A 57,671-nucleotide genomic window follows, 5' to 3' on the forward strand; every position below is an offset into this window, starting at 1 on the left:
GTGCTGGTGTTGATAATCTAAACGTTGGTGTAGGCCAATTAGACCTAGGTTGGACTCAAGCGGGTTCTGGTGCTGGCGATCCCAACACTGCTGACGGCCAAGTGAACCAGTTAATGCTTAACTGGCACGACATCAAAGTTGGTGAGCAAGGTGCGTTGAAGTTCCGCTATAACTATGCCTTTGCTACCGGTGCAGAAAAAGATGCTTATGACAATGATTCTGCTCACCAGTTCTTTGCTTCTTACCGTCAAGGTTTAAGCAATGGTTGGTTCCAACTAGCCGGTCGTTACGAGACGGATGCTGCTGCTTTAACCATCTCTAATTCAGCGGGTCACAACTGGTCGAATGTTCGTGATGTTAACGCAGACAGCTACGGTGTATTTTTAGATGGCGCAGTTAACTTCGGCGAAATGACTGCTATGGAATACAACGCCAACTGGTTACGCATTGAGTGTGAAGATGGCCGTCAAGCCTGTAACTTTAAAGAAAACAATGAGTACAGCGTTGCGGTTCGTCCACAACACCACTGGAATGAGTTCATGGCCACTGCTGTAGAAGCTGGTTTCCAAGCTACTGAGCAAGATGGTAAAGGTAGTGATGCGTGGAAAGTTACTTTGTCTCAAAACTTCCAAGTGGGTCACTTCATGTGGTCTCGTCCGGTAGTTCGCTTCTACGCGGTAACGGGTGAGATTAAAACAGATGACCAGCCTAAGTATGACTTAACAAAAATTGGTGCCATGGTTGAAGCTTGGTGGTAAGCCGAGCTAAGCTGAGTACAGTTTATTAGGTACTCAACCAAGGAGTGGGCGCTAAGCGTTTAGCGCCCACCATTAAGAGGTGGAAATTTGAAAAAAGTATTAACGGTTATTGTGGGCTGTATATTAGCTAGCGGCTGTTCAAGCTCTAGTGATGAGAAGCCTTTTGAAGTCACTGACCCGTTTCGCACTTGGAACACCCAATATGTAGATGAGGCAAAAATTGCTGCCAATCTGCAGTCAAATAATGTTTCACCATTACTTCCTTCGCAACTGCAATACCAGTTATTAGCCTTAGATAGAACAAATCGGATTGATGTTACTGAAAAATCACCGGTAGTGCGTTTTCCTGAAGGAAACTCTTACACCGCAGCATTGTTAATTCCTGAAAACATTACCCAGTTTACTTTTTACTTAGATAGCATTGTCGGCAGAACGGTATTTGTACCTACGGTTATTTTCTATGATGAAAGACTAAAAGAAGTGCTTCGAGTTGAAGATAGTGCCTTAAATGCGGAAGGCTTCCTCAGCATGAAACAGGAATTGCTGCCAGAGCAAGCTAAGCGTGCTCGTTACTTGCTGGTTTATAGCAAGGCAACTGACTTTGCTGGAAGAACCGAATTGATTGACCCTAAAACTGTTTATGAAGAAAAAACGGGCGGGGGATTACCAGCTACCTTTAAATATTACTCTAAGCATTCGCCTATTGGTAACTTAGATATTCGCTTTGCTGACGTGTTGTTTAGTTCGTCTTTTGTTACTACACCAGCAAGCACAAGCCAACAGAATGTTACGCCCGTTGAGCCAGCACCAGTAAAAGCTGAGTCAGCGAGCACTGCCGCGGCAGCAACTACAGCAGTAGTGGCTAGCCAAACTAAAGAAGAGATGCTCAGCGATACTGAGAACTTCTATCTTGAGCAGATTAGCAAAGCGGTAGAAAAGAATGACCTCTCTAGGGCCTTAAACCTAGTTGAGGAGGCAGAGCGTGCCGGATCTTCAAAAGCGCAATCCCATTTTATGGAGCAGTTGAAGAAACAGCAGCAACAGTAGTGCAGTACACAAGTGTGTTTTTTTCTAATCCCTGTTTATACGGCGCCTAGTGCGCCGTTTTTTTTGCTAAGAGTTCAGGGCTAGGTGTGAAAAATCAATAGGCTGGCTGTGTTTGCTTGGTTAAGTCCGTATTAGTTCACCGGTAGGCTATTCATTGTAAATTCGCTGTCATTAAATATGAGCTTACTCTGGTCTCGGCCACCTTGATGAATTAAATAACCCGCGCTACGTAGCGCCATAATATAAGCCGATAAGGGGCTGTAGTTAAACAAGCTATCATTGGCATCTAGCTCTACATTCAGATCTAAATAGCGGAGTAGCTGCAATGGGCTGTTTACGGCATTTAGCTCAAAGGGCAGAAGTTTTGCGTTGCCCGAGACGCTTATATCTCCAACCATGGCAAGATCTTGAAAATTAGAATTAATCTTTAATGCTAATTGTTCAAGCTGCCACTCTATACCTTCTGAAATAAGCTCTTGCACCAAGGCATCTAAGTCTTGCTCTGAGCGCTGCTGTTGATTAGCTCCCGCAAGAGCTATCAAACTTTGCATTGGAACGCCGCCGATTTTGGAAGTTAAAATAAGTTCATTCATGGTAAATCTTTGTTGTGCTTCTTTAAAATTAAATTGTTCTAATGAGCTATTTACGCTCATAAATGCCCGCTGTTGCTGTTCGCTAAACTGGTTACTCACTACTAAGTTTTGCAAATCTAACAAGGTGTTGCCTTGCTCTAGCTGAAGGGTTAGTTGCTCTATTGACCAGTTGGCGCTTTCTACAAGTGTCCAACCTTGGCGTTGGCTAAACTGCTCTCTAGCGCTCACTTGCTGTAGATGAATATGGTCGCCATTTTGTGAACTATCGTCTAGTTCCATCCCTTGCCAGTTTAGGCTGGCAGTGCCTTTAGCAAAATCTAGGTCGCTATTTGAAGTAATCAGCAAGGGATGAAAGTTTAAGTCTACCTGCGAATAGTTGTGCTCGAAGCTATCGATACTTAGCGATTGCTTCAAATTTTGGCTAAGTAAGTTGGCTTGCCACTGACCAAGATGGGGAATACTGCTTAATTGATTGTTTTGCAGCCATTGTTGGTAGTCGCCTTGTTGCTCATCCACTTGCCATTCGCCACTAAGCCATAAGGGCCAAAAGCTGATTTTATGCTGCAGCATGATGGTGAAAGCTTGAGGCTCTAAACCAAGATCTGCAAAGTTACCCTCTATTTGCCATTGCTCTTGGCGAGTGAACCAGTCTTTACTTAATAGGTTTTGATGGTAAGACCAAGCGTGTTGCTCATTGAGCTTAGTGGTTAGCTGCTCTACTTGACGCTGATATTGGTATTGGCTAAAGAATTGACCTCCAACAGCACTAACCATTAGCACGGTTAAGAAAACTACGCTTTTTTTGAACATTGAGCAGCAACCTACTTTAATATCGTGTTATCGAATAAGCATTCTATATGTAAATGCTAAGCAATAGTAATACCAATCGTACTAAGTAACTGTTCATTCTATCTGGTTAAAATACTCGATAACTGCGTTAGAATTTTTGATTGTAGAATAACTACTTATCGAAAAATCCTGCCTTATTCTCGAATATTTTTCCTGCGATATTTCTGATCCCGTACTTAGTGTGATTGGTATAAGTTTGTCAGCTTGCTTGGTGCACTAGGAGTATTTTTTGTTAAACCAACTTTTAGCCTTATTGGCTGATCTATACACGCCCCTGCAAGTGGTTGTGCTGCTTTGGCTGGGATGGCAACTTTTTGATGGCAGTGACTCTCGGCAGCAGCTTAAGCAAATTAGTGGTTTTTTATTGCTGAGTATTTTGATTAGCTATTCGTTGATGTTTGCTGATAACTACTGGCAATGGTGGCCGCGTTTTGCCTTAGATTACAGCACCCATACCGCTGTTGCATTTAGTCTGCAGCTGGCTATTCATTGGTTTTTGCCAAAACAACGCTTAGTTTCTTGGTTGGCTTACCTTACTTATCTATGCCTGATGTGGTTTTTGAACTACCACAGTGTGATGGACATGCTAACTACCATGTTAAGTGTTGGTTTATTGTTGCAATTAAGTGCAATATGTAAAGTTGGCAAAGCAGCTTCAAAATAAATGAAGGCTATGCTGAGTGAATTATTGTTAATGACAAGTGTCATAGTAAGACACTGGAGAGCTTCAGCAGGTCTGCTAGCAAAGCAAGAAGGGAACCGCCATGTTTAAGGTAATTTGTCCGGATGCATCGGGTGAAATGGATAAGTATTATCGATTTCGCTGGGAAGTATTGAACAAGCCTTTGCAGCTGCCGCTAGGCAGTGAACGAGATGCCTATGATGACCACAGTATTCACCGCATGATTCGTGACCGTCAAGGTGAACCTTTAGCGGTTGGGCGTTTGTTTTTAAGTGATAATAAAGAGGCACTGATTCGCCATGTAGCGGTGTGTCCTGAGCAGCGCAAACTAGGTTTAGGCACCTTATTGATGATGGCCTTAGAAGAAGCCGCTCACGATGAAGGCGTAGAGCGTATTGTGGTAAACGCACGTGGCGATGCCCAAGCCTTTTTTACCAGCTGCGGTTTTGAACCTGCCGGCAATCCTACCTTCGATAAAGTGAAAATTAAAGTACAGCAAATGGTTAAAGAGTTGTCGCCAGAGCACCGCTTTGTAAGGCAACCCAAGCTATGTACTCAGCTACAGCAGATGTTTAACCAACAAATTCCGTTAAGCGAAAAAATGGGTGTGCGTTTACATCAATACACCGGTAACGAGTTGACCACTAAATTACCCATTGCCGGAAACGGCAACCCGCATTCCACCATGTTTGCCGGCAGCATATACAGCCAGGCGGTATTGTCGGGTTGGGGAATGATTTGGTTGATGTTAGAAGAGCATGGATTTGCTGGTGACATCGTATTGGCTAAAGGGGAAATTAAACATCGTAAAGCGATTGACCAAGATGCTTTAGCCAAGGTGAAGAAGAGCCAAATGAAAGGCAGTTTACTGCCGCTCATTGAAGGCAAAAAATGCAAAATGACCGTGACTGTTCAAGTGTGCCATAACAAAGAAGTGGCAGCTGAATTCAAAGGTTTCTATGTCATCCTACCTAAGCTCCAGGCTGAACTCGATAGTTAAGTGTTTAGATACATCCTCCAGCTATCCTTGTGTGTAAATCCAAGTATATTTAGTATGTAAATATACTTGGCACGCACAATCAGGAAAACTTATATGCAACATCTTTATCGCTTTAGCCTTAAGCAGTTATCGGTGTTTGTATCTATTGCCGAAACCCACAGTGTGAGTGTTGCTGCTCAGCAACTGGCAATGACCCAATCTGCTGCCAGCATGGCCTTAAATCAACTAGAGACTGGTCTAGGCCAAAAGCTGTTTGAACGACAAGGTAAGCGTCTTCGCCTCAACCATTGGGGGCATTGGTTACGCCCGCGAGCCAAGCGCGTGCTGATGGAAAGTCAGCACATAATGCAAGGCTTTGCCGGCCAACAAGTGATTAGTGGCGAGCTCAGTGTCGGTGCAAGCCAAACCATTGCTGAGTACTTTTTGGCACAAATCATTGCCGGCTTAGATAAAAGCTACCCCGACTTAGCAATTAGCCCACAAATCAGTAATACCGAAGCGGTGATAGCTGGCTTAGTCGACTATCGCTTGCAACTTGGCATTATTGAAGGACATTGTTCCGATAGTCGGATTACCCAGCAAGTATGGTGTGAAGACCAGCTGGTTGTGGTGGCGGGTAAGCAGCATCCTTTAGCTGAGTTAGAGCAAGTAAATCTATCTCGGCTAAGCCGAGCGCGTTGGGTACTGCGTGAGACAGGCTCTGGGACCAGAGACATATTTAACGGCGCCATTCATGGCAAAATCACCAAGCTCAAAGTATGGCGAGAGTATAGCCATGTGCCCAGTTTAGTGGCCTTAGTCGCCGACGGAGCTTACCTAAGCTGTCTACCCTTGCGCAGTGTGGAGCAAGCGATAAAAGCGGGCGAGCTGATTGCTCTAAATACACCAGACTTAGACATGCGTAGAAGCTTTAACTTTGTTTGGCGCAAAGACAGCAGTCAAAATCCGCTGCGCGACTGCTTTATCGAACATGCTATGTCATTAGCTTTGGCCACACTAAACGAATAAATCGTACGATATTGTGGAGCGGGCGAGCTGATTGCTCTAAATACACTATATGTAGCTTAGATTTGTGCAAAAGCTTCAACTTTGTTTGGCGCAAAGACAGTAGCCAAAACCCGCTGCGCGACTGCTTTATTGAACATGCTATGTCACTAGCTTTGGCAACGTTAAGCGAGTGAACGGTCACCGTAGTGTGGAGCAAGCGATAAAAGCGGGCGATCGAATTGCCCTAAATACACCACATGTAGCTTAGATATGCGCAGAAGCTTTAACTTTGTTTGGCGAAAAGACAGCAGCCAAAATCCATTGCGCGACTGTTTTATTGAACACGCTTAGGTATTAGCTGAGGCAAGGTTAAGCGAGTGACTGGTGGTTATTGCATGCTTTCTTTGGTTAATGGATAGCGACATTGCGGACGGTTTGGCGCTTTAACAAAATCTTGCTGACTCACCGAGTAGCGGCGTGGCGAAAGGTAGTGATCAAAACTCACCTCTGGCTTAGACCATGCGCCATCAACGGTGTGAACTAAACGCCAGCATGGCTGGTCGGCCACAACCAATTTCAGTTGGTTATAGCGCTGCTTAGCTAGGTCTATTTCTCCTGCTAGGGTCAGCTGATAACGGATACCCGGCAATTGCTGAGGGGCCAAGCTTAACTTACCCTGTTCAAACTCAGCACGTAAGGCGAGATTAGTAAACTGGGTAATGCCCTTGGGCAAGCTTTGAGGATCTTGCCAAAAGATTGGCCAGCCGCTGGCGATTAATGGGTTAGGCTCTTCGTAATACTGCCGTGGGCTTTCGATAATTTGGTCGAGGGTCACTTCCAAATCGGCACCTGGCAGTTGAATTAATTGGCTGTGAAAATCTATCGAGCCATCAATATTGGCACCAAAGTTACTAAGTTTTCCTCGCAGCTTTCCCGCTAATTCTAAATCTCCCACTAAGCTAAATTGACGATTATTGGTTAAGCGCGCTAAGGGGCTAATGTCCAGCAGTAGGCCAGACAGTTCTGCTTGCCAAGGCTTGTGTTCTTGATCTAGCAAGGCCTGACCCTGCAGCTCGAACTGGCCTAAGGGCAGCTCACCATACAAATTAAAATAGCCAATTTCTTGGTCTGCACCCAAGTCGAAGCTTACATGGCTGAGTAGCATACCGCGATAAGCAAGTTCCGGTGCTTCAATAAATACTTGGCTTTGTGGCTGCCAAAGTTGGTCAATGCTTTGCCACTGACCATCTTGAATCACTTGTAGCTGACGCAGTTCAACGTTTAAACCGGTAGCGGAAAAGGGAAGTTGATCAGCATAAGACAGCAGTTTTACTTGCTGTAACTCAAGTTGCTCAATATGTAGCTGTTGCAGTGGAGCAGCAGCTTTGGTTTCACTGGCGCTAGCTTCTGCTTCGCTTGTAATGTCATTATCTGCTGCTGGCAGCCAGCTAGGTTGAATCGGAATTTCATTGTTGCTTAACATTAGCTGGTGGAGGGTAAGCGCTTGCTGTTGCCACTGATAACTTAGTGATAAGCCTAGCTGCCCCTTAAAAAGTTGGCTGCGTAAAGCATCTACCGCAAATAGCCCATCGCTAATTTGCCCGCTGGCGGTAAGTTCGCTGAACTGAATGTGGTCAATACCCAATTCATCGGCAATAAAGGCATATTCGCCGCGTAGTTTGTCAGCTTGGTAAGGCCAAGGGCTAGCTATATCTTCTAACTCCGCGGTGAGCTTGTTCAGCACCACGTTATGACCTTGTAGCTGAGTGGCTAGGCTCAGCTGGTTTAGTAATAAATTGTCAATTTGAATACTGTCTAACCAAGCTAGCTCAGGCAAGTTTTTTAACCAGTTCTGCTCACTGGCTGATGGGGCAGTAGCCTCATTTTCTTCGGCGCTAGTTGCTGGCGCAAAGTGCTCTAGCCTAAGGTTGTTTAAAGCTAGTTCACGTATTGTGAGTTGTTTATTGCTCAATTCGGCAGAGGCATAAATCGAGCCTTGCAATAGATCGGCACCGATGTGTTCTATCACTAATTGCTGCTGGCCGTAGGCAAGGCTTAGTTGTGGCAACATTATGTCTTGCCAAGGGGTGATGAGTCGTTGAGCTGAACTGTGTAAGGTAAATTGCCATTGGCTTGGTGCTGGTTCGTTTAGGTCAATTTGCCAATCTTCTATGGCTAATTCGAAGCGCTCTAGTTGGTAAGACTGTTGTTGATTCTGCCATAGTAAGTCGCCGTCTTTGAGTAATAGCTGATTGATTTGAACAGCGTTTAACCAGCTAATCTTGGTGGTTTCTGTTGGCGTGCCGAATTCTGATGTTTGGCTAAACAGTTGTTGGGTAAGCGCCAATTGTGGTTGCTCTAGCAGCAGACTATCTATCTGAATTTTGCCTTGCAGCAACGGCATCAAGGCTAGGTTTAACTTGGCCTGTTTAGTGAGCATGGCCGCTTGGCCAGATTTAGCGATTTCTAGATCAAAGACCTCTAAGCTGAGAGGCTTGTTTAGAGACCACTGAGTATTGTTGTAGTTAAGCTGCCAGTCGCTTTGCTTATTGAACCAATGTAAAAAATCGCTTTTATAGCGATCAGGGTGGAAGGAGAATAAGAAAAAGACCGAAGTTGCCAACAATAGCAAGAATACAATGGCAAGCAGGTCGAAAAAGCGTTTCATATTGGCGCAAACTCCATGCGACTTATTAATAACTTATCGTATTTATCCAACAATACTTGAGTATTCACATATTTAACAGCACAGGCTTCACCCCTTTTACACAAAGGCGCAAGAAACACTGCACTTAACTTTGCTTGGCCTTTTTGCTCGGAAATACCAAATAAATCCCCGCTAATATCAGCATGATGCCCAAGGCTTTTGGCCAACTAAAGGCTTCACCAATCCACGGTAAGCTTATTGCTGCCACGTACACAATAACATAGCTTAGGCTAAGCATGGGGTAAGCAACTGAAAGCGGTAGCTGTTTTAATGCCATTACCCAGCACAGCATGGATAAAGCATAGAAGCTTAGACCCGCTAGCACGCTAAGGTAATAGGGCCAATAGTCCATTATTAATGCGCTATACAGCTGCAAGTTCCACAGTTCATTAAGGCTAAGGTAATGAAGGCTTAGTTGGCTCATTCCCCATTTCATAGTGAGCTGGGCGAGCGAAATAAAGGCCACGCTAAATAAGGCAAGCATAAGGCTTTTGGGGTCGGTTTTTACAGTAATTGGTCTATTCCCCCTAGAACGGCCACACCCAAAACGATCAGGCCAACACCACACCATTGGCGCGGTGTAACGCTTTCGTTAAAAGCAAACTTGGAGATAAGCAGCATGATGACAAAATTACAGCTGAGCAGTGGATAGGCCACCGATACATCCCATAGGCTCAATACGCCAAGCCAAAAAATAGCGCCCAAACCTAAGAAAATAATCCCCAGGATTAAAGGCTTAGACAGTAACTTCTCTAGGGTGCTTAATTCTGGCTGAGCAGCAAATAGCAAAGCAGCGCGCTTTTGCCAGTATTGGCTTAGCGAGCTGCAGCTTATCGAAGCAACAATCAGCATTAGATCTAGCATGCTTAGTTTGCACTAGCCTGATAATAAAGAATGGTATAACGGCCTTTATCGATGCGCTGAGTAGTCTCTGGCAAGCTGTCATCCATGTTGGGTTTATCGCGAAAATAAACCATTACTGGTGCATGCTGGCGTTGCTGCTCAATAAATTGCGCCAGCTGTTTGCTTTCGATAAAGCGATGTTGTGCGTCGGGATATTCTAGGCCGTAGCGAACCTCACCCTTTTGACCAACAAGATAAACGTCTTCACGTTTAAAGTACCAGTTAAAGGCCGACATAGTATCGGGATAGTCCGCAACCAATACCGTATTGGGTTCGACCAAATGAGCGATTTGCTGCATAAACTTAGCCGGCATTTTTGAGTAGATGCTTAAGTTAGGGAAGGTTGCCCAAGCTAGCATGAACAAGCCCAGTGGCATTAGCATATAGCTGGCGACTTTGCCGTTTAAGCTGGTGGCCTTGATTGCGACAACGGCCATGGCCGACCAAAACGCAAAGATGCTGAATAACAACCAAGGACGATAAGCTTCGTCGGCGTCTAGCGGCAGTTTGCCAGTGTAATGAAGTACCAAGGTAGTTACGGCTAACAAGGCAAATAGTATCGCATTTAACCAGCTGCCCCATGTTAAGCCTTTGCAGGATTTAGCAAAGGCTTGTTGAATACCAAAGGCAAACAAGATGGCGAGAGGTGCCATTATTGGCAAAATATAGGTGGCTAGTTTGCCCTTGGCCATGGAGAAAAACAGCAGCGGCAAAATGGCCCACAATAAGGCGTAACGCAGCAGCGGCGAATGCATTTGGCCTTTCAAGTGGCTTATAGCGCTAGGTGACCAAAATAACCAAGGTAGTACACCTGCCGCTAAGAAAGGCAGGTAATACCACATTGGCGCCGAGTGTTGGGCGTTATCAGCAGCAAAGCGCTGAATATGCTCAATCCAAAAGAAGTAATGCCAGTAGTCTGGCTCGGCAGCATGAATAGCTAAACCCCAAGGTAGGCAAACTAGCACGGCTAGCAGCATTACCCACCAACCCCATTTGAGAATGGTTTTAAATTGTTTGTCCCAAAGCATGTAGGGAACCACCACCAGCACTGGTAGCGCTAGTGCTAAAAAGCCTTTGGTAAGCACCGCACAGCCACAATATAAACCGGCTAAACCGTAATACTTGGCGCGTTGCCGCATTTCTTCGCTGCGAATGGCAAAGTAAAAGGCGGTAAAGCTGGCGGTTAGCCAAAGGTTTAGCATGCTGTCTAATACGCTGTAGGTGCCCACACCAGACACCATAAACATGCTCAAATAAATGCCAGAGCTTAACCAAGCCACTGGGCGAGAGGCAAAGCGCGCGAGCAGCAAAAATATGCAAAAAGCTGCCCCTAAAGCGCTAAAGGCTGAAGCGGCACGCACCGCAAAGTTAGTTTCGCCAAAAATAAGTTGCGAAACCGCGTTCATCCAGTAACCCATCACTGGCTTTTCGAAATAGCGTAAGTCGTTAAAGCGTGGTACCACCCAGTCACCACTTGCCACCATCTCCCGAGATATCTCGGCGTAACGCAATTCATCGGGAGACCAAAGGTCACGTAAACCTAAGGGTAATAGGTACAAAATGATAAAAAAGATCGGCACCCAAGTCGCTAGGTTAATTCGTAAGTGGCGCATGTTACTAGTACTTCCTGATTTAACTGGTGTGAGGGCGAACAAGTGAGGCTTGATGGCTTAACCAGCCTTCGCGCCCATCCATTTCTATGTTTAATATGCTGTCTTGTGGCCAAGAGACATAGTCTTGATCCAGCAGGTCACACAGGGGTACAAACTCAATGCCTTGTTGCTTGGCGCTAATAATTAGCTGCTCAAACATCTCTGCGCAAACAATGCCTTCAACCTCTGCATGAATGGTGTAAACATTTAAGGCATCGGCTTTAATGCGATCAAGAATCGCTTGGTTATAGTTAGTTTCGTCTACACCCTCTTGACCAATTAGCTCGTCATAGGTGGGCAAGGTGACCGGAATTTGTGGAGCCATCCCAGGCTTGGGAACAAAAATTGACTCACCACGGCAGTCGCTGTTGTAACGAAAGGGAAAGGCTTCTTTTTCGTCTAAGGTGGTTTCGGTACAACGCCAACCCGCCACTGCGCTACATTGCACATCTTTGCCGGTAATATCCGCAAGCAACTGATAACCTTTGCGAATTTCTTCACCCAGCTCGCTTTGGCTCATGCTGTCGGTTTTCATTTGCCATTTGTGGTGATCCCAAGCGTGCAGACCAATTTCGTGGCCAGCTCGGTCGGTATCTTTGATCACCGAAGCGAGCTTTTTACCAATGATGGGACCCGGCCAAAAAGTACCGCGTAAAATAATATCCCAACCGTATAGACTGGCGGCTTTGGAACGTAACATCTTTTTCAAAAAGGCCGGACGCAAAAGGCGCCAAATATGGCGCCCCATGTTGTCGGGTCCAACGGTGAAAAAGAACGACGAGGTAATGTTGTGGCGTTGAAAAATGTCTAATAGCTTGGGCACGCCTAAGCGCGTGCCACGAAAGGTATCTACATCAATGCGTAAGCCAACTTTAATTGGATCTTTCGAACTCATTATTACTCATCAACAGCTGTTTTTAAGAAGAAGTCGAGGGTTTCCTCGATAGTGTCTTCCATCATAATCCTTGGTTCCCAATCAAGTAAACGCTTGGCATTGCGAATACTTGGACGACGATGCTGTACGTCTTGGTAACCATCGCCATAGAAGGTTTTGCTTTCTACCAAGTGGTAGCCGGCAAACGGTGGGAATTTTTCGCGCAGTGGGTGAGCATCAAACTTTTCAACCAAGGTCTCAGCCATTTGTTTAATACTGGCTTCGTTGTCTGGCGAACCAATGTTGATGATCTGCCCATCACACAAGCCGTCTTTGTTCTCAATAATGCGGAACAAGGCTTCAATCGCTTCGGAGATATCAGTGAAACAACGTTTTTGCTCGCCGCCATCAATTAGCTTAATTGGAGTACCTTCTACCAAGTTTAAGATTAGCTGGGTAATGGCACGACTAGAACCTACACGTGCTGAGTTTAAGCTATCTAAACGCGGGCCCATCCAGTTGAATGGACGGAACAAGGTGAACTTAAGGTTATCTTTTTTACCGTAGGCCCAAATCACTCGGTCTAGAAGCTGTTTTGAGGTGGAGTAAATCCAGCGCTGGCGGTTAATTGGGCCAGTGATTAGTGGCGAGCTGTCTTCGTTAAACTCATCATCAGTGCACATGCCGTACACTTCAGAGGTAGACGGGAAGATAATGCGCTTGTTGTATTTCACACATTCGCGAACAATTTTTAAGTTCTCTTCGAAGTCTAATTCAAATACGCGTAGCGGGTTACGGGTGTATTCGATAGGGGTGGCAATCGCTACCAAGGGCAATACGATGTCACATTTTTTAATGTGGTATTCGATCCATTCACTGTGAATGGTGATATCACCTTCAACAAAATGGAAATCTGGATGCTCTAGATGCTGTTCAATTTGGTTAGCACTCATGTCCATGGCGTAGATTTCGTACTTACCATCGTCTAACAAACGCTTGGTTAAGTGGTTACCAATAAAGCCGTTAGCACCCAAAATTAGTACTTTTTGACGACGTTTTGCAGCAATAATCGCACTGGCTTGAGGGCCAAAACGCATGCCTGCTACTAGGTGCATTTCGGAGGCTAACTGCTCGCCATTCAGGTATAAACCATTTTCGGCTTGACCCGCGTTAACCACTAAAGAGCCTTGAGTACAGGCAATGGTTAATGGCGAGGTCGCAACAATGGTGCCTGGCGTGGCATCAAATTCCTGCTCGCTAGCACTGGTGCTCCAAAAAATAACTTTGCGTTCGCCCAAAAAGGTAAAGGCACCAGGGAAGGGTTCGGTAACCGCGCGGCACAGGTTGAAAATGCTTTGCGCGTTGTCAGACCATTTAATTTCACCGTCTGCTGGTGTGCGGCGGCCAAATACCGTGGCTTGGCTTTCGTCTTGAGCAGTTAAGTTGTGGCTACCTGCAATCAGTTGCGGTAGTGCTTTGGCAAGCAACTGGCTGCTTAGCTCTGTTAAACGGCTATGCAAAGTAGCTGCGGTATCGTCGTTGGCAATGCTGAGCTTTTCTTGGGCCACAATATCGCCCGCATCGGCTCTAGCTGTCATGGCATGCAAAGTAACGCCGGTTTCGGTTTCGCCATTTACCAATGCCCAGTTAACTGGAGCACGACCACGGTAGCGTGGTAACAAAGAACCATGCAGGTTGAAGCCGCCTTTCGGCGCGATGTCTAGCACCGCTTGGCTGATCATAGAGCGGTAGTAGAAGGAGAAAAATACATCAGGCTGCATTGCCTTGATTTTTTCTACCCAAAGGGGGTGATTAACGTCCTCTGGAGCAAATACCGGAATACCGTTACGCGCCGCAAGCTTGGCTACGGATTCAAAAAATACATTTTCATTGCCATCGTCTAAATGGGTAAATACGGCGGCGATTTCTACGCCTGCATCGAGAAGACTTTTAATACCGGCACAACCAATGTTGTGATAGGCAAACACCACTGCTTTCATGGCTTATTCCTTAACAGTAAGAGGTAAATTAGTTGTTGTTGCTAACGGCTTTTGCATCGTTGTCACGGGCTTGTTTAGTGGCTTCGCCTACCAGCACATCTTGTACGTAGTAGCGCGGTCGTGCCCTTACATCGGAGTATATTCGGCCGATGTATTCGCCCAGTAAACCTAGGCCAACAAATTGCGCGCCTATAAAAATAAATAATAGAGCAAATAGCGGGAATACCCCGTCTACGCCCCATTCTGCGCCGTAGATTAAGCGCATAAATAGTAGTACCAAACCAAACAAGCCACCTAAGGCTGCAATAGCGCCGCCCATAATGCTTAGCATTCTTAATGGTGCGGTGGTCATGCTGGTGAGCAAATCAAACATTAAGTTAATTAAACCCATGATATTGTATTTCGATTCGCCTTGCTGGCGCTCGCTATGTTCAACATCAATTTCAACGGTATGACGAGCAAAACCGTTGGCCAAAATGGGAATAAAAGTACTGCGTTCGTGACACTGCAGCATGGCATCAACCACGTGGCGACGATAGGCGCGTAACATGCAGCCATAGTCATTCATTTCTACGCCAGTAGAGCGTTTTACAATCTTGTTGATAAGCATTGAAGGGTAGCGGCGTAAGCGGCTGTCTTGGCGGTTCTTACGCACTGTGCCTACAGAGTCGTAACCTTCTTCAGCTTTTGCTACCAAGTTTGGAATTTCTTCCGGTGGATTTTGTAAATCGGCATCTAGGGTCACAATTAAGTCACCACGTACATGCTCAAAACCCGCCATAATAGCGTTGTGTTGGCCATAGTTGCGGTTAAGAATAATGCCTACTACATGGCTGCCTTCTTCGGCAGAGGCCGCTTCAATTTGGTCTGCACTATTGTCTTTACTGCCATCATCGATCAGCAGTAACTCATAGTCTTTACCCATTGTATCAGCGGCTGCACAGGTGCGCTGAATCAGCTCTTGTAAGCTGTCGGCTTCGTTATAAACCGGTATCACTATGGATACAAAATTAATCTCTTGCTTATGCCTCATGAGAAGGTCCAATATTTGGTTTGATTGCAGTAATTACACGCTCAACATCGCTGAGTTGCATACCAGGGAACAGCGGTAATGAGCAAATGCGCTGACTGTTAAATTCGGTGTTGCTTAGGTCTGGGTTAATTTCGCCAAACTGCGTTGCATAGTTTTCTCGATAGTACTTTTGGCTATGGCAGGCCTTAAAGTGAATGCCTGCGCCAATGCCTTGTTGCTTTAACATGCCAATCAGTTGGTCACGGTCAAAACCACAAATACTCGGCTCTACTCTCACTATCATTAAATGCCAGCAATGCTTATGAGTATAGCTGGGCACGCTCATTGGCGTAATGCCCGCTACATCGCTTAGTAACTCTCGATAATGCGCAACTAAGGCTTGTCGCTGAGCTGTAATGCTCTCTAAGCGCTGCATTTGACCTAAGCCTAGTACGGCACAAATATCTGGCATGTTGTATTTGTAGCCCGGCTCAATCACTTCTGCTTGTGGCGCCCTACCTTGGGTTTCGCGGTCGAAGGCATCAACGCCCAAACCATGAAACTTAAGACGACGAATCCGCTCAGCCAATTTGGCGTCGTTGGTGGTAAAAATACCGCCTTCCGCAGTGGTTACATTTTTTATCGCATGTAAGGAGAAGATACAGTGGCCAGTTTGGCCAATTGGCCGACCCTTATACTCACAGCCAATGGCATGTGCCGCATCTTCGACCACCGGAATATTGTATTGTTCCGCCAAGGCGTAAATTGCGTCTAGATCGAGGGGGGCACCCGCGTAATGCACCGGGATGATAAGCTTGGTTTTGTCGCTAATCAGCGCTTCAATTCGCTCTGCACTTGTCATCAGCGTATCGGCGTCTACATCCACAAAAACCGGCTTAGCACCCATTAAGGTAATTAGGTTAACGGTAGATACCCAGGTCATAGATGGAGTAATAACTTCATCGCCAGGGCCAATGCCTAAAGCCACCAGAGTAAGGTGCAAACCGGCGGTGGCACTACTTAGCGCTACGGCGTGTTCGGCACCAGTATAGCTTTTTATGGCGTTTTCTAACTCAGCGTTTTTTGGTCCGGTAGTAATCCAACCGGATTTGAGTACCTCAACCACTGCGTCGATTTCTTGTTGTTCAATCGCTGGGCGACTTAGGGGTAAAAATGTTTGTTCCATGACTCTCGGTCAGCATATCTATACCAAAGTGGATGAAGTCTAACCGTGCTGCGGGTTTATTGAAAGGCTCAAACGTCGGTCTTGTGTGTTGATTAGGTAAATATCGGTGTTTTTTGTAAGTGCTTTCTTGAATTAGTGTGCTTGTTCCAATTTATGCAACGATGCAAACCATTTTCGCTAGCTAATCAATACTCGCTGTTGTGCAACAATGCCCGCATTAAGGCCTTTAGCCTTACGCAGTTGAATTTGATTCCGCTGCTTAATTCATAAACGTATAGGGTATTAGTGATGAATAAGGTTCTAACATTGGTGACTGCTGCAAGCGCTAGCTTGGTACTGGCCTTACCGGCTTCGGCTGGGCAATTAAACAATGAGCAAAAGCAACTGGCGGTTGATATGGCCAATAGCAGTGCGCGCTGTTTGGCGGCGCATGCTTATATTCATGATAAAGATGAACGACAAGCCTTAGCGCAAATTGTTGCGCACATGCCAGATGAGCAAATAAGTCGGGAGTCATCAGCATTTCTAACGGTATTAGGTTACGGTTTGGGTGAGGCATCTATGGGTTTACATGCCGTTGAGCAGGAAAGTGGCAAACAAGAAGCGCTAGCTTTAGCCGAAACGGTTTATCAGAATAACCAGTGCAATATTGATGAAGTGCTAAAAAGTGTAAGTTAAGCGCTTTTGTTTAGACAACCAAGCCTGAGATCGTAGCAATCAGGCTTGGTATGGTTAATGCCAACTAGCTTGCTTGAGCGGTGTTTTCTAAAGATTCCTGCTGAAGATGCTTGTTATTCAAATAATCTTGTAAACGCTGCTGTTGTTCTTCGGTAAATGCTAAACCTTGTTTGGTTCTGCGCCACAAAATGTCCTCTTTTCGATAAGCCCATTCTTGCTCACACAGGTAGTCGACTTCTAATTGATACAAATTTCCGCCAAATAGCTCACCTAAACCCTGCTGTTTAGCATTGTGTACTATTTGTTCGGCTTGGCTACCGTAGTGCATGCACCAGCGGGCTACTAGCCCTGGGGGTAAATCGCTGTTGGCTTGTTGCCGCTTAATATAAGAGTGAATATCTCCGCCAATAGCGCCGCCCGGTAAGAAAGAGGCTTTAGTCCACGCTGGACCTAGATCGTTAATGCGGGGAGCTAACATTTCTAAGGCCGCTTCGGCCAGTTTTCGGTAAGTCGTTAACTTGCCGCCAAATACCGATAACAGCGGAGCCCCTTCTGCTTTATCACTTAATTCTAAGGTGTAGTCACGAGTAACTGCCGAAGGATCATTCGACTCATCTTGGCAAAGTGGTCGTACTCCAGAAAAAGTATGAATAACATCGCTGGGCGCGATTTGCTGAGTAAAGTGCTGGTTGACTACATCACACAAGTAGCTGACTTCATCATTGGAGATCGCCACCTCGGAAGGGTTGCCTTGATATTCCACATCGGTAGTGCCAATTAACGAGTATTGCTGCTGATAAGGGATCACAAACACAATGCGTTTATCGGTGTTTTGTAAGATGTAGGATTGCGGCTCGTCGTGAATTTTTGGCACCACTATATGACTGCCTTTTACTAGGCGAATGGTGCGTGGTGGTGTTTGTTGCATGTTCTCTTCAATGAACTGCTGAACCCAAGGGCCAGCGGCGTTAACTAAGGTGTTGCAGCGATACTGTTGTTGCACACCCGTTTGCGTGTCTTTTACATCTACCAACCAATGTTTGGCTTGGCGTTTGGCTGCTACTACTTGTTGGCGTGGCGCAATAAACGCGCCGTGTTTAGCTGCTAACAAGGCATTACTAATCACTAGTCGAGCATCGTCCACCCAACAATCAGAGTATTCAAAGCCTTTGGTAATATCACTTTTTAGTACATCACTGTGAGCGAAGCTTAAGCCCTTACAACCGGGAAGGGTGCCGCGTTTAGCTAGGTTGTCGTAAAGAAAGAGCCCCATGCGTATCAATATCCAAGGTCGCAGGTGGGGGCGATGTGGCAAACGAAAACGCATCGGCTCAACAAGGTGAGGAGCCATATTTAGCAATACTTCACGCTCTTTAAGGGCTTCGCTCACTAAACGAAACTCATAATGCTCTAAATAACGCAGGCCACCATGGATCAGCTTCGAACTAGCAGAAGAGGTTGCGCTGGCTAGGTCGTTTTGCTCAAACAAAGCAACGCGTTGCCCTCGGCCAGCGGCATCTGCCGCTATGCCCACGCCGTTTATACCACCACCAATGACTATTAGGTCGAAGTTATGCGGGTCATTTGTTTGTGCCATGTTGAGCGATCCTTTCAATAAAGTTCGTTTTGTTTCGATATCGAGCATAATAGAGCATTTTGTGATCAAAAAACAATTACCGATGTAAAAAAAATGTGCAAAACGCGCTTTTAAGCTTGCCGGCTAGATTTGTCTGCATGGAGTATTTGCTCTAAACTGTTACATCTTGTTAACAATTGTTTGCGGTAAGCTATGAAGATCCATCAGTTGGAAGGCTATATTCAGAATATTTTTTTGATTGAGTATCCGAACAAATTACTCTTGCTGGATGGCTGTTGCCGCGCTGATGTTGCAATGCTTAAGCGTTTTATCTGTGAACAGTTAGCACGACCACTTAGCCAACTAGAACTGGTGATGGTAACCCATATGCATCCAGATCATGCTGGTGGTGCCAGTTACTTGCAACGCCGTTTTAAGCTTTCTATTGCAGGAGCTGAACACCCTGGCGAGTGGTATCAAGGCATTGCCGGAAGGTGTAAGCATTTAGTGGATTTGGCCTTAGCGCATTATGTTGCGAAGCGGCATCGGCGGGCTAAAGCCAATTTGTGGTATTCGCCCAAACTCAACTTTACCCATCGGCTTAAAGATGGTCAGGGCTTACCGGGGTTTGAAGATTGGCTGGTGTACTTTACGCCCGGTCATACCGACCGAGATTTATCGCTCTATCATCCAGCCACAAAAACCTTATATGTGGCAGATTGCATCTTGCGGGTGAAAGGCAGTTTGATTTGTCCGTTTCCTATCTCTAACCCTAGCCTGTATCGCCAATCTATTGAGCGGTTTAGCCAAATGCAGGTTGATAACTATTTACTGGCCCATGGCGAGGGCGGCAAGATCAACCAAGCAGAGTTAAGCCAATTGCAGCAACTTTGTCCCGAACAGGCTACCAGCTATAAAGGCTTTCTTGGTGAACTGCTGCGCAAGCGCTTAACTGCTTAACTGAGTAGGGCAAAGTGTTAACTGTACGTCTTGTTGTTTAAGGATTTCGCTGATGTCTTGTGGCACTGGTCGATCGGTATACAAGTGGTCAATTTGCGCGATATTGCCAATGTTAATCATCGCGTTACGGCCAAACTTACTGTGGTCTGCGGCAAGAATAACGTTGCGCGAACTAGCAATAATGGCTTGAGTTACACGCACCTCGTGGTAGTCAAAATCCAGCAGTGAGCCATCTAAATCAATGCCGCTAACCGTTACTACCCCATAATCTAGGCGAAATTGTTTTATGAAGTCGATGGTGGCTTCACCCACTATGCCACCATCTTTATTACGCAACGCGCCGCCGGCCATAATCACATTAAAGTCGTCTTTAACCATCAGTAGTGATGCAACATGAATATTGTTAGTGATAATACGTAAATCGCGGTGCTCCAATAGTGCTCTAGCAATTGTTTCGGCGGTGGTACCAATATCCAAAAACAGCGATGCGCCATTGGGGATCTGCTCGGCAATTTTCTGAGCAATGCTTTCTTTTTCAAGATGTTGTTTGATCTTTCTACTGGAATAAGAGTCGTTCACTACGCTACTCGATAGTAACGAAGCACCACCGTGGTGGCGGTGAATCAGCTTCTGTTCGGCCAATACATTAAGGTCGCGGCGAATGGTTTGCGGGCTTACATTAAGTGATTCTACTAATTCTTCGGTAGCCACAAAGCCTTGGGTTTTTATCACCTGCAAGATTTGTTGATGGCGTTGAGTCTGCTTCACAACTGGGTTTCTCTTATTGGTATACATTTTATAGCGCAGTCATAAGTCTACTTAAAATGCAGTTTTTGTCACGGTTAACAAAGCGATACCGCAAACTGCATCGCAGCTTTTTAGAGAAATTGCTGAAATGAAATTAAAGTTTTGTCACGCTTCGGTTAAAAAAATGTTCTAAAATGTTCGTTTTCGAGCATAATAGACATAAATGCTAATCTGGAACCGTAATATCAATGGACACCGCACGATATATAGTTGCCCTTGATCAGGGCACAACAAGCTCAAGAGCGATTATTTTTAACCAAGACTCTGAAATTGTTGGCAGCGTACAGCGCGAATTTAGCCAGTTTTTCCCAAAATCAGGTTGGGTAGAGCACAATCCCATGGAGATATGGGCTAGCCAAAGTGCATCTTTAACCGAGGTTTTGGCAAAAACCGGTATCCGCAGTGACCAAATTGCTGCGATTGGCATTACCAACCAGCGAGAAACCACCATTGTTTGGGACAAAAACACTGGCCAGCCTATTTATAATGCCATTGTCTGGCAGTGTCGCCGCACCACTAAGTTATGTGAAGAGCTAAAAGAGCAAGGCTGGGAAGAGTACATTCAAGATACTACAGGCCTAATCTTAGATGCCTACTTTTCTGGCTCAAAGCTAAAGTGGATTTTAGATAATGTAGAAGGCGCACGCGAAAAAGCCGAAGCGGGTGACTTGCTGTTTGGCACGGTTGATAGCTGGTTAGTTTGGAAGCTTACTAACGGGCGAGTGCATGTTACCGACTATACCAATGCCTCTCGCACTATGATGTTTAACATTCATACCTTGCAATGGGATGATAAATTGTTAGATATGCTGGGTGTGCCTAAACAAATGCTGCCAGAAGTGAAAGCCTGTTCGGAAATCTACGGCCAAACCAATATTGGCGGTAAAGGTGGAACGCGTATTCCTATCGCCGGTATTGCTGGCGACCAACAAGCGGCGCTATTTGGTCAGCAGTGTTATCGCAAAGGCATGGCAAAAAACACCTACGGCACCGGCTGCTTTTTATTGATGAATACTGGCGAAGTACCGGTTAAGTCAACTCATGGTTTGCTCACCACTATCGCTTTTTCTTTAGATGGCAAGGTTAATTACGCCCTAGAAGGCAGTGTATTTATGGGCGGTGCTACCATTCAATGGTTGCGCGACGAGATGGGATTGATTCGCGATGCCTCCGATACCCAGTATTTTGCCTCTAAGGTAGACGATACCAACGGGGTATACTTAGTTCCTGCTTTTGTGGGTTTAGGTGCACCTTACTGGGACCCTTACGCACGCGGTACTATTGTAGGGTTAACCCGAGGCGCTAACCGTAACCATATTATTCGGGCTGCACTTGAATCGATTGCTTATCAAAGCCGAGACTTATTAGAAGCCATGCAAGCCGATGCTGGGATTTCGCTAAAACAATTGCGAGTAGACGGCGGCGCAGTAGCCAATGATTTCTTGTTACAGTTTCAGGCTGATGCGCTGGGTACCGAAGTGGTACGCCCTTCGCTGATCGAGTCTACCGCCTTAGGCGCTGCTTACTTAGCTGGCTTGGCGGTGGGTTACTGGGAGAGCGTAGAAAGCTTGGCCGAGAGCAATACTCCAGATCGTTGCTTCTCTCCTGATGGTGATGAGGCGAAACGAGAACGGTTATACAAAGGTTGGAAGCGGGCGGTTGATTGCAGCCGAGGTTGGTACGACAAAGACCTAGATGATTAACCAGTTATAGAGTTTATATTTGAAAAGCCGCTCAGCCGTAGCGGCTTTTTTGTGCCTGCCACCACAGTTTATGTGTTGATTCTCAGTAAATGCCTAGCTTCTTCGAAAAATGATGAGCTTAGCGCGATTCATTGCTAATGTTTAAGGGGCTTACTGGAGAATAATGCTGGAGGAAGTAGGTGACCAATAGTTCCTTTGAGACGCTAGATTTAAATTTACTAAAAGTGTTTGTGGTGTTAGCGCAAGAGCTTAATACGCGCCGCACTGCCGAACGTATGAATGTTAGTCAGCCAGCGATTAGCCGCAGCTTGCAAAAACTGCGTGAGCATTTTGCCGATGAGCTTTTCGTACGTGCTCAACATGGGCTTATTGCCACCCCAAAAGCCGAACAGTTATCGCTTAGCTTACCAAGCATTTTAGCTGAGCTTGCTAACGTTGTTGACCACCATAATGACTTTGACCCAGCTAAGTTAGAAGGCGTACTAAAAGTTGCTATGCACCCAATGTTATTAGCGTCGGTCGCTAAGCGTTTGTTTGTGGCATTGCAGCAGCATGCGCCGGATCTACGTCTGCAAGTGGCTACTTGGGGAGCCGATACTTGCGAGCTGATTCAGCGCGGGCAAATTGATTTTGGCTTGTGTTTATTGCCGGTAGAAGGCTCGAAAGAGCTAGTGCAACGACGTTTATGGCGCCAGCCTATTTATGTTTATGCGCGTGATGCTCATCCAATTGGTGACGACATTGTCACCCCGCAAGATTTTGAACATTACTCTACTGCTTTAATTCATGTTCCAGGTTGGAGCCCTGCTCGCACCGAGGCAGAAAAGTTTTTGGCTGCCTATGGCGTAGAAGTGACCATTGGTTATCGTTCCGAACTGCCGGGTTCGATTATGGATGTATTACGGGTGAGTGATTTAGTCTACCCAAGTGTGACTTATTACCCACCAGAAGATATCCCTGGCATTAGGCAATTACAGCTAAGTGAAGACTTTAAAGGTTTAGCGCTGAAGTACGATACTGGTTATGTTTTCCACTATCGCAATCGACAAAACCCTTTGTACCTATGGTTGCAGGAGATTTTGGTAGAAAAATGCCGTGATGAGATCTTCAGTATCAACTAACAGAGAGTCATATGTTGCTAAGCTTGAGCGAATTGTTCGCGGCCGGCTAACCAACGGTCAATTAAGGGCTCAATAGCAACCGGTGTTTGCTGAAGAAGTTGTTTAGCTAGGCGCTGCGCTTCAGCTATCATTGCTTGGTCTCGTACTAAGTCGGCAATTTTAAATTCGGCTAAACCGGTTTGCTTGGTGCCAAGTAGTTCGCCAGGGCCTCTAATTTCCATATCGCGTTGGGCAATTACAAAACCGTCGGTGCTGTCGCGCAATACACTTAAACGAGAACTGGCGGTTTTAGATAAGGGGCTGTGGTACATCAATACGCAGTGGCTTTCTACTTGGCCACGACCCACCCTGCCACGTAACTGGTGGAGCTGAGCTAAACCTAAACGTTCGGGGTTTTCTATAATCATTAAACTGGAGTTAGGTACATCCACACCCACCTCGATTACGGTGGTAGCCACCAGTAAATCAAGCTGATGGTTTTTGAACTGCTCCATTACCCACTGTTTTTCTTGCGGTTTCATGCGGCCATGCACTAAACCAATGCGTAAATCGGGTAGTTGTTTTTGTAAGGTATCGGCGGTGTCTTCGGCTGCTTGGCACTGCAGGACTTCTGATTCTTCAATTAAGGTACAAACCCAATATGCTTGGCGCCCGTCGTTATGGCAAGCCTGATACACCCGTTCGATCACTTGCTCACGACGAGTATCTGGCAGGGCCACGGTTTTAATTGGGGTTCGTCCGGGCGGCAGCTCATCAATAATCGACAGCTCCAAATCGGCATAGGCCGTCATCGCCAAGGTGCGAGGGATAGGGGTAGCCGTCATAATTAACTGATGGGGTAAAGTGTTGCTGCCATCTACAGCGGCGCCCTTCTCCCGCAAGGCCATACGTTGGTGCACCCCAAAGCGGTGTTGTTCGTCGATAATCACTAAGGCGAGTTTGGCAAACTGCACTTGCTCTTGGAAAATGGCATGAGTACCCACTACCATTTGCGCTTCGCCGCTGGCTATGCGCTCCATAGCCTCGTTGCGAGCTTTGCCTTTTTGTTTGCCGGCAAGCCAATCAACTTTAATGCCTAGGGGCTCGAACCATTTGGCAAAGTTAAGCGCATGCTGCTCGGCCAATATTTCGGTGGGCGCCATCAGCGCCACTTGGTAACCATTAGCTAAGGCCTGCAAAGCCGCCATTGCTGCTACTAAGGTTTTGCCACTGCCTACATCGCCTTGTACCAAACGCATCATGGCATGTGGCTGCTGGGTATCGCTTTTAATTTCGGCCACCACCCGTTGTTGGGCATTGGTTGGTTTAAAGGGGAGCTGGGCTAAAAATTGCTGTTCTAAGTCACTGGCAAGCGGTAAAGCAATGGCCGCTTGGCGCTGTTGCTCTTGGCGTAGCTTTAACATGCTGAGCTGGTGGGCGGCTAGTTCTTCTAATACCAAACGCTGCTGGGCAGGATGTCGGCCTTCTTCTAACAAGCTGAGCTTGGTATCTGGATCGGGGCGATGCAGCTGCATTAAGGCTTGGTTAAGATCTAAACCATGGGGGCGTAATGCGGGTGGTAGCCAATCTACCAAGGGATATTGCTCTAGCAACTTAAAAGCTTGCTCGCTGAGTTTACGCAAATTGAGTTGCTTTAAACCCTCGGTAGTGGGATAAACCGGGGTAAGCTTTTCATCCATTAAGGGTGCACTAGGATCGGCAACAATGCTGTATTCCGGGTGGATCATTTCCCAACCATGTTTACCGCGCTTAGCTTCGCCAAAGCAACGCATCCACTTACCCTGTTGCATGGCAGCCTTTTGGCCGTTATTAAAGTTGAAAAAGCGCAGTGTAATACTGCCGCTGCCATCGCTGATGCGACACGTTAGCATGCGGCGACGGGCGTGAATGGTTTCCACCTTGGTAATTTCGCCATGCACCGAAACATGCGCGCCGTGCAGTAAATCATTAATTGGCCATACGCGAGTGCGGTCTTCATAACGCAGGGGTAAGTGCAGCAGCAAGTCGCCGACATTGCGAATATGTAGGCGTAGGAGTTTTTCGGCAAGTTTGTCACCCACTCCTTTAAGTGCGGTGATGGGCAGGCTGCTTAATTCCACTTAAACCACTGTAAATATGATCATGTACCAAGAGTATATATGAATTTTTCGGCTATTATTACTAATCAAGGGTTTAACTGTGGTTGGGGCGAGAAATGCTAAGGTTTCTTTGTAATATAGGTTTGGCTTTGCTGTTAGCGATTGGCGTTATAGAAGCCTGTATGGCGGAACAGGCCGCTCGCCCAGCGCAGTTACACAAACCCGAGCAACCCATAGAGCGCCCAATCCCTAGCCATCCTATTGAACGCCCAATTCGACCTATTTACCCAATTCGTCCACCTGCTCAGTTACCCCATCGTTGGCAAGGCGCAAGAACCTACTACTGGGTCGCTCCAAGTGATTTGTGGCAACCAGAAGCCTTAAAGCCAGAGCAAGTTATAGAGCTAGAAATTGAAGCCGACAACCGAGCCGAATTACTGCTTATTGATGGCCGCGATAAAGTGGTATTTGATGGCTGGTTAGGCATGGGCGATCTGCGCACTTGGCAGGTAATGCACCCAGCATCCTTGTACTTTTCTCAAATCGAGGGTTTTAGCTTAAAACTTAATGGCAGCGAGATTGATTTGTCGGGCTATCCGCAAGATCAACCTTTGTCGTTAACCCTAGCGCCACAAGCCGAGTAGGCCTGGTTAACTTGTTCGCTATAGGTTCAAATTTGTAGCCGCTTCACGTATTATCTAGGCCTTTAGTGGCCGTAGTGCTGCATTATAAATTCACCCATCGAATTCAAAGGTATAGATTTGCTATGGCCAAGTTATCGCTGCAAGAGCAGATGCTTAAAGCTGGTTTAGTTGACAAGAAAAAAGCCAAAAAAGTAGGCAAAACCAATAAAAAATCACGCACCTTGGCCAAGGAAGTAAAAGCAGCTGCCGAGCAAGCCAAGCTTGACCAACAACAACGTGACGCTGAATTAGCTCAGCAACAAAATGCCGAGAAAGCCAAAAAAGCTGTTGCCGCTCAAATCAAGCAATTGATTGAGATGAACATGTTAGACAGAAAGCGTGGCGAAGAAGCTTACAACTTCACCCACGAAGGCCTAATTAAAAAGATTTATGTTACCGAAGAACTGCGTAAGCAGCTTAGTAACGGCCGCTTAGCCATTGTTACTCTGGGCGAAGCTTATGAAGTCGTCCCTACGATTGTGGCGGAAAAGATTGCCCAGCGTGATGAAAGCGTAGTTGTGCTAATTAACGACCCAAGCCAAGATGTGATTGATGAAGATGACCCATATGCTGATTATCAAATCCCAGATGATTTGATGTGGTAATGGGATGTTAGTTTGAGAAGAAACCGCTAATTAGCGGTTTTTTTGTATTTGTAAGCTTCCTCTTCTCGTTAACCATTTTGCTTGCGATGTACTTTGTGGGCTCAGGTTTTGGCTTGGCGGCGATGATGGTGTATTGAAAGCAGAACAGCATGCTTGAGGCTTCATTCGTTTTATTTTGAGCCAATGCTTGGTGTTGGTTCAGGTTTCGCCTTGCCGGCGATACACTTTTCTTTGTGCGGCCAAAGAAAAGTGCACAAAAGAAAGGCCGCCCGCATTCCCTTGAATCTTGCGTTTCTCATAAATCAACGCGCCTACGGAAACTCGCTGCGCTCAAACAGTCCTCGGCTTATTCATTGATTTACTGCGATACTCAGCGGGAATCATGGTTTATGGATTGGGCAACTTGTCGTCCACTTTTGCTGACGAGGTACTTTGTGGGTTCGGGTTTCGCCTTGGCGGCGATGTACTTTTCTTTGCTCTGCCAAAGAAAAGTACACAAAAGAAAGGCAGCCCGCATCTCCTTAGCTCCTCCGTTGCTCGCAAACAAGAGCACCTTCGGAAACTCGCTACGCTCAAACAGTCCTCGGTTTCATCTCTTGTTTACTCCGCTACTCGGCGGAGATGATGGTGTATTGAAAGCAGAGCTGTGAGCTTGAATTTATATTAGTTTCATTTGAACCACTGCTTGGTGTTGGCTTAGGTTTCGCCTTGCCGGCGATACACTTTTCTTTGCGCGGCCAAAGAAAAGTGTACAAAAGAAAGGCCGCCCCGCATTCCCTTGAATCTTGCGTTTCTCATAAATCAACGCGCCTACGGAAACTCGCTGCGCTCAAACAGTCCTCGGCTTATTCGTTGATTTACCGCGATACTCAGCGGGAATCATGGTTTATGGATTGGGCAACTTGTCGTCCACTTTTGCTGACGAGGTACTTTGTGGGTTCGGGTTTCGCCTTGGCGGCGATGTACTTTTCTTTGCTCTGCCAAAGAAAAGTACACAAAAGAAAGGCAGCCCGCATCTCCTTAGCTCCTCCGTTGCTCGCAAACAAGGGCACCTTCGGAAACTCGCTACGCTCAAACAGTCCTCGGTTTAATCCCTTGTTTACTTCGCTACTCAGCGGAGATGATGGTCCTAAAGAGCAAAGAGCAAAGAGCAAAGAGCAAAGAGCAAAGAGCAAAGAGCAAAGAGTGGGAGTGTTAAGTTTTTTCTGTTTATCTAGCTAGCTGGGCTCTTGATCTTCCTTCCCCCTCATCATCGCCGAGTAGCGCAAGCGAGCTGCGGGTATAGGCAAAACCTGTTTGAGCGTAGCGAGTTGTTTTGACGCCGCAGTGAGTGAGCAACGCAGGAAGAAGATGATGCTGGGGCAGCCTTTCTTTTTCCTTAGTTTTTCTTTGGCTGTTCAAAGAAAAAGGAAGTCGCCGTCAGGGCGAAATCCGCAAGTGAAGCGAACACCAACGTTAATTGTTTAAGATAAACTATTAGCGTCAAAATACCGAAATGTAGAGTAAGGTATTTGATTAACAAAAGTAGATTTCAAGAAGAACAAAAAAGCCGCTCAATGAGCGGCTTTCATATTTAACAAGTTATCTGATTAGATATGAGAAAGAATCTTCTGAACCGTTTCTTTAGCATCACCAAACAACATGTCTGTATTCTCTTTAAAGAACAATGGGTTTTGAACACCAGCATAACCAGTCGCCATTGAACGTTTAAATACTACTACCTTCTTCGCATCCCATACTTCAAGCACTGGCATACCAGCAATTGGGCTGCCTGGCTCTTTAGCTGCAGGGTTAACCGTGTCGTTAGCACCAATTACTAGCACAACGTCGGTAGAGGCGAAGTCTTCGTTAATCTCGTCCATTTCCATTACGATGTCGTAAGGGACTTTGGCTTCGGCTAACAATACGTTCATGTGGCCTGGTAAACGACCGGCTACTGGGTGAATAGCAAAACGTACGTTTATGCCTTTATCACGTAGCTGCTTGGTAATTTCCGCTACTGGGTATTGGGCTTGTGCTACTGCCATGCCGTAACCTGGGGCGATAATCACTTCGTTTGCGTCTTTTAGCATTTCGGCTACGTCTTCAGCTTGCACTTCGGTGTGCTCGCCTTGGTCTACGTCGCTAGCTACAACTGTGCCGCCTTCTGAGCCAAAGCCACCTAAGATTACGCTGATGAACGAGCGGTTCATTGCTTTACACATAATGTAAGACAGAATCGCACCCGAGCTACCTACTAGCGCACCGGTTACAATTAGCAAGTCGTTGCCTAGCATGAAACCTGCCGCTGCTGCTGCCCAACCAGAGTATGAGTTAAGCATCGATACAACTACTGGCATGTCGGCGCCGCCGATAGCAGATACTAGGTTGTAACCAAATACAAAGGCGATAAAGGTCATGATAACCAGTGGCCACATAGAGCCGCTGTCCATGAATACACTACCTAGGTAGATTGATACCACAATCATGCCTAAGTTTAACCAGTGAGCGCCTGGTAGGGCTTTAGGGGCACTGCTAATAAGGCCGCGAAGTTTACCAAAGGCTACTACCGAACCGGTGAAGGTTACTGCACCAATAAAGATACCTAGGAATACTTCTACGTCGTGAATAGATTTTGCTACTGGGTCAATTAAGCCAGTAACTGAATCAATTAACGAGCCGTGGTCGATAGCACTTGAGAAACCAACCAATACTGCTGCCATACCTACGAAACTGTGCAAAATAGCAACCAGCTCTGGCATTTCGGTCATTTCAACTTTAAGTGCTAAACGGATGCCAATAGCGGCACCAATACCCATGGCTAGGGTAATAATCCAGCTACCGCCGGTTACTTGGGTGCTAGCTAATGTGGCGAGTACGGCGATAACCATACCGATGATGCCAAAGATGTTACCGCGCTGAGCGGTTTCTTGTTTACTTAGGCCGGCTAGGCTGAAGATAAACAATAGGGCAGCGATTAAATACGCTGCAGAAACTATACCTTGAGACATGTGACTATTTCTCCTTAGTCGTCTTTACGGAACATTTTCAGCATCCGCTGAGTCACAGTAAAACCACCGGCGATATTAATGGTGGCGATAAGCACGGCGATACCCGAGAGCAGTAGTACTACCCAGGAGGTGTCGGCTTTCATCTGGACTAAGGCGCCCACAATAATAATGCCGCTAATGGCGTTGGTTACACTCATTAATGGAGTGTGCAAGGCATGTGTTACGTTCCAAACTACGTAGTAACCCACTACACAAGCCAGCAAGAACACAGTGAAGTGTTGTACAAAGTCTGCTGGTGCTGCGTCGGCTACCCAAGCAAAAGCGGCTGCACCGGCTGCTGCTAGCACTGGTTTTAGCCAAGGCTTGCTTGGTTTTTCTTCTTCCACTGGAGCCGGCTCTGCAGCTGGTGCTTCGGCTTGAGGCTGAGCACTTACTTGAATTGCTGGTGGTGGGAAAGTGATTTCGCCATCTTTAACCGAGGCTACGCCACGTAAAACTTCGTCTTCGAAGTCGATGTTGATTTCGCCATTTTTCTCTGGGCTAAGTAACTTAAGTAGGTTTACTAAGTTGGTGCCGTAAAGTTGGCTAGCTTGAGCAGGCAAACGGCGAGAAATATCGGTTAAGCCGACAATGGTTACATCGTGCTTAACGGCAATTTCGCCAGGCTCGGTTAACTCACAGTTACCGCCAGTGGCTGCTGCTAAATCAACAATTACGCTACCTGGCTTCATTAATTCAACCATGTCGGCCAAAATCAGCTTTGGTGCTGGGCGGCCTGGAATTAATGCGGTGGTAATGATGATGTCTACATCTTTGGCTTGTTCGCGGAACAAGGCCATTTCGGCTTCAATAAAGGCTGCGCTCATTTCTTTTGCGTAGCCGTCACCGCTGCCAGTATCTTCTTCTTCGTAATCAAGCTCTAGGAACTCGGCGCCCATAGAGTTAATTTGCTCTTTTACTTCTGGGCGAGTATCAAAGGCGCGAACAATGGCGCCCAAGCTACCAGCGGTACCAATGGCAGCCAAACCGGCTACACCTGCACCAATTACCAATACTTTAGCTGGTGGTACTTTACCCGCAGCTGTAATTTGACCGGTAAAGAAGCGGCCGAAGTGGTTGGCTGCTTCTACCACTGCGCGGTAGCCGTCTACGTTGGCTAGCGAGCTACGTGCGTCCAATGATTGAGCACGAGAAATCCGTGGCACCATGTCCATGGCTAATAAGTTAACCTTGGCTGCTTTAAATTTTTCAAGCAATTCTGGATTTTGTGCAGGCCATGCAAAACTGGCTACCGTTGCGCCTTCCTTTATAAGAGAAAGTTCGTCGGTGGTGTTGTCGCTTCCGTCTAGTGGAGCGTTAACCTTAAAGATGAGGTCAGCTTGAAATGCTTGCTCTTTGCTTACAATTTCTGCGCCTGCTTCGCTATAAGCATCATCATTAAAGCTGGCTGCTGTTCCTGCACCGCTTTCCACTGCCACAGAGAAGCCTAGTTTAAGCAACTGCTCTACGGTTTTTGGGGTGGCGGCTACCCGGCTCTCCTGGTCGAAGATCTCCTTAGGTATTCCGATTTGCATAGTGTGTTCCTGCTAATGGTTGTTATGTTGAGTTGCTGTGTTGGCAACACGTCGCTGCATATTAAATGTTTGTTAGCTACTGCATGTTAGCTAATTTTTCGCATTTGGTGTGTATGAAAGAAAACTACGGCCTAACAGTCAAGTAACTTCGCACAAAAGTATCGCTTATTTCCATTGGTCAAACCAATTTGTAAAGTTTATCGGTGTGATAGGTTATGCCTAGGTTGAATAAAGTTAGCAGAATGTAACGCGCACCTGTGTAAAAGCTTAGTAGTGGCATGGAAATAGCAAGAACCCATTGCGTCTACTACTCTTTAATAAAAGCACCTTACCAAGCTTGGCAAGGTGCGAGATGTAAACCAAACCATAAGAGGAAGTAGTTCACTAAACTAACGTTGCGTTGGAGGTTGTTATGGGTATTGCATTATCGTTAATGATTGCAGTATTGGTGTTGGCAAACATGGTTCAGGCAAAGCCTAAACTGGCGCTCGACTTTAGTGTTGAGAACGAGCTCGAACAACCTCAAGCTTCTAGTGATTTATTCAATGATATTAATTGGTTACAAGAACAGCATTTTAGTGCTCGCAGCGCTAGCAGTAATCAGCTTCCTACTAATACTACCGAGCAATCTGAATTTTTACGTTACCAGCAAGTGCCGCAATGGCGTGCAAATTGGCGTGGTGGAGTGCGCTGGCAAGCGCAAAATAACTTGTTGTTTCGTGCCAAAGGTAACCGTTTGTCGGGCCACTTAACCTTGTCGAACAAAACGCTGTGTGCAATTTGCAAAACGCAAATCGACACCACAGTATGGAAAGATGGCCACGTACAGCTGCAGCTAAAGTCTTACTTTGAGTAACTGGCCATCTATCTTGATGAGCACTGTTGATGCTAAGTGCAATGCCGGTGTTTACTTTATAGCCAGCTCTGGGTAAATAAACTTAGGCTTTTGCTGTTTTTAGTATTATCAAATCAGGTTTTCTAAACCGCTATTTCTTCTTCTTTAATTCCCAGCAGATTAAAACCTTCACGAAATGTTAATTTTGATATGGCTTGAGGGTAAATCATCAGGATATACTCCTAAAAAAAGAGGAGATTATCTTGGGCTATTTGTTGTTGGCCTTAATGCTTGTATTAGTTTTACCCGCAGTAAGCTTTTTTCTCGGTTATATCCACCTTTATCTAGAATATGGCGTGGTGGTGTCGGCAACCATTATTGCATTATGGCTTTTCTTCGATTTCGTAAAAATCAAAAAGCGCTAAGCCTAGCCTGTGAGCGGCCTGCGCTCTAGTTTTATAACTGTCTTTTATGTCATTAGTTACTATTTTGAATAATTATTCACTAGGCTTTGTTTGAATGATAGCTCGGTGTAAGTAACTGATTCATCTATTGTTATTTTCTCGGCTTAACCCGAATATAGCCAAACAGATATAAAACACATTTTATACATGCCAAAAAGCTATAAGTAATATTTTCTTATATTTTGCCTTGTTTTTAAGTTGTTGTTTTTTATGGGTATTATTTTTTGTGGATTTGGCTTGCATCCCCAAAGTGGTAAATTAGTACTTCACATTTCTAGCAAAAGCCTATAGATTACCTCCCGCAAGACTGAGCTAGATCAAGAAATGTTTGGCTAAATGGAATTTTTACTGATTATTTCTTGTGCAATTTTTATTCACTAGCTAGCCTTACTTACGCAAGTGGCAATAAGCAAAATATAACGAGAAATTAAACATAACATTTAACTTTTTCACCCTTGCAACAACTTAGGAGATTTATCTAAATGGAACAAGACCAACAACAAACGATGCGTTGTTTTGCAACTGGTAAAGGTTTTTTTGTGCGCCTTCCAATCAGTGAAGATATTGAAGCAAAAGAATGCGAATCAGATGTTGAAGCGGCCGAGTAAACTACCCCGTAGTTGCCTTTTTAACTCGTGACTCGAACTAACGCTTGTTACATCCTAAACCGCTAGCTTTGGCTAGCGGTTTTTTTATGCCCGTCTCCTACCGCATAATTTGTACCTTTTCTTAGCCTCAAAATAATAGTTATCGATGAGTTTGCTTTAGGTCAAACTCGCTAGTTATTTTGGCCTCAACTTCCTGTTAGGCCAGTTTGTCTCTACTAAAATTAAATTGAGTAAGCTGTTGTTTAGTGTTGGTTCTAACTAAGGAGCTTATTATGAACATGTTACCTAGAGATCATTGGTTTGGAGAAGACCATTTATGGGAGCAGCTTTTTAGCCCACAATTTGCCATGCGTGATGATGGGTTTTTCCAACCGCGTGTCGATATCATCGACAAAGAAGATAGCTACTTATTTGTTGCCGAGTTACCTGGTGTGGCTAAGGAAGATATTGATGTGCAGCTACACGATGGTGTGTTGAGCATTCAAGCCAAAATTGAGCAGCAACACCAACAGCAGGGTGACAGTGTACTGCGTAAAGAACGCCGCAGTGGCTTTTTCCGCAGAAACATTAATGTTGGTAAAGCAATTCAAGCTGAGGATATTAGCGCTGAATTAGTCAACGGCCTGTTAATGCTTAAAGCGCCCAAAGCTGTTGCTAAGGTGAGTGAAAAGCAGCAAATAGAAATTAGTTAAGCGGAGTACCGCCTTGGCTTTGTTCACGTAAGTGCTGTAAAAAGGCGCTGATATTGGGGTTTTCGAAACGCTGAGCTGGATAATAGGCGCATACGCTGCGTTGCTCAGACAATAAGCCGGGTAGCACTTCAACTAACTTCCCGTCTAATAGATGTTGTTGTACCAGATCTTCTGATACTAATACTACGCCCATATGGTGAACAGCTGCTTGAATGGCTGCCATAGGGTCATGAGTAACAAAGCGACAAGCTTGGTTAAGCACAGTGCCTTCATTTAGTTTTACACCGCCTGCTTTGATTTGCCCTTGCACCAACAATAGCGGTAGAGCTTGCAGTTGCTTTGCGCTTTGTATTGGGCCGCAGCCGGCTAAAAATGTGGGGCTGGCAAAACACTTCACCGCGTAATTAAATAGATGCAGCATGCGATAGCTAGTGCTATCAAAATTGTCTAACTGGCGCGTTACTACAATGTCGAGTGATAAATCTGGAATTTCCCCTGGCTCTACCTCTAATAACTCAATATTAAGGTGCGGATGCTTTGGTAAAAACGAAGCTATTAAGGGCGTCACAAATAAACTGCCCGACACCGCAGGAGCGCCAATAGTGAGGCTGCCTGTTAAGCCAAGACTAGAGGGGCCAAGTTGTTGGCGCATATTATTGAACTGGCTTAACCAATCGCAACTTTGCAAATAAAACTGCTGGCCTTGCTCGGTGGTGCGCACCCTGCGAGTGGTACGTAATAGCAATTGGCAATGCAATTGTGACTCTAACCAAGAGATGCGTTTACTGCAGGCTGAGGTAGTAATGTTGAGTTGCTGCGCTGCTTGCACAAAGCTGCTGCTTTCCACCACTGCTACGTAAGTTTGCACCGCGTTCAACCAATCCATATTCGGCCTCTTTGATTAATTGTTTCCTGCTGGGAAATAAATCATGTCTTTGATGAATGATTATCCGCTTTTGGCTTTGTTTTACAATGAAGAACGCTGATGTATTGGAGTTTATTAGTGAGCTATTCGCGAGTCCCGCTGTTTTTTTCTATTGCCTTTATTGCTTGTTCCCAGTTAACCAATGGATTGCTGGCGCCTGCCTTACCAGAAATGGCCACGCATTTTGCGGTAGAAGAGCATTTAGTGCAGCGCCTTATTGTGGTGTTTATTTTAGGCTTAGGCATATCCCAACTATTTTATGGCCCGCTAGCCGATAGTTATGGCAGGCGACGGGTATTTTGGATGGGGCAGGCAGTCTTCCTGCTGGGTAATCTACTCACCTTTTTGGGCTTTAATCATCTTGATTTGTTATTAGCTGGTGTACTTATTCAAGGTTTAGGCGCAGGCAGTAACCAAATACTGGCCCGCTGTTTAATTAGTGACAGTTACCGCGGTAAAGAGCTAAAGCATGGTTTTGCTTGGTTGGGCATGGCGGCGTCGGTTATTCCCGTTTTAGGTCCGGTTATAGGCGGCATAGTGACGGCTTATTGGGGCTGGCACTATCTATTTGTGATCATAGGTATTGCTGGCGCGAGTTTACTGATTATTGCTGCCAAGCTATTGCCAGAAACCCAAACAGAAGTTGGCCCGCCGCTAAACTTGAACCGTGTGGCAAACGACTACTTAAGCTTGGCCTTCGATCGCCACTTTATTCATTACTCTAGCTTTGCTTGGATCGCCAGCATTGGTTTGATGTACATGATTAGTAGCGCACCTTTTGTATTGCAGCATGGCTTTGGTTTGTCGGCTGATGATTTTGGTTTAGTGATGATAATCCCTGCTGCAGGCTTGGCTTTGGGCAGTGCTTTTACTCGCCGCTTTAACGGTCGCTGGCCAGAGCAACACATTTTGCTGCTAGCGTCGTTGCTGCCTTTTATTGCAGCCTTTATATTGCTCACTCATGCAAGCACGTTAATTTGGGTGATAGTAGCGATGAGTTTGATCAGCATTAGCGTAGGAGCTATTTATCCTATTTCTCAATCTGGTCTGTTTGGACACTTTTCGGGGCAAGCTGGCACGGTGTCTGCCTTAAGTGGCACAACGCAGATGACCCTTACCGCCTTAGCCGTTGGTGGCTTAACAACTGCCTTTATGCCGAGCCCAAGTGCGATGGCGATCATATTTAGTGTGATGGCTTTAGCCTTAATACTCAACATGGTGATCCAGATAGTGAAAGTGAAAGCACCAACTATGCAATGATTGCTGCTTATTGAGTTATCTGCAGTTTACTTGCTTTAGGGGGTTATGATGACGATTCGCCAATTGGGAAAAACTGAATCTTTGTTTGCCGAGTTAACCAGCACGGGTGCCATGTTGGTGGTGAATGCGGTGACAGTGACAGGTAAGATAAACACTCACTTTATTCCGCGAATCCATCAGTTATTGCAACTTCGCCACCCGTTTTTGTCACTGTGTTTAAAACAAGTGGCGCAGCAATGGCAGTGGCAAGAGTGTTCTAACCAGCCAGAACTTGAAGTGGCGGAGATTGATGAAAGCAAGCTGCCATTTTCCCGAGCACTGCGTGACTCCATGCAGCAACAAACTAATACTCCGCTCAACGTTGGCGGTCCGCTTTGGCGGGTATCGGTTTTGTTAGGTCAGCAGCAATCGGCTCTGGTGATTAGCATGCATCACAGTATTTGTGATGGCTTGTCGGCGGCTTCTTTGTTAGCTGAGTGGTTAGAGCGGCACCAGCAAGTGGCTCAACAAATGGTGCCAGATATTCAGCGCTTAAGTATTCGCGCTGGCGTTCACCAAGCCTTGGCCATGGATGAGTACTCGCCTGACGATAACCCTTTTGCCACTCCGATTAGTCCGGCTCAAGCAGGAGTATGGCTAAACCAAGCTGGTTTAACGCAAAACCAACAGAATAAACTGGAGCTGTTGAATTTTAGCCAGCAACAATCTCAGCGTTTATTAGCGATAAGCCGTAAGCATCAAGTGAGCCTAACTATTACTCTTTATTGCGCAGCGATTGAAGTAGCCGCAAAGATTGCTCGCTCACCAGTGAGTAAAGTAAGTGCAGGCGGTAATGCCAATGTTCGACCAATAGTTGAACCACCGGTAAATCAGCAAGAACTGGCTTGTTATGTTTCTATGTTTTCTTTTGAAGTGGCTAACGATTCATCGCAAGGCTTTTGGCAACGCGCTCAGAAAATTAAACAGGCCTATAAAGAGAAAGTCGACTCTGGTCTGCACTTGGTGTCGTGTAACGACAATTGGTGGGAGGCGCAGGCACCACGCCGCGCCGATGATGAAATGCAACAAGTGGCTGGCAGGTTCAATTGCTTACACCTATCTAATCTTGGGCCTTTAGAGCTGGTGTTTGACTCTTTGGAAGGTTCTGGTTTAGTTCCCCAGCAATACTATTTTACTGCCGCTCAGCATTTGGTAGGGGCCATATTTTGGCTTGGCGCGCAGAGTGTCGCTGGCGCATTAAGTCTTACGGTTAATTGTGTAGAACCGATGGTTGACCAAGCAATGCGTAACGACTTTAGCAGTTTGCTTAAACAACGCTTGTTAGGCTTAATTGAAGAGCGTTGAGCGATGAAAGATAAAGCTAACAGACGAGGTCTATAAGATTTGATAGCTAGTACCTATCGCTAACAGTGAAATATTCGATTTTTTTATTTAGTAGCTAGCCGCTATAGTAGGGCTAATTCACATTGGTTTTGGAGTTTAAGATGTTTGCAGTAATTTTTGGTCGCCCTGGTTGCCCTTATTGTGTTCGTGCCAAGCAGATCGCCGAGCAATTAAGCGAAGCACACGAAGACTATAACTACCGTTATGTTGATATTCATGCTGAAGGCATCTCAAAAGCCGATCTTGAAAAAACTGTAGGTAAGCCGGTTGAAACGGTACCGCAGATTTTTGTTGACGAGAAGCACGTTGGCGGGTGTACCGAGTATGAAGCACTAATGCGCGAACAGTTTGATATTTAATACAAGATTACCTCACTAAAGCCCGGCACTCGCCGGGCTTTTTGTTGCTTATCACTTAAGTAAACAAAAAAATACAGCATTGTTGCTAGCGCTTAGCTACAAAAGTGAGGATTGTTTAACTAAGCTCAAATTAACTCGATGTAGCCAATAGATGAGGAGTTAATTATGGATGCGAGCTATATGTTGAACCTCGAAGCCAACATCTTATTAGGTATTGTGAATGAGAAACTGCGCTTAGAGTGTAACAGCCTAGAAGACCTAGCCTTAACCTTTGGTTTTGAAGAGCGTTCTTTAGCGCGCCGTTTAGAAACCATTGGTTACCATTACGATGTGATAACCAATCAATTTAAGGCTATTTAAACTTGGCTTAAGTTACTGAATGTTAGACACTGTTGATGTGTCTAACAGGAGGTGACCGATGCTAAGAAAAATAGGATTATTATTGGCGTGCTGTGTTTCGCTGCCCGCACTCGCGGATGTAAGCATTGGTGCTGGTTATACTTTTGGTGGCGAAATGACCGACCTAGACACTGAACAGACCTATTCGGTTCGTTCGGCTCCTTCTTATATGGCCGCCTTTGATTTTGCTACTAGTCGTGGCGAAAACCGCAAACGTGAGACTTACGAAAACTACGTGGGAGCGTTGGTGTCTTGGCAAAACACCGAGATGGACGACTCGGCCAATACCGATGTTGACGTGGTATATGCTCATTTAACCGCATCTCGCCGATGGCAATATGAAAACTTTGAAACCTTTGCCAGCGGTGGCGCCGGTGTTACCCATTTTGCTGCCAGCCCAGGTAGTGATACCCAGCGCTTTTCTATTAGCTTAGGTGGCGGTTACTTTTATCACCTCACTGAAAACCTCGATTTAAAATTAGAAGGCCGTTTATATGGTACCTTTGTAAACGAAGGTACCAGGATAGAGTGTGGCCCTGGCTGCCAAGTTACTTTTGTGGGTAGTTATTGGTCCCAATTGGGCTTAAATTTGGGGCTAAACTACCGATTTTAACGTCATGCTCTAACGATATATTCTTCTGGTAAGCGCTGAAAAATATCAGCACTTACTAGGGGCTGTTAATCTTTCGCGGTTAAATTTTGTTCGCGGTTAAATTTTGTTCGCGGAAAAATCGTTTTAGGCGCGGTAAGGCGTGTGTCGGCTAGCATTCTAGGTAAACACGTCTTAACAAAGCATAAAACGATTTTAGCCGAACCCTTCGGGCAGCGTTTGTGGCTTATTTCTACTGCGTTATCAGCTTCTCATGTAGTAAAGCTTCTGCCTTGTATAAATAAGCCACAAATGGCTGCAAAAATCAGCTCGAACGATCAACAGCCCCTAAATAAACTGCTTAAAAAATAAACGCTTACAAACTATTCAATAAAGTTCCGCTGTCATTAATCTTTAATACTTCAGTCACCTAGCTGTAATTTTTCGACCCTAAGATTTGTTCAACTTTTACTTGATGTACTTCACATTTTTTAGGGATTAAAATGAAAAAGCTTACTATTATCGCTCTAGCGGTTGCCGCTGCTTCTGGTTCAGCTAACGCTGCTAAAGTTTACGAAGATGAGAAACACGCTGTTGATTTATACGGCCGTATCTACGCTGGTTACACTGCTGGTGACGATGCTGGTAAATCTGACAATTTTGGTGCTGACCAATACGTACGTTTTGGCGCTAAAGTTAAATCTCAGTTTGGTGAGTCAAACTACGCTCTAGGTCGTTACGAGCTGCAAATGGAAAACAGTGGCGAAGGTGACAACACTTCAGCAACTAAAGCACGTTTAGCTTACGCTGGTTTTGGTGGCGACTTTGGTGAAGTAACTTTCGGTCGTAACTACGGTGCTCTAGAGCTAGTAGCTGATTGGACTGATGCAAGCTACGTAAACCCTTACGGTAACTCTGCTATTGGTATTAGCTCTAGCCGTGAAGAAGGCATTGGCCGTTCAGACAGCGTTCTTAAGTACGCTGGCGAGTTCAATAACTTTGACCTTCACGCTTCTTACAAGTTTAACGATAACCAAAAAGACGAGACTACTGGCGCTAGCCAAGACAACTCTGCTTACGGTATCGCTGTAGCTTACGGCTTCGACTTTGGTTTGGGCCTAGGTGCGGGTTACAACATTGCTAACAACGGCGATGCTAAAGACAGCAAAATGGCATTAGTAGGTGTTAACTACGATGCAAACGGTGTTTACGCTGCACTTAACTACTCTATGGGCGAAAACAACAAAGCCTTTAAACTGCACGGCTCTGACGCTAAAAACGAACACACTGGTTACGAGTTAGTTGCAGGCTACAAATTCACTAAAGCTTTCCGCGCTCAAGCAATGTGGAATAAAGCTGAAGTTGAAGAGGAAGGTGCTGCTAAGTACGACAAAGTGGATTACTACACTATCGAAGGTCGTTACAACCTAACTAAACAGTTACGCATTGTTGCTGCTTACCAAATCAACAACATTGATGACGCTGAGAACGAGTTCCACTTCGCTGCGCGTTACGACTTCTAAGAGAAATAAAATCCCACGCTAAGCGCCTACTTAGCGTGCTTCCTTATTTTCTTATGTTTGTCTTTTTACCAGCTCTTTGTAGAGCTGGTTTTTTTGGTTTAGCGATATAGAACGAGGTTAGCGCTAGAGGCTTAGTGGGTGATATCCATCATCAAGATTTTAGAGCGTCGTTGCAGGTTGTAAATGGCCTGCTTTTCGGTAGGAAGATCTTCAAAATCGGCAGGTGCAAAGCCGCGTTCTCTAAACCAATGGATGCTTTTAGTGGTTAGCACAAACAACTTGCTCAAGCCTTGCTGGCGAGCGCGTTTAACAATGGCTTGCAATAAGCGGTCGCCACGGCTGGCTTGACGATATTGCGGGTGGCTAACTAAACAGGCCAGTTCGCCAATGTTTTCTTGTTCAAAGGCATAAAGTGCAGCACAGCCAATGATCATGCCGTCGCGCTCTACAATGGTAAAGCGTTCAATTTCCATCTCCAGCAATTCGCGTGAGCGACGCACTAGTATGCCTTCTTCTTCCAATGGTCTTATTAACTCGATAATGCCATTAATGTCATCAAGTCTTGCTTCACGCACCCGCTCGTAGCTGTATTGAACGAGCTGCGTGCCACTGCCATCGCGGGTATAGAGCTCTTGCAATAATGCGCCATCTTGTTGGTAGCTCACTAAGTGGCAACGATCTATGCCTCTATCGCTACATTGAATAGCCGCGCGTAAGTAGCGTAGCGTATCTTTGTCGGTCTCTCGTAGAAAGGGCTCTGAGCGCATTAATTGATTGGCTGTATCGGGTAGCAGTTCGCTTACCAGCTGGCCTTTGTCATTGTGAATGCCTTGCTCAGGGCAGAAGTAAATTACTTTATCTGCTTTTAACGAGACTGCAATTTCGGTGGTAATGTCTTCCGAGCAAATATTAAATAATTCGCCAGTTACCGACACCCCTAAGGGGGACACCATTACTATTTCGCCATGATCTAATTGGCGCTTAATGCTTTGGTGGTTAATGCGTCGTACTTTGCCGGTGTGCAAAAAGTCGATGCCATCTTCTACGCCAATGGGTTGGGCAACCACAAAGTTACCACGCACCACGTTGATATGTGCTTGATGCAAGGGAGAGTTGACTAAACCCATAGACAGTTGGGCTTCAATATCCATTTGAATTTGGCCAACCGCTTGCTTAATGATGTTAAGGCTACGCTCGTCGGTGATACGCTGTTCACCAGCAAACAAACAACTATGTTGATGTGCTGCAATCAGGCCATCGATTTGTGGTCGAGCGCCGCATACCAATACTATTTTCACCCCAAGGGTTTTAAGTAGCGCGATATCTTGGATGATGTTGCTAAAATTGCCACTGCTGCTGGCTTCGCCACTAAGCATTACAACAAAGGTTTTGCCTCGGTGGGCATTAATATAAGGCGCCGACTGACGAAACCAGTTGACTAAATCTTCGGCCGAGCGGTCCAAATTCTTCTCCGTGAATAACTAGCTACTAGATCTGACTAATGAGTCAGATATTTGTGTATTGTTGCATATTCCTTAGCATTGTCGAGCAATATGTTTTTCTTCATGACAAAACTTATACACAGTTATCTTATGCAAGAGTTGTTTAGTTAAGCTTTGTGGAGTATAAGCTGCTGTATTATCTCAGCTAAGCTTCATTTAATCTGGATTAGCTGATGGAATTTAGATGATGTTTTTATCAATGAGAGGGTGAATATGGAAAACTATGTCGTACCTGAGCATCTGGCCATGCGCAAGCAGCCAAGCCAAGAGCGAACCAGGCGACTAGTGGAGCACATCCTAGATAGCACTTTGTCTCTTATTAAAGAACAAGGCATGGCATCGGTAAATACCAACCTTATTGCCCAATACGCCGAGATCGACATTGCCTCTTTGTACCGTTTCTTTAAGAACAAAGATGCGATCTTTTTTGCCCTCGCCAAGCGTTGGTTTGAAAAAGTGCAAGAGGTGGTTGAGCAACACAACTTTCAACAAGCTGTTGGTAATATCGTTGAATATAAAGACAGTACCCAGTTTCGGGTTAATCAACTGCCAGAAACAGAGGTAATGTTGGTGAGTTTTCATGAACTGTTTACTCACGACCAAGACTTTAAAGCTTTAGAAAGTTGGCACCGCGAAATTTTGATACTCCACAGTAAACGTTCGTTTATTGAAAATGGCTCAAAGTGGGACGATGAAGCCCTAACCAGTGTTTGTTTGTATTTGTATGGCTTCACTCGAAACTTTATGGCTGGAACAATCGGTTTTAGCGCTGAAGAGCATCAGCATCAATTTACTTGGCTTCAGGTGATGTTAAATGAAGTGCGTGAGATGGTGTTGTTAGGCGAGGTGCCTGAACAGTTTTCACGCTAAGGCGTCACTGACAATATGCGCTTGGCTGGCACTAGGATATTCTTGCTCGTCTACCAAGCGTTCTGCACCTAAGCAATGCAACCAAGAGCCATAATCTAAGGTTTTGTTTCCTAAAATTAATTCTTTTAGTACCTGTTCTGATAAACCTTGAGTAATAGGTTTACAGCTGGGCCAAGTTTTCCTACCGTTTTGTGCGATCGTCACTGTATTTTCCGCGCCTATAAGGTCAAACTATTCTGCATATAAGATTCAGTGTGGGTCAATTTGGTGATAAACAAGTTAGCTTGTTACATCAATGTGAAATGACGCTCAATTTTTGACCAATTGGTAAGTGAAAGCATGCAGTGCTTCACACTATTTTTTTAGGGAGTAATCCATGGAACTGGAAGCCTTTTTCCAGCAGGTAAAAAAACTGCCGGTGATGCCGCAAATTATGCAGGAATTGCTGACCAGCATTAACGATGAGAATGTCGATTTACATCAGTTGGGTAAAAAGCTTGCCACTGATCAATCCTTGGGTGCCAATGTGCTAAAAATGGCCAACTCGGCGGCGTTTCGCGGTATTAAACAAATTGATTCTATTGAAGCAGCGGCGATTCGCCTCGGTCTAAAGCGAGTTCGATCCTTAGTTGTTGCAGCTGGCCTAAATGGCATGATGCCGAGCAAAAACTTTGACCAGCAACAGTTCTGGAGCCAAGCCATGTATGTGGCTTTATTAGCGCAAGCGCTGGCTAAAAGTACAGATATAGAACCTGAAATGGCCTTTACTTGCGGTATGTTGCATAACTTTGGCGAGTTACTGATTGCCAGTGCTACACCTGAAGAAGCGGGCCTTATCGAATTGAGTTTAGAAACCGGTGAAACGCGGGTATCTGCACAGCGGCAAACCTTAGGTTTAGATTATGCCCAAATTGGTGGTGAACTGGCGCGTCGCTGGAACTTTTCTCCGGTTATCACCGATGCCATTGAGCAGCAGCTTAATCCAATGGATTTTGAAGAAGTGTCTAAGCCAGCTGTACTAATCCGTTTGGCCATTTTTGCTCACCATGCGCTTAATGCCGGTTTAAGTAGTGAAACGGTGGCCAACAACTTACCAGCACCTTTGTGCGAAGTAGTAGGCGTTGATAAAGAGAAAGTCAGCGAGTTTATAGCTGAAGCAGTAGAGCAGGGCGAACAAATGGTAAGCACTAGCGTGGCTTAAGTTCTTACGGTTTTAATGAAAAAGGGATTAGCTTAGCTAGTCCCTTTTTGTTTACGCCTAGTTACTGGTTTGCTCAAATCCACGTAACCACCACTGCTTGGCTTGTTTAAGCCCGCGTTGAGCATCTTCTAACAATAGGTAGTTAACAGGCACTATTAGCAAAGTAATCATAGTGGCGAAAATAATGCCAAAACCCAGTGATACCGCCATAGGTATTAAGAATTGTGCCTGAGTACTTTTCTCAAAAATCAGCGGCATTAAACCGGCAAAGGTGGTGAGTGAGGTGAGAATTACTGCTCTAAAGCGTGCCACTCCAGCATTGGCTACCGCAGTCACTAAATCCACGCCTTTTTTGCGTTGGCGATTAATGTAATCCACCAATACTAAGCTGTCGTTTACCACCACGCCGGTGAGCGCCAACATGCCCATCATACTCATAATAGTTAATGGCATGCCCATAATCATGTGGCCCAAAACAGCACCCACTGCGCCATAGGGGATGATCGACATAACTACTAAGGGTTGCCAGTAGGAGCCAAAGGGAATCGCCAGTAAGCCGTAGATAACAAACAGCACAAACAACATACCAAAGCCCAAGCTGCTAAAGGATTCTCGCTGCTCTTTAGCTTCCCCTTCTAGGCTCGCGTTTACTTGTGGATAGGCCACCAAGGTTTGGCTTAACCACTGCTGCAGTTCAGTTTTAATCACCTCAATATTGGCTTGCTCTTTATTCACGTCGGCACGGATATTTTGGGTGCGTAAACGGTCAATGCGAGTAATGGTGGCAGGGCTTTGTGAAGGAGTCACACTAGCAACTTCGCTAAAGGGCAGTTCGGCGCCATCGGGGGTGCGAATTAGCATATTATTAAGGTTGTACTGAGAGCGGCGTTCGCTGGCGGGGTAGCGAACGTAGACCTTCACGTCTTCGCGGCCGCGCTGAATGCGCTGCACTTGATAACCAAAAAATGCACTTCTTACTTGCTGGGCTAAATCATTTAAACTTAAACCTAGCGCTTGGGCCTGCGGTTTAATATTAAGTTGTAGCTCCAATTTGCCGTCGGCCAAGCTGTCTTCTACATCAAATACCGCTGGGTACTCTTGTAGTTTTTGCTTGGTTAGCTCTGCCACCTGAGCCATCGCCGCAAAATCGTTACTGCTGAACTGCACATCTAAGGGCGAGCCACCGCGGCCGATTTCCGCCCTAAAGGTTAGGCTTTCTGCACCCGGCAAGCTGCCGATTAGTTGTCGCCACTCTCTCACTAGTTCGCCACTGCTAATTGGATTAGTGCGCGACTCGGGCGGTTCTATTTCGAATATCACTCTCCCCTTATTACTTTGGCCACTGCCCGAACCACCACTAGAACCACTGGTGGCCAGAATATTCAAAATCACACTGTCGCCAGTTTCTTGGTCTCGGTATTTTTCTTGTAATTCTAAGGCTGCGCCCAACATCCGATTGATGTAATCGTCGGTAGTGTTAAAGGCGGTGCCCGCTGGCATCACTAAAGAGGCGCGTGCGGTTTCACTGGGCACCCTTGGGAAGAAAATAAAGCGTACCCAGCCAGAGGTGGCTAAAGACAATACCACCACAAAAACACTAATTGCGATGGCGGCGCTAAGCAGTCGTCGAGACAAGGCCACTTTTAGCAGCGGTTTATAAAACCTAATGATGGCGGACTCAAAGCCATTGGCAAATCTATTTTGCCAATAACTAAAGCGACCTGGGTTTTTACTCACCGGCTTGATGTGTTTTAAGTGGGCGGGCAGAATGAGTTTTGATTCCACCAAAGAAAACAGCAGCACCGGAATCACAATCAGTGGGATTTGCGCAAATATTTTGCCACGTACCCCATCAATCATCATTAACGGCATAAAGGCTGCAATCGTAGTAAGCACCCCGAAGGTAACCGGTACGGCGACTTCTTGAGTACCTTTAATCGCCGCGTGCAGCGGTTCTTCACCCGCCTTTAGGTGGGTATAGATATTCTCGCCGGTGACAATGGCATCGTCCACCAAAATCCCCAGCACCATAATAAAGGCAAATAGCGAGATAATATTGATGGTGACATCCATGGTAGGCATCAACAACAGGCCACCCATAAAGCTAATGGGAATGCCAATACATACCCAAATCGCAATGGCTGGGCGCAGGAAGATAGCCAGCAACAAGGCCACCAATAAACAACCTTGAATGGCACTGTTTTTTAGTGTGTTTAAACGGGCTTTTACTATTTTGGCGCTGTCTCGCCAATAGTTTAAAGAGATGCCTTGCGGCAAATAAGACTGCTTATCGCTGATGTATTGCTTTACCGCATCGGAGATGGCAATGGCACTTTGATCGCCAACTCGGTACACCTCAATCATTACTGCAGGTTGGTTATTGAAGCGGTTCTCGATGGGAGTTTCTTCAAAACCATCCACCACCGTAGCAATGTCGGATAAGCGAATGCGGGTGCCGTCGGCGCGACTAATAATCAGCAAATTGGCAAACTCATCCCCTACATAGGCTTGGCCTTTGGTGCGCAGTAATATTTCACCGCCCTGAGTTTTCACCGAACCTGCAGATAAATCTAGCGAAGCTTGGCTAATGGTTTGAGCAACTTTACTAAGCTCTAGGCCATATTCGCGCAGCTTTTGTTCGGAGACTTCGATGGAGATCTCGTAGGGCGCTACCGAGTCTAGCTCTACTTGAGAGAGTTCTGGTAATTGCAATAATTCGTCGCGAATCGATTCTGCCACTAAGCGCAGTTCGCTATGGGCTAAGTCACCAGATACTGCAACAGTAATGGTCTCGCGTTTGCGTTGGGTAAGGCTAACCACTGGACGTTCTGCGTCGCTAGGAAAGGTATTAACGGCATCGATTCGCGATTTAATATCGCTCATTACATCGCGGGTATCGTAGCGCGAGTTAATCTCGGCGCTCACTCGAGCAGCGCCTTCTTGCGAGACTGAAGATATTTGGTCTATGCCTTCAATGTCGCTAATCGCTTCTTCTATGCGAATGGCTAGGCTTTCTTCGCTTTCCTCTGGGCTAGAGCCTGGCAGAGCGATGCTTACATTCACCATATCCAGTTCAAATTCAGGGAAAACCTCTAAGGGTAAACGGAATTTGGCTGAGTACAAACCTAAGCCGATGATCAGCACCATTAGCAAGTTAGCGGCAACATGATTGCGAGTGAACCAAGCAATTAAGCCATGCATAATAGTTCTCTCCCTAAGGGGATTAATTGAGTAATTTGCAGCATGGTTTAAGCTCCTATTGGCTTAGCGGGTGTGCCACTAATTACCCTGCCAAGGGGCGTAGTCACCAACATTTGGCCAGCTTCGATGCCGCCATTTACTATGTAGCTTTGCTGATCTTGCCACAGAATGTTGACTGATTTTCTCTGTAGTAATCCGTCTTCCAATACAATCACTTGTTGCCCTGAATAGAGCGCGCTGCGAGGAATAATAAATACTTGCTCTAAGGTTTTGCCTTGAATTTGTGCGCTAACAAACTGGCCAATCTTAAGCGCCGGTTTATTTTCGTTAGCGGGGCCGTAGGGGTCATTAATTTTTGCCACAACAAATAACTGTCTGCTGGCACTATCTAGGGCTGCTTCACTGCGCTCTACCTTGGCTTGCCAGTGGTATTCTTTTGCGCCAAAGTTAGTGCTTAAATCTACCTGTGGCCGGCTAACTGGGCTTTGGCTGCGACGATAATTTTCTGGGATGTTTAATACACTTTGCTCGTTTAAGCTTAAGGGCAGGCGCACCTCTAAGTAATCGACCGCATAGCTATTGGCTAGGTTTTTTCCGGTAGTCACGTACTCGCCTAGTTCAACGTTTTTCTCCAGTATTCTTCCGGCGTAGCTGGCGTGAATCACGGTGCGTTCTAGATCTAACTTGGCGCGAGTTAGCTTAGCTTTAGCCGAGGCCATCGCGGCTTCTTGGGCGGCTAGTTGGGGTTTACGTAATACTAAGTCGTTGGCGGGCTTGCCCTTGCCTAAACGCTTCCAATCTCGCAGCGCTTGTTCAACTTTGGCTTGTTCTTCGGCCAATTGCAGCTGGGTGGTTTGCAGCTCTGCTTCGGCGATGGTGATGGCATTTTGGTAATCTCTGGCATCAATTTTTAGCAGCACTTCGCCTTTTTCAAAGAATGCCCCTTCACGAAAATTAGCTGAAACATAAGTAATGCTGCCGGCTACCTGTGCCACTAAGTTGCTTTCGGTATGCGGGCGAATAGTGCCAAAGGAGCTAACGCTGGCTTGATAACTCTGCAAACTAAGCGGACTCACTTCTACCGCAAGTTTGGCTAATTCGGCTTGCGGTTTACGTTGAGCCTGTGGTTTGTTTGCCTTGATGTATTGGCTAATCAGTAGACCAATAATAATCACCAACAGTGGCAGGCTAAGTCGTATCAGTTTGGCCATAATTGGCATCACTCCAGTTAAAATAATGGCTCGGAGGCAAAGGCCTCACGAGTGGTTTGCGCCTGTTCGAGGTGCCCACCTAGGGCTAGGTAAAGCTCGATACGATTTTGTAGCTGCAAGTTAAGCGCAGTAATGGCGCTGCTTTGGGCATCAAAGGCGCGGCGCTGCGACTCTAATACCGTGACGTATTCATTTAAGCCAGCTAAGTAGTTTTCAAAGGCTAAGGACTCCGCTTGTTTAGAATCTTCGGCTGCGGTGGCGAGTAATTGGGCATTTTGGTACAGGCTAGGCTCGAGGGTGAGGCTTTCTTCCACTTCAGCAAAACTTGCTAATACTTGTTCCAAATAAGCCGAGTTTAAGCCTTGAGCAACCGCGTATTGTTGCAGTTGCTGATTCTCACGACGGGCGGCATCAAAAATCGGCGCGGTCACTCCGGCAAACAAAGACCACACCAATGATTCACCATTGAGCAACTGGTTGAGTTGGCTGCTTTGCGCGCCACCACTGGCAGTGAGGGTAAGGCTAGGAAAGCGGTCACGATAAGCTGCGTACACCCTTAAGTCGGCAGCGGCTAGCCGATATTGAGCTGCCTTAATATCGTGGCGTCGAATTAATAACTCTGAGGGCAAGCCTGCTGGTATAGCATCTAGCGGTACGTTAAGTTGCCCGGCTACCTTTATGTCACCACCGGGGTAGCGCCCAAGCAGCAGTTCCAGCTCGCGTTGAGCTTGAGTGAGCTGATTGTTTCGAGAGTTTAACTGGGCTTGTGACGCACTTAAATCAGCGCGCGCTAGGTAAACATCTAAGGCGCTGTTTAAACCGCTTTGATAGCTTTCTTCAATAATTTGCAGGTTGGCTTTGAGGTTGTTGTAACGCTCTTCAATGAGCTGCTGTTGTTGCTGAGCCTCAATCACGTTATACCATTGTTGCGCTGTGTTTGCGGCTAAGCGAATTTGCGCTTGTTGCCATTGTTCAAAGCTTACTTTGGCATCTAACACTGCGGCTTGTTGCAAGGCATCAAGTTTTCCTAGCCAATCTATTTCCCAGCTAATATCTAGGCCTGCGCGCAGTTGAGTGGCGGTGCTGGTATCGCTGCCACTGCGTTGGCCGGTTAAAAAGGCTTCAACATTTGGCCAGCTTTGTGAATCTTGAATTTTTACTTGATAAAGCTGTTGGTCAAGGGCGAAGCCTTGTTGTTGTAATGCGGGATTATTGCTTAGCGCTTCAGTGATCAAGGTTTGGAGGTCACTAGGTAAGGCTTGCTCAAATCGCTGTTGATTGAATTGACCTTGCTGATATTGGCTGGTCCAGCTGGTGGTTGTGGCCACGGTATGCGGTTCATGAGCAGGCGTATCGTTCATACTGCAAGCGCTTAAACTTACAATAAGTAGAGTTATCCAAGCCCAACTAGCCAAGTGCATTCCATATCCTATGATTCAATCCTTGCTATTAGTGTTATTTAACGTTTCTTGGATTGTATTGTCGAGTCTTCTAGCAAAGCTTTTACCTTTATTTACAGTTGCTTTGGCTAAACCTGGTGTTTAGCTTGACCCAAGCGGTAAAGCTGCAAAATCCAATAGAAGACCAGTTTTGCATCCAGTGGACGTACTAAACTTGTTTTAGCTAAAACGAATTGAGTAGGCGATAAGATCATTTGTCGTTTGTCGATGAGGGCCTCAGCATATCCAACAGGAAACTCGGGATGTCCTTGAATAGCAAAGGTATGTTGGCCAATTTCAAACATGAAGTTAGGGCAAAAGTCGCTGCCTGCTAGCAACTGGGCTTGTGCTGGAAGAGCAGTCACTTGGTCTTGATGGCTCACCAAAATGGATAAGCTATCTTGCTCCGTCGGCTCTGCCCAAGTGGGCGCTTGAATAAGGGTGTTTTTAGCCACTCCTAAACCCCAACCCGCACTTGATTTTTCAACCTTACCCTCTAGTGCACGAGCAATGATTTGATGACCAAAACAAATTCCTGCCAAGGGGCGCTGCAATTGTTCACACTGCTGTACCCAAGCCACCAACTGTAAAATCCATGGCTGTTGATCATAGGCATTGTGTCGGCTGCCGGTAATTAAAAAGCCATCAAATTGATTGAGTTTAGGCAGCTCACTGTTAAGTACATTGAACACTTCAAACTGTAGTTGTGAATCTTGCTCGCTCAGGTGCTTGATGAACATATTGGGATATTCACCATGAATTTCAGCAAGTTGCTTATCAACTCGGTCACAATTTAGAATCGCAATTTGCATAGTAAAAACCTAAAGAATAGCTATATATTGACCATAAGCTGTTAAATAAACTGTATCAAGTATGGAATAAAATTTAATATTTGTGTAGTTTTGTTCATTATTGGGTAACAGTTGATGGATTCATCCGGAGGGAACATGGCGCAGCAGGATCTAGCTTATTGGCAACAACAAGCGCGGGAATTGGAATTCCCCACTAAGGCATTTATAAACGGAGCGTTTGTGGATGCGCAATCAGGAAAAACCTTTAGCAGCATTAACCCTGCGACCGGACAAGTGCTAGCTGAGGTAGCTGAGTGTGATGCTGCCGATGTTGAATTGGCGGTTAGCGCAGCACGAACAGCCTATCAAAGTGGAGTGTGGTCGAACCTTCCGCCAGCCGAGCGAAAGCAAAAGCTACAAGCCTTTGCTCAACTGATTGAGCAGCATCAAACACAACTCGCTTTGTTAGAAAGCCTAGACATGGGTAAACCTATTGGTGACGCGTTGTCCTACGATGCACCTGCCGCCGCACGCTGTGTTGCTTGGAATGGTGAAGCGATAGATAAGGTTTATGATGAAGTGGCACCTGTTACCACCGATGCTCTTGCTTTAGTCACGCGAGAGGCGCTGGGTGTAGTGGCGGCCATTGTGCCGTGGAATTTTCCCTTAGTAATGGCCTCGTGGAAGATTGGACCTGCCTTGGCCACCGGTAATTCGGTTATTTTAAAACCTTCGGAAAAATCCCCCTTAAGTGCACTGTATTTGGCGCAACTGGCGAAACAGGCGGGTATTCCAGACGGGGTGTTTAATGTGCTGCCTGGGTATGGACACACCGCTGGGCAAGCGTTGGCACTGCACATGGATGTAGACTGCATTACCTTTACTGGCTCTACTGCTGTGGGTAAAAAATTGGTGGAGTTTTCTGGGCAATCAAACTTAAAGCGTGCCTTTATGGAGTGTGGCGGTAAGAGCCCGAATCTGGTGTGTGCTGATGTTGCCGATTTAGACAAGGCGGCCGCCACAGCAGTTGCTGCGATTTTTTATAATCAAGGTGAAGTGTGTACTGCCGGGTCTAGGCTTATCGTGCATCGCAGCGTGCACAAAGCCTTAGTAAATAAAATGCTAGCTCTTGTTGATAACTGGCAACCAGGCAACCCATTGGATCCCAATACCAGCATGGGAGCAATGGTTGATGACGTACAAATGCAGCGAGTATTGGCATTTATAGAGCAAGCAAAAGCACAGGGTGCCAAGCTGTTATGTGGTGGTGAGCAAGCCTTACAGGAAAGAGGTGGCTACTTCCTTAAACCTACTATTTTTGATGATGTAGATGCCAAACTGGATATTGTAAAACAAGAAATTTTTGGTCCAGTGTTAGTAATTCAAGTGTTTGACGAGCTTGAGCAGGGCATTGCCTTAGCCAACGATACCGAATATGGCCTAGCCGCCGGAGTGTGGACCAGTGACATTAATACTGCGGTGCGCACTTCACGTGCCCTGCGCGCCGGTACGGTATTTGTGAACAATTGGGATGGCGGTGATATGACAATGCCCTTTGGTGGTTTTAAGCAGTCGGGCAATGGGCGCGACAAATCCTTGCATGCGCTAGAAAAATACACCGAGCTTAAGTCTACTTGGATTGATTTGACTTAGCGTTAATGGGATCGGGCTGCTCGATAAAGTGTTCTAAAATGAACTGTTGATCGAGTGGGTTCAAGTCAAAGCGAAACGCTACATCGTTTAAGGAGCGAGCATCATGACAATGGTGCTCGCCGATATACTTAACCGCTCTAATCAGATCGGTGCCCTTGGGCAATAAACAACAATCACTCATAATTCACCCCTTGAACAGCCCTACTAAAAGTATAGTTGAGTCGCTTTGAAGGCGATGTCGATTTGCTGTTTTCTTTTGTATTATGTGATGAAGCTATTCTTGGAGGTTAGTGACCTTGTTGGAGCGTATTTGAGCTTTAAACTGAGTGTTGTCGCCGATACCGTAAAGGCGCTTCGCCAGAAAACTGCTTAAACGCACGCGAGAAGTTAGAAGGGTGGTTGTAACCTAGGTGGCTGGAAATCTGGCTGATACTGAGAGACGTTTCGCTGAGAAGTTCACATGCCCATTTATATTTTTCTTGGTCTACTAGTTGAGTGAAACTGACACCTTGGCTGTCGAGCTTGCGCTTTAGGGTTGCGTTGCTCATACCTAGCTCAGTAGCTAACTGGCTTAGATTTGCGCATTGAATGCGAACATGGCTGGCAATAAGTTGCTCAATACTTAAAGAAAGTTGTTCAGCGACCTGATGGACCGAATTGTTAACTACCTTTGGCGAGAAGGTTAGTAAATGATTCTCTATGGTCAGCTGGGTGGCGCTACAGCCCCAGGTAATATCAATGCTTTGCCAGGCCTTGGGAATTGCTTGAGGGGTATTTACTGAGCTCACACATACCTGCTTGGGTAGCCAAGTTTTGGGTGCGCACAGGCGAATTACTTGAAAAAAAACAGCCAACATATATTGCTCCACTTGCCAACTGGAAAAGCGCTTGCCGAAAGCAGGTAAGCGGTGCAAACATGTTTGATTTAACCCCGTGGGAATGAGTGAGTAGTGGCAACTATTGGAATCTTGTTTTGCTCGTTGAATGAATTTCCGCAAGATACTGAGTAAGTTAATACTGGCATCATCACTAATATCTGCAAGGCTCAAAATTGGAGAGGACTTTGCGCAGGCATAGCCAAAAAGTGGGTCCTCTAGCAAGTCTGCAGCCCTCTCAACAAACTGCCATAATGCATACTCCCCTACAACCGCATCCGTTTTAGAGAGTGCTTCTATTGGTAAGCCTGCTTGTTTGGCCAAACGCGAATAATTCACCTTGCGTTTATCTAGTTCGCTGATAAACGGCTTTGCGTGTAAGGCTTTTATCAGGTGTGTTTTCATTCTCGTTAGCTTTAGTCCGTGATAATGAGCTTAAATGATAATTATTTTACCTACTAATAAGGTGAATCATCATCTAGTATAAAATAACAAAATTGAATAAATGATTAAAATCATAGGCTTGTAATGTATCAGTCAAGGAATCGATTGATCAGTGCTTTTTGTTTTCTTTTTGCTGTAAGCATAGCAGCGTTATCTCCGCAGCTGCTCGCTCAGCAAAAGACTGATTTTTTAGGTAGTGAGGACGCTGTAGACAATCGAATTGCTAGTGACCAGCGTGAACAAGCGCTACCAATGAAGCAGCGTTTAGCTAAACAACATATCCAACTGGCAATAGATTATTCAGCGGCCGCCGTTAACGCTAGCAATGTGCTGTCAGATAAAGATGACTTTGCCGCGAATGGCATGCTTCGTTTTTATGGCAGCTGGGATATGCTTAATGCAGGTTCGGCAGATGCTGGTGGTTTGGTATGGAAGCTTGAGCATCGGCACAGCTATACAGATACTCCAGTTAAAGGCATTGAATTTAACGCTGGAGGTTTAGGTATTGTAAGCCCAGTGTTCTCTGATGAGGGAGCCCGCTTAACTAACCTTTATTGGCGCCAGCGCTTTAATGACCATAACGCAACGCTTACGGTTGGCTATTTAGACGCAACCGATTATGCCGATGTTTTCGCTTTAGCAAGCCCTTGGACGGGCTTCATGAATTTTGCTTTCAGTACTGGCGCTACCACAATGGCCTTGCCTAGTGATTCAGCCTTTGGTGTGGCTGGAGGAACAATGTTGAACCAAAATGTCTTTGTTATTGGTGGCATTGTTGACATGGAGTCTGATCCAACTGACCCCTTAAAGAGCGCTGAAAATTTCTTTAATAAAAACCACTATTTTAAAAGCATCGAATTGGGTTATACCTCCGGCAAGGAGAAAATTTTTGTCAACAACCTACATCTTACCGCTTGGCATGCCGATAGTAGTGAGCAGTTAAATCAAGATAGCGATTCAGGTATTAATCTTTCTGCATCTTGGATGATTGGTAAGTGGCTACCATTTGTTCGTGCTGGTTTCGCTGATAAGGGCAGCTTGCTTGGTATCGACCGCTCAGTAAGTGCCGGAGTGGGTTATTTTGGACTTGGTGGCGCTAACAATAATTTAGGTTTTGGGATTAACTTGGCAAATGTTGTCGGCAACCCTGATAATCAAGTCACTGGGGAACTGTTTTATTTGTTCAAACCAGTACCTTTTTTCGAAATTACCCCGGATATTCAATTTGTTCAAAACCCTGCTCTAAACCCTGATAAAAGCCAAATCTGGTTAGTTGGATTACGTTCTCGATTAATATGGTAGACAAGGAGTAATAACATGAAAGGAATTTTATTTGCTTTAGTGCTCTCCTCGGCAGCGGTGTTTTCTGCCAACGCTAGCTTGGAAGCAAAGCACTGGCCGGCGTCGGATAAAGCAAAACAGTTTGTACAAGACAGCATAGTGATAGGCATGCTGGCTAGCCCTTATGGAACGGGTTGGACGGAAAGCTCCCAACTACATACTTATTTTCAAGAAGCCCGAGATGCTGGTATTACCGGCCATGAGATGACACTTGCGGCCGCCTCACATAATTGGGATGAACTAAGGCGCCAGCATCATGCATTTAAACAAGCGATGGCTGAAGATCCAGAAAACTATATCTTTGTACGCACTAATCGCGATATTGAAATGGCGCATTTAAAAGGTAAAACAGCGGTCATTTGGAATTCACAAACGGCTACAATTTTGGAAGAAGACCTAAGCCGTATGGCCATATTAAAAGATATGGGCATTGCTAGTATGATCTTGGCCTACAACGACAGGTTCCGCACCGGAACTGGCTCACTTGCTGCCTACAATGGTAAAGATGATGGTTTGACGGGCTGGGGTCGGGCAGTGATCGATGAAATGGTTAAGTACGGGATCATTTTAGATTTAAGCCACACCGGTAAACAAACCGCTATGGATGCAATGGATCATATGGATGAACGCTACCCAAATACTCCTTATATTTTTTCCCATTCATTGCCTGCTGGGCTTTATGCAAACGAAAAGAACAAATCTCCCCGAGGTTGCTACCGTAATATTTCTGATGAAGAAGCACTACGTGTTGTGAAAAGTGGCGGCTATGTTGCACCAACTTTCACAGAATGGATGGTTGATGGCATTTGGCCTGATAATTTGTCACCTAAGCAAGCAGCCGACATGATTGACTATTACGTTAAGCTTGTAGGAGAGGACCACGTAGCGATTGCAACTGATGATATGTTTAGCGTCGAGTTAGTTGTCGCTTTCGCCAAGAAAAATGCCAGCATGTATGCTGATGGTGGCTATATGATTGATGCTTTTAATAATGGCGCTGATGACTCGGCTCCGCTGGCTCGAATTTTAGCCGCTATCACTGATGATCTATGGTCTAGAGGCTACACGAATGCCCAGTTAGCAAAAATTTATGGTGGTAATAAGATGCGGGTATACCAACAAGTTTGGGAGAATGCGCCAAAAGGAAAATGGGATGATGAATACCAAGAGCGGATTAAGCTACGCAAAGAATTAATGGAAAAATACGCTACCCGCTAAATAGCTTCTGCGTTCTTCACTAAGCATAAAAAAAGCTCGCTGTAATGCGAGCTTTTTTATGTGAATTAGCAAACAGAGGCTTGCTGGCGGCTTGCGCTTGATACGCTGCAATGCTTATTAGTTACCCATGTTTATTAGCCCATAAATGGAGTAATTCCACAGCAATGGTCGCTGCGGCCAATGCGGTCACTTCGCTATTATCATAGGCGGGCGCTACTTCTACTACGTCCATGCCGACAATGTTTAAACCCTTTAAGCCACGCAAGATTTGCAGAATTCGATTGCTGCTTAAGCCGCCAGCAACTGGCGTGCCGGTGCCTGGCGCGTAGGCGGGATCTAAACAATCTATGTCGAAGCTAAGATAAACAGGCAAATCCGCCACTTGCTTACGTATGCTTTCTACCACTTGCTCAATGCTTAAGTTATTAGCTTGGTCAGAATCGATGACCGTGAATGGGTGGCCAACTCGCTCATACTCGGTGCGAATACCTACCTGTACTGAGTGAGCGGGATCGATTAAGCCTTCTTTGGGCGCATGGTAAAACATGGTGCCGTGGTCGTAGCGGCTACCTTCACTGTAGGTATCGGTGTGGGCATCAAAATGCACTAAGGCTAACTTTCCATGATGGTGTGCGTGAGCGCGCAACAGGGGCAGAGTAACAAAGTGATCGCCACCAAAGCTCAGCATGGTTTTTCCTGCTTGCAATAGCTGCTTGGCGTAAGCTTCGAGCCGTTCTACAAATTGAGCTTGCTCGCCACAATCAAAGACTAAGTCACCGGCATCAACCAAACTCACTCGATCAAGCAATCTAAAATCCCAAGGCCAGCGCTTTTCTTCCCAAGCTAGGTTGACTGATGCGCGGCGAATGGCATCTGGACCCAATCGCGCACCGGATCGCCCGGTTGTGGCTAAGTCAAAAGGAAGACCTGTTATCACTACGTCGGCATCACTTTGCTCGGGACGATGATCTAAGCGCTGTCGTAAAAAGGTGTTTGCGTTGGAGTACAGCGAGTAATCAGGATGATCGGCAAGCGTGCTCATTATTTATTCCTTGCTATAAAATAGTTAACAATTCATTGTGAATTGCTTCTCTAATTACTACAAGTGTTTTGTATAAAATGACATAGCTAGCTTATTAGTAGAAAATAGCGGGCTAATTGAGCAAGCAAACACTAGACACTAAAGAGCACTCTTCCTACACTGAATGAAGCTCTCACTACTTTTAGTTACACGGACGTTTATATGCCTAGGCCATTATTTTCATTCACCTTTTTACTCATACCCCTTGCTTTGGGGGGGATGGCAGTGAATGCATTGAGTCAGCATGCTGTTGCCGCAGATGATGAACTGTTTGCCGACACTGCGGTAAATGTGCAACAAGTAAAAGCTTTTGTGCCGGTATTAAGTGAGGATTATGCAGTTGAACGGCAGTTTGTTGGGCAAGTTATAGCTAAACAACGTGCAGACATTGGCTTTGAACTAGCAGGTAAAATATCCAAAATATTCGTAGATGAAGGCGAACGTGTTATACAAGGCGATGTGTTGATGCAGCTAGACACTGAGCTGCTAGAAATTGAATACATAGACTTACAAGCACAACTACAACAATTAGCAGCAGATGCTGCTCTAGTTCAAGCTAACTTAAAACGGGTTAAGTCCCTTAAGAGCGACGGTTATGCCTCGGCGCAAAGTGTCGATGAGTTGGTTGCCCAGCAAAAATCCTTAAAAGCCAATAAAGCGCGTATCGACGCCTCAATTAAAGCTAATCGCACCCGCATTGAAAAATCCACATTACTGGCTCCTTATAACGGCATTATCGATAAACGAACGGTGTCGGAAGGTGCGGTAGTTGGTGCTTCTCA

Annotated in this window: 51 protein-coding genes (2 of these 51 only partly in view); 27 read left to right on the forward strand and 24 right to left on the reverse strand. The window is 45.7% G+C overall.

Annotated features, from left to right (window positions below; all coding sequences use genetic code 11):
• Together K5609_RS01100 and K5609_RS01105 are read left to right on the forward strand one after the other, a co-directional pair.
• On the forward strand, window positions 1–758 hold the 3' portion of the coding sequence (locus K5609_RS01100) for a carbohydrate porin (protein WP_221075612.1). It extends 439 nt beyond the left edge of the window; the window shows 758 of its 1,197 coding nt (coding positions 440–1,197); its start codon lies beyond the left edge, outside the window; it ends in the stop codon at window positions 756–758.
• A gap of 87 nt (window positions 759–845) precedes the next feature.
• The gene (locus K5609_RS01105; protein ID WP_221075613.1) at window positions 846–1,805 is read left to right on the forward strand and encodes a MalM family protein; all 960 of its coding nucleotides are present in this window, start codon (window positions 846–848) and stop codon (window positions 1,803–1,805) included.
• A gap of 131 nt (window positions 1,806–1,936) precedes the next feature.
• Here the strand turns inward: K5609_RS01105 and K5609_RS01110 are convergent, their stop codons facing one another.
• Entirely contained in the window at window positions 1,937–3,208 is a 1,272-nt protein-coding gene (locus K5609_RS01110) for a YdgA family protein (protein WP_221075614.1), read from the reverse strand.
• A 268-nt stretch (window positions 3,209–3,476) separates the two neighbouring features.
• On the opposite strand from K5609_RS01110, the gene K5609_RS01115 reads away from it, so the two are divergent.
• From K5609_RS01115 to K5609_RS01125, 3 genes are all read left to right on the forward strand, one after another.
• A complete protein-coding gene (locus K5609_RS01115) occupies window positions 3,477–3,911 on the forward strand; it encodes a hypothetical protein (protein WP_221075615.1) in 435 nt (144 codons plus the stop codon).
• 100 nt (window positions 3,912–4,011) lie between these two features.
• A complete protein-coding gene (locus K5609_RS01120) occupies window positions 4,012–4,929 on the forward strand; it encodes a bifunctional GNAT family N-acetyltransferase/hotdog fold thioesterase (protein WP_016399878.1) in 918 nt (305 codons plus the stop codon).
• Between the two features lie 93 nt (window positions 4,930–5,022).
• Entirely contained in the window at window positions 5,023–5,937 is a 915-nt protein-coding gene (locus K5609_RS01125) for a LysR substrate-binding domain-containing protein (RefSeq protein ID WP_221075616.1), read from the forward strand.
• A gap of 367 nt (window positions 5,938–6,304) precedes the next feature.
• Here the strand turns inward: K5609_RS01125 and K5609_RS01130 are convergent, their stop codons facing one another.
• The 8 genes from K5609_RS01130 to arnB form a co-directional block, all read right to left on the reverse strand.
• Entirely contained in the window at window positions 6,305–8,584 is a 2,280-nt protein-coding gene (locus K5609_RS01130) for an AsmA family protein (RefSeq protein WP_221075617.1), read from the reverse strand.
• Window positions 8,585–8,708: 124 nt separating this feature from the next.
• A complete protein-coding gene (gene arnF / locus K5609_RS01135) occupies window positions 8,709–9,107 on the reverse strand; it encodes a 4-amino-4-deoxy-L-arabinose-phosphoundecaprenol flippase subunit ArnF (protein WP_221075618.1) in 399 nt (132 codons plus the stop codon).
• A 20-nt stretch (window positions 9,108–9,127) separates the two neighbouring features.
• Window positions 9,128–9,487 (reverse strand): EamA family transporter, encoded by a 360-nt coding sequence (locus K5609_RS01140; RefSeq protein ID WP_221075619.1) that lies wholly within the window; start codon window positions 9,485–9,487, stop codon window positions 9,128–9,130.
• Window positions 9,488–9,489: 2 nt separating this feature from the next.
• Window positions 9,490–11,139 (reverse strand): lipid IV(A) 4-amino-4-deoxy-L-arabinosyltransferase, encoded by a 1,650-nt coding sequence (gene arnT, locus K5609_RS01145; RefSeq protein ID WP_221075620.1) that lies wholly within the window; start codon window positions 11,137–11,139, stop codon window positions 9,490–9,492.
• 19 nt (window positions 11,140–11,158) lie between these two features.
• Window positions 11,159–12,073: a 4-deoxy-4-formamido-L-arabinose-phosphoundecaprenol deformylase gene (gene arnD, locus K5609_RS01150; RefSeq protein WP_221075621.1), complete on the reverse strand. Its 915-nt coding sequence runs from the start codon at window positions 12,071–12,073 to the stop codon at window positions 11,159–11,161.
• A gap of 2 nt (window positions 12,074–12,075) precedes the next feature.
• Entirely contained in the window at window positions 12,076–14,052 is a 1,977-nt protein-coding gene (gene arnA, locus K5609_RS01155) for a bifunctional UDP-4-amino-4-deoxy-L-arabinose formyltransferase/UDP-glucuronic acid oxidase ArnA (protein ID WP_221075622.1), read from the reverse strand.
• Between the two features lie 28 nt (window positions 14,053–14,080).
• A complete protein-coding gene (arnC, locus tag K5609_RS01160) occupies window positions 14,081–15,085 on the reverse strand; it encodes an undecaprenyl-phosphate 4-deoxy-4-formamido-L-arabinose transferase (protein ID WP_221075623.1) in 1,005 nt (334 codons plus the stop codon).
• Window positions 15,075–16,250 (reverse strand): UDP-4-amino-4-deoxy-L-arabinose aminotransferase, encoded by a 1,176-nt coding sequence (gene arnB, locus K5609_RS01165; RefSeq protein ID WP_221075624.1) that lies wholly within the window; start codon window positions 16,248–16,250, stop codon window positions 15,075–15,077. The genes arnC and arnB overlap by 11 nt, the downstream gene beginning before the upstream one ends.
• A gap of 288 nt (window positions 16,251–16,538) precedes the next feature.
• Between arnB and K5609_RS01170 the strand changes: the two genes are divergently transcribed.
• Window positions 16,539–16,928, forward strand: coding sequence for a hypothetical protein (locus tag K5609_RS01170; RefSeq protein WP_221075625.1), 390 nt, complete (start codon window positions 16,539–16,541; stop codon window positions 16,926–16,928).
• Window positions 16,929–16,992: 64 nt separating this feature from the next.
• Here K5609_RS01170 and glpD read toward each other — a convergent pair whose 3' ends face one another.
• Entirely contained in the window at window positions 16,993–18,525 is a 1,533-nt protein-coding gene (gene glpD, locus K5609_RS01175; RefSeq protein ID WP_221075626.1) for a glycerol-3-phosphate dehydrogenase, read from the reverse strand.
• A gap of 192 nt (window positions 18,526–18,717) precedes the next feature.
• Between glpD and K5609_RS01180 the strand changes: the two genes are divergently transcribed.
• Window positions 18,718–19,464 (forward strand): MBL fold metallo-hydrolase, encoded by a 747-nt coding sequence (locus tag K5609_RS01180; protein ID WP_221075627.1) that lies wholly within the window; start codon window positions 18,718–18,720, stop codon window positions 19,462–19,464.
• Here K5609_RS01180 and K5609_RS01185 read toward each other — a convergent pair.
• Window positions 19,453–20,232, reverse strand: coding sequence for a DeoR/GlpR family transcriptional regulator (locus K5609_RS01185; RefSeq protein ID WP_016399865.1), 780 nt, complete (start codon window positions 20,230–20,232; stop codon window positions 19,453–19,455). The genes K5609_RS01180 and K5609_RS01185 overlap by 12 nt on opposite strands.
• 227 nt (window positions 20,233–20,459) lie before the next feature.
• Here K5609_RS01185 and glpK point away from each other — a divergent pair, with 227 nt between their 5' ends.
• Window positions 20,460–21,974 carry a glycerol kinase GlpK gene (glpK, locus tag K5609_RS01190; RefSeq protein ID WP_152783725.1) on the forward strand — a complete coding sequence of 505 codons (1,515 nt, stop codon included), beginning with the start codon at window positions 20,460–20,462 and terminating at the stop codon, window positions 21,972–21,974.
• Between the two features lie 179 nt (window positions 21,975–22,153).
• The gene (locus K5609_RS01195) at window positions 22,154–23,095 is read left to right on the forward strand and encodes a LysR family transcriptional regulator (protein ID WP_221075628.1); all 942 of its coding nucleotides are present in this window, start codon (window positions 22,154–22,156) and stop codon (window positions 23,093–23,095) included.
• A 17-nt stretch (window positions 23,096–23,112) separates the two neighbouring features.
• Here the strand turns inward: K5609_RS01195 and recG are convergent, their stop codons facing one another.
• Window positions 23,113–25,194: an ATP-dependent DNA helicase RecG gene (gene recG / locus K5609_RS01200; protein WP_221075629.1), complete on the reverse strand. Its 2,082-nt coding sequence runs from the start codon at window positions 25,192–25,194 to the stop codon at window positions 23,113–23,115.
• Window positions 25,195–25,289: 95 nt separating this feature from the next.
• Here recG and K5609_RS01205 point away from each other — a divergent pair, with 95 nt between their 5' ends.
• Entirely contained in the window at window positions 25,290–25,817 is a 528-nt protein-coding gene (locus K5609_RS01205) for a RodZ domain-containing protein (RefSeq protein WP_221075630.1), read from the forward strand.
• A 122-nt stretch (window positions 25,818–25,939) separates the two neighbouring features.
• Window positions 25,940–26,461 (forward strand): DUF2058 domain-containing protein, encoded by a 522-nt coding sequence (locus K5609_RS01210; protein ID WP_221075631.1) that lies wholly within the window; start codon window positions 25,940–25,942, stop codon window positions 26,459–26,461.
• 1,589 nt (window positions 26,462–28,050) lie between these two features.
• Here the strand turns inward: K5609_RS01210 and pntB are convergent.
• A complete protein-coding gene (pntB, locus tag K5609_RS01215) occupies window positions 28,051–29,451 on the reverse strand; it encodes a Re/Si-specific NAD(P)(+) transhydrogenase subunit beta (protein ID WP_221075632.1) in 1,401 nt (466 codons plus the stop codon).
• 14 nt (window positions 29,452–29,465) lie between these two features.
• Window positions 29,466–31,025, reverse strand: a complete 1,560-nt coding sequence (locus K5609_RS01220; protein ID WP_016399855.1) for a Re/Si-specific NAD(P)(+) transhydrogenase subunit alpha — start codon at window positions 31,023–31,025, stop codon at window positions 29,466–29,468.
• Between the two features lie 412 nt (window positions 31,026–31,437).
• Here K5609_RS01220 and K5609_RS01225 point away from each other — a divergent pair, with 412 nt between their 5' ends.
• The 4 genes from K5609_RS01225 (at window position 31,438) to K5609_RS01235 (ending at window position 33,624) form a co-directional block, all read left to right on the forward strand.
• Window positions 31,438–31,881, forward strand: a complete 444-nt coding sequence (locus tag K5609_RS01225) for a hypothetical protein (protein ID WP_221075633.1) — start codon at window positions 31,438–31,440, stop codon at window positions 31,879–31,881.
• Between the two features lie 242 nt (window positions 31,882–32,123).
• Window positions 32,124–32,285: a hypothetical protein gene (locus K5609_RS01230; protein WP_016399852.1), complete on the forward strand. Its 162-nt coding sequence runs from the start codon at window positions 32,124–32,126 to the stop codon at window positions 32,283–32,285.
• A gap of 521 nt (window positions 32,286–32,806) precedes the next feature.
• Window positions 32,807–32,932, forward strand: a complete 126-nt coding sequence (locus K5609_RS21805) for a hypothetical protein (RefSeq protein ID WP_016399851.1) — start codon at window positions 32,807–32,809, stop codon at window positions 32,930–32,932.
• A gap of 272 nt (window positions 32,933–33,204) precedes the next feature.
• Window positions 33,205–33,624 (forward strand): Hsp20/alpha crystallin family protein, encoded by a 420-nt coding sequence (locus K5609_RS01235; protein ID WP_221075634.1) that lies wholly within the window; start codon window positions 33,205–33,207, stop codon window positions 33,622–33,624.
• On the opposite strand, the gene K5609_RS01240 is transcribed toward K5609_RS01235, so the two are convergent.
• Window positions 33,617–34,510 (reverse strand): LysR family transcriptional regulator, encoded by an 894-nt coding sequence (locus K5609_RS01240; protein ID WP_221075635.1) that lies wholly within the window; start codon window positions 34,508–34,510, stop codon window positions 33,617–33,619. The genes K5609_RS01235 and K5609_RS01240 overlap by 8 nt on opposite strands.
• Window positions 34,511–34,609: 99 nt before the next feature.
• On the opposite strand from K5609_RS01240, the gene K5609_RS01245 reads away from it, so the two are divergent.
• The 6 genes from K5609_RS01245 to K5609_RS01270 all read left to right on the forward strand — a co-directional run bounded on the left by K5609_RS01245 (window position 34,610) and on the right by K5609_RS01270 (window position 40,062).
• Complete coding sequence (locus K5609_RS01245; RefSeq protein ID WP_221075636.1) at window positions 34,610–35,809, forward strand: multidrug effflux MFS transporter; 1,200 nt, start codon at window positions 34,610–34,612, stop codon at window positions 35,807–35,809.
• A gap of 45 nt (window positions 35,810–35,854) precedes the next feature.
• Window positions 35,855–37,153 carry a condensation domain-containing protein gene (locus tag K5609_RS01250; protein WP_221075637.1) on the forward strand — a complete coding sequence of 433 codons (1,299 nt, stop codon included), beginning with the start codon at window positions 35,855–35,857 and terminating at the stop codon, window positions 37,151–37,153.
• A gap of 140 nt (window positions 37,154–37,293) precedes the next feature.
• Window positions 37,294–37,551 carry a GrxA family glutaredoxin gene (locus K5609_RS01255; protein ID WP_016399846.1) on the forward strand — a complete coding sequence of 86 codons (258 nt, stop codon included), beginning with the start codon at window positions 37,294–37,296 and terminating at the stop codon, window positions 37,549–37,551.
• 165 nt (window positions 37,552–37,716) lie between these two features.
• Window positions 37,717–37,911, forward strand: coding sequence for a DUF4250 domain-containing protein (locus K5609_RS01260; RefSeq protein WP_016399845.1), 195 nt, complete (start codon window positions 37,717–37,719; stop codon window positions 37,909–37,911).
• 58 nt (window positions 37,912–37,969) lie between these two features.
• Window positions 37,970–38,563, forward strand: coding sequence for a hypothetical protein (locus K5609_RS01265; RefSeq protein ID WP_221075638.1), 594 nt, complete (start codon window positions 37,970–37,972; stop codon window positions 38,561–38,563).
• A 479-nt stretch (window positions 38,564–39,042) separates the two neighbouring features.
• Entirely contained in the window at window positions 39,043–40,062 is a 1,020-nt protein-coding gene (locus K5609_RS01270; protein WP_221075639.1) for a porin, read from the forward strand.
• Between the two features lie 131 nt (window positions 40,063–40,193).
• Here the strand turns inward: K5609_RS01270 and argA are convergent, their stop codons facing one another.
• Window positions 40,194–41,525: an amino-acid N-acetyltransferase gene (gene argA, locus K5609_RS01275; protein ID WP_016399842.1), complete on the reverse strand. Its 1,332-nt coding sequence runs from the start codon at window positions 41,523–41,525 to the stop codon at window positions 40,194–40,196.
• 252 nt (window positions 41,526–41,777) lie between these two features.
• Here argA and K5609_RS01280 point away from each other — a divergent pair, with 252 nt between their 5' ends.
• Window positions 41,778–42,434 carry a TetR/AcrR family transcriptional regulator gene (locus tag K5609_RS01280; protein ID WP_221075640.1) on the forward strand — a complete coding sequence of 219 codons (657 nt, stop codon included), beginning with the start codon at window positions 41,778–41,780 and terminating at the stop codon, window positions 42,432–42,434.
• On the opposite strand, the gene K5609_RS01285 is transcribed toward K5609_RS01280, so the two are convergent.
• On the reverse strand, window positions 42,426–42,638 hold the full coding sequence (locus tag K5609_RS01285) for a hypothetical protein (RefSeq protein ID WP_016399840.1): 213 nt from the start codon (window positions 42,636–42,638) through the stop codon (window positions 42,426–42,428). The two genes, K5609_RS01280 and K5609_RS01285, sit on opposite strands and share 9 nt — an antisense overlap.
• Before the next feature lie 172 nt (window positions 42,639–42,810).
• Between K5609_RS01285 and K5609_RS01290 the strand changes: the two genes are divergently transcribed.
• On the forward strand, window positions 42,811–43,635 hold the full coding sequence (locus tag K5609_RS01290; protein ID WP_221075641.1) for an HDOD domain-containing protein: 825 nt from the start codon (window positions 42,811–42,813) through the stop codon (window positions 43,633–43,635).
• A gap of 57 nt (window positions 43,636–43,692) precedes the next feature.
• On the opposite strand, the gene K5609_RS01295 is transcribed toward K5609_RS01290, so the two are convergent.
• The 4 genes from K5609_RS01295 to K5609_RS01310 form a co-directional block, all read right to left on the reverse strand.
• Window positions 43,693–46,836: an efflux RND transporter permease subunit gene (locus K5609_RS01295; protein WP_221075642.1), complete on the reverse strand. Its 3,144-nt coding sequence runs from the start codon at window positions 46,834–46,836 to the stop codon at window positions 43,693–43,695.
• A 47-nt stretch (window positions 46,837–46,883) separates the two neighbouring features.
• Window positions 46,884–48,047: an efflux RND transporter periplasmic adaptor subunit gene (locus K5609_RS01300; protein ID WP_221075643.1), complete on the reverse strand. Its 1,164-nt coding sequence runs from the start codon at window positions 48,045–48,047 to the stop codon at window positions 46,884–46,886.
• Between the two features lie 17 nt (window positions 48,048–48,064).
• Window positions 48,065–49,468 carry an efflux transporter outer membrane subunit gene (locus K5609_RS01305; RefSeq protein ID WP_221075644.1) on the reverse strand — a complete coding sequence of 468 codons (1,404 nt, stop codon included), beginning with the start codon at window positions 49,466–49,468 and terminating at the stop codon, window positions 48,065–48,067.
• Window positions 49,469–49,575: 107 nt separating this feature from the next.
• Window positions 49,576–50,298 (reverse strand): glutamine amidotransferase-related protein, encoded by a 723-nt coding sequence (locus K5609_RS01310; RefSeq protein WP_221075645.1) that lies wholly within the window; start codon window positions 50,296–50,298, stop codon window positions 49,576–49,578.
• 114 nt (window positions 50,299–50,412) lie between these two features.
• On the opposite strand from K5609_RS01310, the gene K5609_RS01315 reads away from it, so the two are divergent.
• Window positions 50,413–51,930, forward strand: coding sequence for an aldehyde dehydrogenase (locus tag K5609_RS01315; protein WP_246611926.1), 1,518 nt, complete (start codon window positions 50,413–50,415; stop codon window positions 51,928–51,930).
• Here the strand turns inward: K5609_RS01315 and K5609_RS01320 are convergent.
• Window positions 51,908–52,111 carry a hypothetical protein gene (locus K5609_RS01320; protein WP_016399833.1) on the reverse strand — a complete coding sequence of 68 codons (204 nt, stop codon included), beginning with the start codon at window positions 52,109–52,111 and terminating at the stop codon, window positions 51,908–51,910. The genes K5609_RS01315 and K5609_RS01320 overlap by 23 nt on opposite strands.
• Window positions 52,112–52,247: 136 nt before the next feature.
• Window positions 52,248–53,210, reverse strand: coding sequence for an AraC family transcriptional regulator (locus K5609_RS01325; RefSeq protein ID WP_221075646.1), 963 nt, complete (start codon window positions 53,208–53,210; stop codon window positions 52,248–52,250).
• A gap of 144 nt (window positions 53,211–53,354) precedes the next feature.
• On the opposite strand from K5609_RS01325, the gene K5609_RS01330 reads away from it, so the two are divergent.
• Entirely contained in the window at window positions 53,355–54,551 is a 1,197-nt protein-coding gene (locus K5609_RS01330; RefSeq protein WP_221075647.1) for a carbohydrate porin, read from the forward strand.
• A gap of 15 nt (window positions 54,552–54,566) precedes the next feature.
• Window positions 54,567–55,808 carry a dipeptidase gene (locus K5609_RS01335; RefSeq protein WP_221075648.1) on the forward strand — a complete coding sequence of 414 codons (1,242 nt, stop codon included), beginning with the start codon at window positions 54,567–54,569 and terminating at the stop codon, window positions 55,806–55,808.
• A 121-nt stretch (window positions 55,809–55,929) separates the two neighbouring features.
• Here the strand turns inward: K5609_RS01335 and speB are convergent, their stop codons facing one another.
• Entirely contained in the window at window positions 55,930–56,850 is a 921-nt protein-coding gene (gene speB, locus K5609_RS01340) for an agmatinase (RefSeq protein ID WP_221075649.1), read from the reverse strand.
• A 201-nt stretch (window positions 56,851–57,051) separates the two neighbouring features.
• Between speB and K5609_RS01345 the strand changes: the two genes are divergently transcribed.
• Window positions 57,052–57,671, forward strand: the 5' portion of a protein-coding gene (locus tag K5609_RS01345) for an efflux RND transporter periplasmic adaptor subunit (RefSeq protein WP_246611927.1). 508 nt of this gene lie beyond the right edge of the window; the window shows 620 of its 1,128 coding nt (coding positions 1–620); its start codon is at window positions 57,052–57,054; its stop codon lies off the right edge, out of view.

Origin of the sequence: Agarivorans aestuarii (assembly GCF_019670125.1) — a bacterium.
Lineage (GTDB): Bacteria > Pseudomonadota > Gammaproteobacteria > Enterobacterales > Celerinatantimonadaceae > Agarivorans > Agarivorans aestuarii.

What these genes read in the sequence shown, in the direction of transcription:
- K5609_RS01110 (WP_221075614.1), bottom strand. Translation starts at nt 3,208, where the DNA reads ATGTTCAAAAAAAGCGTAGTTTTCTTAACCGTGCTAATGGTTAGTGCT.
- K5609_RS01120 (WP_016399878.1), top strand. Translation starts at nt 4,012, where the DNA reads ATGTTTAAGGTAATTTGTCCGGATGCATCGGGTGAAATGGATAAGTAT.
- K5609_RS01125 (WP_221075616.1), top strand. Translation starts at nt 5,023, where the DNA reads ATGCAACATCTTTATCGCTTTAGCCTTAAGCAGTTATCGGTGTTTGTA.
- K5609_RS01130 (WP_221075617.1), bottom strand. Translation starts at nt 8,584, where the DNA reads ATGAAACGCTTTTTCGACCTGCTTGCCATTGTATTCTTGCTATTGTTG.
- arnF (WP_221075618.1), bottom strand. Translation starts at nt 9,107, where the DNA reads ATGCTTGCCTTATTTAGCGTGGCCTTTATTTCGCTCGCCCAGCTCACT.
- K5609_RS01140 (WP_221075619.1), bottom strand. Translation starts at nt 9,487, where the DNA reads ATGCTAGATCTAATGCTGATTGTTGCTTCGATAAGCTGCAGCTCGCTA.
- arnT (WP_221075620.1), bottom strand. Translation starts at nt 11,139, where the DNA reads ATGCGCCACTTACGAATTAACCTAGCGACTTGGGTGCCGATCTTTTTT.
- arnD (WP_221075621.1), bottom strand. Translation starts at nt 12,073, where the DNA reads ATGAGTTCGAAAGATCCAATTAAAGTTGGCTTACGCATTGATGTAGAT.
- arnA (WP_221075622.1), bottom strand. Translation starts at nt 14,052, where the DNA reads ATGAAAGCAGTGGTGTTTGCCTATCACAACATTGGTTGTGCCGGTATT.
- arnC (WP_221075623.1), bottom strand. Translation starts at nt 15,085, where the DNA reads ATGAGGCATAAGCAAGAGATTAATTTTGTATCCATAGTGATACCGGTT.
- arnB (WP_221075624.1), bottom strand. Translation starts at nt 16,250, where the DNA reads ATGGAACAAACATTTTTACCCCTAAGTCGCCCAGCGATTGAACAACAA.
- K5609_RS01170 (WP_221075625.1), top strand. Translation starts at nt 16,539, where the DNA reads ATGAATAAGGTTCTAACATTGGTGACTGCTGCAAGCGCTAGCTTGGTA.
- glpD (WP_221075626.1), bottom strand. Translation starts at nt 18,525, where the DNA reads ATGGCACAAACAAATGACCCGCATAACTTCGACCTAATAGTCATTGGT.
- K5609_RS01180 (WP_221075627.1), top strand. Translation starts at nt 18,718, where the DNA reads ATGAAGATCCATCAGTTGGAAGGCTATATTCAGAATATTTTTTTGATT.
- glpK (WP_152783725.1), top strand. Translation starts at nt 20,460, where the DNA reads ATGGACACCGCACGATATATAGTTGCCCTTGATCAGGGCACAACAAGC.
- K5609_RS01205 (WP_221075630.1), top strand. Translation starts at nt 25,290, where the DNA reads ATGCTAAGGTTTCTTTGTAATATAGGTTTGGCTTTGCTGTTAGCGATT.
- K5609_RS01210 (WP_221075631.1), top strand. Translation starts at nt 25,940, where the DNA reads ATGGCCAAGTTATCGCTGCAAGAGCAGATGCTTAAAGCTGGTTTAGTT.
- pntB (WP_221075632.1), bottom strand. Translation starts at nt 29,451, where the DNA reads ATGTCTCAAGGTATAGTTTCTGCAGCGTATTTAATCGCTGCCCTATTG.
- K5609_RS01220 (WP_016399855.1), bottom strand. Translation starts at nt 31,025, where the DNA reads ATGCAAATCGGAATACCTAAGGAGATCTTCGACCAGGAGAGCCGGGTA.
- K5609_RS01225 (WP_221075633.1), top strand. Translation starts at nt 31,438, where the DNA reads ATGGGTATTGCATTATCGTTAATGATTGCAGTATTGGTGTTGGCAAAC.
- K5609_RS21805 (WP_016399851.1), top strand. Translation starts at nt 32,807, where the DNA reads ATGGAACAAGACCAACAACAAACGATGCGTTGTTTTGCAACTGGTAAA.
- K5609_RS01235 (WP_221075634.1), top strand. Translation starts at nt 33,205, where the DNA reads ATGAACATGTTACCTAGAGATCATTGGTTTGGAGAAGACCATTTATGG.
- K5609_RS01240 (WP_221075635.1), bottom strand. Translation starts at nt 34,510, where the DNA reads ATGGATTGGTTGAACGCGGTGCAAACTTACGTAGCAGTGGTGGAAAGC.
- K5609_RS01245 (WP_221075636.1), top strand. Translation starts at nt 34,610, where the DNA reads ATGTATTGGAGTTTATTAGTGAGCTATTCGCGAGTCCCGCTGTTTTTT.
- K5609_RS01250 (WP_221075637.1), top strand. Translation starts at nt 35,855, where the DNA reads ATGATGACGATTCGCCAATTGGGAAAAACTGAATCTTTGTTTGCCGAG.
- K5609_RS01255 (WP_016399846.1), top strand. Translation starts at nt 37,294, where the DNA reads ATGTTTGCAGTAATTTTTGGTCGCCCTGGTTGCCCTTATTGTGTTCGT.
- K5609_RS01260 (WP_016399845.1), top strand. Translation starts at nt 37,717, where the DNA reads ATGGATGCGAGCTATATGTTGAACCTCGAAGCCAACATCTTATTAGGT.
- K5609_RS01265 (WP_221075638.1), top strand. Translation starts at nt 37,970, where the DNA reads ATGCTAAGAAAAATAGGATTATTATTGGCGTGCTGTGTTTCGCTGCCC.
- K5609_RS01270 (WP_221075639.1), top strand. Translation starts at nt 39,043, where the DNA reads ATGAAAAAGCTTACTATTATCGCTCTAGCGGTTGCCGCTGCTTCTGGT.
- K5609_RS01280 (WP_221075640.1), top strand. Translation starts at nt 41,778, where the DNA reads ATGGAAAACTATGTCGTACCTGAGCATCTGGCCATGCGCAAGCAGCCA.
- K5609_RS01290 (WP_221075641.1), top strand. Translation starts at nt 42,811, where the DNA reads ATGGAACTGGAAGCCTTTTTCCAGCAGGTAAAAAAACTGCCGGTGATG.
- K5609_RS01295 (WP_221075642.1), bottom strand. Translation starts at nt 46,836, where the DNA reads ATGCATGGCTTAATTGCTTGGTTCACTCGCAATCATGTTGCCGCTAAC.
- K5609_RS01300 (WP_221075643.1), bottom strand. Translation starts at nt 48,047, where the DNA reads ATGGCCAAACTGATACGACTTAGCCTGCCACTGTTGGTGATTATTATT.
- K5609_RS01305 (WP_221075644.1), bottom strand. Translation starts at nt 49,468, where the DNA reads ATGCACTTGGCTAGTTGGGCTTGGATAACTCTACTTATTGTAAGTTTA.
- K5609_RS01310 (WP_221075645.1), bottom strand. Translation starts at nt 50,298, where the DNA reads ATGCAAATTGCGATTCTAAATTGTGACCGAGTTGATAAGCAACTTGCT.
- K5609_RS01315 (WP_246611926.1), top strand. Translation starts at nt 50,413, where the DNA reads ATGGATTCATCCGGAGGGAACATGGCGCAGCAGGATCTAGCTTATTGG.
- K5609_RS01320 (WP_016399833.1), bottom strand. Translation starts at nt 52,111, where the DNA reads ATGAGTGATTGTTGTTTATTGCCCAAGGGCACCGATCTGATTAGAGCG.
- K5609_RS01325 (WP_221075646.1), bottom strand. Translation starts at nt 53,210, where the DNA reads ATGAAAACACACCTGATAAAAGCCTTACACGCAAAGCCGTTTATCAGC.
- K5609_RS01335 (WP_221075648.1), top strand. Translation starts at nt 54,567, where the DNA reads ATGAAAGGAATTTTATTTGCTTTAGTGCTCTCCTCGGCAGCGGTGTTT.
- speB (WP_221075649.1), bottom strand. Translation starts at nt 56,850, where the DNA reads ATGAGCACGCTTGCCGATCATCCTGATTACTCGCTGTACTCCAACGCA.